Genomic DNA, 54,671 nt, shown 5'->3' with positions numbered 1-54,671 from the left:
CTCAATCTACTAAGACCCCGCTTTCCGAATTTCACAGAGGCCAATCCGCGCAGGGTGGCCGCTGACCGCGAGGACTAGAGACGATGAAAGCCGAAGGCCATCCCGATTATCACTTCATCACTGTCGTCATGACGGATGGGACTGAGTATCAGACCCGTTCGACCTACGGCAAAGAAGGCGACAAGCTGACGCTGGATATCGATTCCAGCTCGCACCCGGCATGGACCGGCGGCAGCCAGCAGCTTGACCGCGGCGGCCGCGTGTCGCGCTTCAAGGACAAGTTCAAGGGCTTCGGCGTCTAGGCCAGCTTTCGAACAAAGAGCTTCAGAAAATCCCCGTGCGATGCGCGGGGATTTTTTTTATGCCGTCTCATCGGCTGGTTTTTCGCCCTGCTTGGCCGTTTCCAGGTCTTCCGCGCGTGGCGGGGTGCGGTGCTCCAGCGCGAGATAATCGCGTGATCGCATTTCAAACAGCCGGCTCGCCGTGCGCTGGAACTCGAAACTTCCATCGCCGGCCGGGTAGAGGTCTTCCGGCTCTGCCTCTGCCGTCGCGACGAGTTTGACGCGCGCTTCATAGAGCGCATCGATCAGGGCGACGAAACGGGCCGCTTCATTGCGCTTTTCCTTCGACAGAAGCGGAATGTCATCCAGAAGGACGGTGTGGAAGGTGGACGCAATGACGAGATAGTCGCGCGCGCCGAGCGGGCGGGCGCAAAGTTCCGGGAAAGAAAACCGGGCGACGCCGCCTGCTTCCCGGCTGACCTGTAGCTGGCGGCCCTTTACATGAAGGACGCAGCTATTGGCCCGCGCGCCAAGCGTCAGGCGCTCGAATGCCTCGTCCAGTAGCGTCTCCCGCTCGTCCGGATCATCCGAGACGTGCCAGACTGGCGCCGCGGTCAAGCGCTCCAGCCGGTAATCGCGCTCTGCGACAAGCTCGAAGATGTCGCATTCGTCCTTGATGCGTTCGATAAAGGGCAGGAAGAGCTGGCGGTTAAGGCCGTCCTTGTAGAGATCGTCCGGGTGACGGTTGGAGGTTGCGACCACCGTCACGCGGTCCTCGAACAAATTCTCAAAGAGGCGCCCGAGGATCATGGCGTCTGCGATCTGGGTGACCTGAAACTCATCAAAGCAGAGAAGTTTGGCTTCAGACGCGATGAGTTTGGCGACGGGTGGGATCGGGTCGCTGCCGGCGCCCTTCACCCGGTGGTCGGCGCGCTTGCGCTCGGCCTCGCTCATCTCTCGCCAGGCATTCATCTCATCGTGGACCCGGCCCATGAATTCATGAAAGTGGACGCGCTTGGCCTTTACCGGTGAGAGATCATGGAAAAGGTCCATCAGCATGGACTTGCCCCGGCCGACACCGCCCCAGAGGTAGAGGCCCTTCACCTTCGTTTCCTTACGGAAGAGGCCTGCAGGCTTTGCTTCTGCCAGCCGCTCCAGCACGCTGTCGAGCTTGCGGGCCGCCTCGCGCTGGGCGCTGTCCTCATTGAGTTTACCGGCTTCGACCCGTTTGTCGTATTCGCGTTCGACACTCATTCTGGGCTCAGCCTCCACCGATCATCTGGGATACCTGTTGCGAGAAGACAGACAGCGATTGCGGCGCGACCACAATGGTTGCAACGAGGCCCGCAATCGCCCCGCCAATATGCGCCTCATGGCCGATCACACGGTTCTCGCGCTTGGCGAGGATCACGCTGATGGTGATGAACAGGACGCCGAAGACGATGGCGGGCATCGGAATGATGAAGAAGAGCAGCATCGCGAAGGGCTTGAACAGGCAGAACGCCAGGATGATGCCTGATGTCGCCCCTGACGCACCGAGCGCGCGATAGTCCGGCGCATTATAGTTCTCCAGAAGCGCCCAGAGATTGCCGCCAAGAAGGGCGGCGGCATAGACGAACACGAAAGCGGGCGTGCCGAGCTCGTATTCGATATAGCGCCCGAACTGGAAGAGAACGAACATGTTGATGAGCAGGTGGAAAACCCCACCATGCAGGAAGCCGGAGGTCACCAGACGGTGATATTCCCTGTTCCGGCGAACCGCCTCGACATGGAAAAGATTGGCAAGCAGGAATTTCGGGTTCAGCCAGCCATAGAGGCTGACGGCAACATTGAGCGCGATAAGCGTCAGCGTCGCGGGAAAGAGGGAGAAATTTTCCATGCCGGACGCCTATCGCAGGACGCGGCGGAAAAACACCGGAAAATGCGTCACTGGCAGGCGGCCCTGGCGATGTCAGATGTGGTGTTCGGCGAGGCTGATTGTCCGGGCGCGGCTTTCGGCGCTGGCGTGCAGCTCGGCCAGGTTGCACGGACGGCCAAGCAGATAGCCCTGGACCTTTGAGAAACCGGCCAGCCTGACAAGACGCAACTGGTCTTCGGTCTCTATGCCCTCTGCGACGATATCGACTTCCATGATGCTGCCGATGCCCGACATGAGGGCGAGCAGTTGCTGGGTCCGCCGGTTTTCACCGGCCTGGGCGAAGAAGGACCTGTCGACCTTGATCCGGTCCACGGGCAGGCTTTCGAGCCGGCTCAATGAGGAATAGCCCGTGCCGAAATCGTCCAGCGCCACGGTCACGCCGCTTTCGCGTATGGTCTTGAGACGGGCGCGCGAGACGTCGAGATCCTCGAGGATGCCTCTTTCGGTAATTTCGAGCTCGAGCAGATTTGCCGGAAAACCCGTCTCGTCCAGAATGGACAGGAGCGAATCGATAAAATCCTCGCCCATGATTTCCATCGGCGACACATTCACATTCAGCCGTAGCGTCTCGTTGCGTGCCGTCATCCAATCCAGCGCCTCGGTGCAGGCAAGGCGGAGTGTGTGCTGGCCGAGCGCGACAATCGCCCGGCTGCTTTCGGCAATAGTGATGAACTCATCGGGAGAGATCGGGCCATATTCGGGATGGGTCCAGCGGGCGAGGGCTTCGACGCCGCTGAGCTCGCCAGTGCGCACCTCAAAGATCGGCTGGTAGACCATCTCGATTGCGCCGGATTGGATGGCCGCGGAGAGGTCGCGCCGGATGGCAAGGCGCCGGTCCAGACGCTGCTGGATGTCTTCCTCACAGACAATCGACTGCCCGCCCCCAAGGGACTTGGCCTCATAGACGGCGGCGTCCGCGCGCTCCAGAGCTGCCGAAAGCGTCGTGGAGGCCTTGGTGGAGGCCGCGCCGATGGAGGCGGCCATGTCGATCAGCCGGTCATGGATTTTGATCGGACGGGAGATGGCCGTGGCAAACTGGTCGGCCAGCCATCCCAGACGGATCGGGTCGCGGCCGATTTTCAGAAGGGCGCAGAACTCATCGCCGCCAAGCCGGAAAACCTCAAGGCCGGGAATGGCGTCCTCGAACGCCCGGAAACGCGCGCCGAGCTCTTTCAGGGCGGTATCGCCCGCCTCATGGCCCTGACGGTCATTGAGATGTTTGAAATTATCAAGATCGATGCAGATGACCAGCGTTTCAGCGCATTCCGCGTGAGTGTTGCCGGCCTCCAGGGAGGCGGTGAAAGCATGGCGGTTCTTCAGGCCTGTCAGCCGGTCGCTCATGGCGAGGACTTTGAGCTTTTCCTCGGCTTCGGCCTTCTCGGTAATGTCATGGGCGATGACGCGGTAGCCGGCGAAGCTGCCATCGGCATCGACAATCGGCTGGCCGGTACATTCGACGCGCCGCGTCACATCTCCGATCCGCAGATTGGCGTTGATCGCGTCGAAGGTGGATCGGGTTTTGACGGCTGCGCGGAACGTATCGGCCTGGTTTTCCCAGTCGAAGAGGAGTGACTTCCAGTGCTGGCCGACCGCATCACCCGTGCCGAAGAAATCGGTCACGATGCCATTCGTATCAATCTCGAAGTGCCAGTCCGAAGACATGGTCGCATAGTGGGCGAAGCGCTCTTTCAGTATGCTTTCCTTGTGCGCAACCCGGTTCATGGATTTGTAGGCCGCCCCCGTGACCTTTTTCGGCAGGATAGCGGCGAGGGCGCTCCCCAGCACGATGACGCTGAGGGCGATAGAGGTGAGGAATGTCTCGTCGCGACCCGCAAAGAGGACGGTCACGTCAGGCGTCTCCAGCAGGTAGACATTGGTGAAAACGACCAGTCCGAGGGTGTAGATAACCGACAGCCAGATCGGGGCGAAAAGACCGAACATGAACGGGCTGAGACCCAAGAGAAGCAATCCGATCCATGCGCCCGCCCCATGCATTACGATCTCTGTGACGAGATTGGCCGGGATGCTCAGGCAGACGAGAAGGACCTGCAGCTTTGGGGCCTGTTTCCTGAAGGCAAGAAAAATGGCGAGGCCAAGGCCGGTAAACGTCACCGCATCGACAATCGCGAGAACCCCGAAGGGATAGATGCCAGCGGCAATCATGGAGATGACGATAAAGCTGGTGGTGACAAGAATGGCCGTGGCGCTGAAGATGACCAGAAGCTGCTGGACACGTGCCTGATCCAGTGCGCTGAAAGACCAGGGGGCGTCGGCGCCCAACGGTTTGTCTGAGCTTGTTTTACTCGTCAAATCGTTCATCGAACCTCCACCCTCAGGGTCCGCTCATAGACGTAAATACTTTGGGGCAAGCCAATGGTCGACGGGAATCCGCAAGGGTTGCGGTAATATCCTGTTAAGACAGAGGGCAAGACCGGGCGCGCGCTTCTGGATATCCGAAAGCAGGCCGCTTTATCAGGCAGCGAATGTGCGCCCGCCGGACGTGGCTTGCGGCATCTGCTCAAAGAAGAAATCCAGCATCGCTTCGGGGCGCTGGATGAAGCGGTTATAGGGCAGGCTTGCCTTGAAGACAGGGTCGGCGGCGATGTTGCAGCCGCATTTGAGCGCCGTGGCCACAATCGCGTCGCGATCGGGATTGGCGCTGGCGACGGCAATCCGGTGCGGGCCCATATTGGCCAGGCGGGCGATTGTCATGTCGCCATCATAACTGTCGGGCAGCGTCAGTTCGGTAATAACGAGGTCGAAACGCTCAAGGCGCAGGCGGCGCTCGGCTTCCATGAGTGTGTGGGCCAGAACAAGATCGATCTGGACACGGGCACGGGCTGCCTTGTCAGCGGCCACTGCCAGCATGTCCCGCACCGGCTCATGATCCTCGATCCACAATACCTTCATAAAGCTCTACCCTGTGTACCGAACGCGTGGAGTGCAAAACGCAGCGTTCTCCCTCAATGGCGGCACTGTGACACCCATGCCTTTCAGCTTGGTAAAGCGAAACTTGCCGAAGTGTTTACAGACCCTCCAATCTGGTTACCGCATCACAGCATCGCATACGGACAAGTTTGTATGGTAGGTTCAACAGCGACCGCCGATATGGAATGATCATGCGCGTCCACGGGAGTTGAAATGCCGGATGTCACTGTAAACGAAGCAGAAAACACATCAGCTTTTCTGCGTGATATCGAAGAGAGCGATCAGCATATCGTGGATACGCTGATCGCCGAGCGCTGCCCGAGTTTTGTCGAACACTGGTCATGGCCGGTGACGCGCCGGGTGCTTTACAGGCTGCTTGGCTATCCGCGCGCGCGCCAGATGGCTGACAAGTTAATGACTTTGAACGGGCGCGACTCGTTCAATTATCTTGCCCGGGAGCTCGATGTGCGGCTCTCGATCCGCCATATCGACCGGCTGCCGGAAAAGGGGCGCTGCGTTGTGGCGGCTAACCATCCGACGGGTCTTGCCGACGGCGTGGCGGTCTGGGACGCGCTGATACAACGGCGCAAGGATGTGGTCTTTTTCGCCAATGCGGATGCGATCCGGGTCAATCCGCAATTCCAGGACGTGATCATCCCTATCGAATGGGTCGCGACCAAGCGCAGCCCGGCCAAGACGCGCGAAACCCTTAAGCGGGCTGCCGAAGCCTTCGAGGCGGAAAAATGCGTCGTGATCTTTCCCTCTGGCAAGCTCGCGAAGAAAATAGATGGTGTCCTGACAGAGCAGGACTGGTTCTCCACCGTGGTGAGCCTTGCGCGTAAACAGGGTGCCCCCATCGTGCCGCTGCATGTGGAAGCGGAAAACTCGAAACTCTTCTATCGCCTCAGCCGCATCAATGGCGAGCTGCGCGATATCACCCTCTTCCATGAGCTGCTGAACAAGCGCGGCGCCGCATTTGCCCTGACCTTCGGCCAGCCGATCCCGACTTATTCGCTGATGGGCGATGCAGCCGAGGTGACCGACGCGCTGAAGCGCCATGTGGCCTACACGCTGGGCGAGGACCCCGACGCCGAGTTTGGAAGATGAGCCAGCGGCCTTAGTTCAGGTGTAAGTGCGCAACTTATGGGTTGGCATTCGTTTGAAACGAAAGGGCTGAACATGGAAGAATTCTGGAACAACACGGTCACGCAGGTACAGGACTATGGGCCAAAAGTACTCTTTGCCCTGCTTATCCTCATCGGGGCCTATATCATCGGCCTCCTGCTCAAATGGGCAATCTCCACGGCAGTGAACAAGACCGGCTTCGGCAAGGCCGGGGTCGATCCCGACGGCAAGGCGACCAAGTCGCTCGGCGATAGTCTGGGCATTGCCGCCTTCTGGATCGTGATGCTGATCGGTGTCATCCAGGCGCTGACACGGCTTGAGCTGACGCAGATCGTCCAGCCTCTGAACGGCATGCTGAGCGACGTGCTCAACTATCTGCCCAATATTTTCGGGGCGATCCTGATCTTCATCGTCTTCATGATCGTCGCCAATGTCGTGCAGAAGACGGCCAAGGCAGTGTTCGTCTTTGCCGACCCGGTGCCACAGCGTCTTGGACTGACCAATGGGCCTGTGAACATCTCCGGCGTCACTGCGACGGTGCTGGCCGCAATTGTTGGCATTCTTGGCGCCATCGCTGCATTTGATGTCCTCGCCATTGAGGCGATTTCCCAGCCGGCGACGGAAATGCTGAACGAGATTATCGGGGCCATCCCGAACATCCTCATCGCGGCAATCCTGCTGACGGTCTTCGTCGTGATCGGCCGCTTTGTGCACAATCTCATCCTGCGCACGCTGCCCAATTTCGGCGTCGATAGCGCTGTGGCCGAGCTTGGTATCCTGAAGGGTGCCGACAAAGGGCTGACGGCGTCCAATGTCATCGCGAAGGGCGCGTTGTTCTTTATCGTGCTGCTGGGCCTGGTTCAGGCGATGCGCGCGCTGGAATTCGATGTCCTGACCGAGGCGACCTATACGGTGCTTGATCTGGCCGCCTCAATCGTCTTTGGCGCAATCATCATCTTTGCCGGTGTGGTCATCGCCCGCGTTGTCAGTGGGGCCATGGCTGCCTCTGGCGATGGGGTCAGCGACACAGTGGCCAAGGTCACCAAGTGGGCCATCATCGTGCTGGCGACCATTCTGGGCATCTCCCGTATGGAGCTTGATCCGACCGGGGGAGAGTTCGTGCTGAATGTCGCTGAAATGCTGGTGATGGGCGCCGCAGCCGGTCTCGCGATTGCGGTCGGCATCGGCTTTGGCTGGGGCGGCCGTGACTGGTTCGCCAAACAGCTTGAAAAGTGGAGCCGCAAGAGCGACGGCACGCCGTAAAGCCAGGCTTCAGATCAGATAGAAGAGGCCGCTCCATCCGGGGCGGCCTTTTTTGCTAAAGACGTGCGCTGACAAGTCCGGCGATTTTGGCGTGAAGCGCATTTGCCTCTGGCGAGACCGGGTCTGGCAGGTTGAGATAGCTCGCAATGATCAGCGGTTTGGCGTCGCTGGCGTGCGGGGGAATGGAAAAGGCGACGTCATTATTGGCGCCGTTACTGCTCGTTCCGGTCTTGTCGCCGCTGGTCCATCCGGCGGGCAGACCTGCGCGAAGCCGGTCGAGCCCTGTATCGGCCGCGATCATCCAGGTGCGGAGCATGTCGCGTGAAGGGGCCGAGAGCTGCGAGCCAAACAGGAAGCGGTCCAGATTGCGGGCCATGGCGCGCGGTGTTGTCGTGTCGCGCGGATCGCCGGGTTCATTCTCATTCAGGGCAGGCTCCATCCGGTCGAGCCGCGTGACCATGTCACCGCTGGCGCGCAGGCGCTGCGTAAATCCGTCCGGGCCGCCCAGTCCGGCAAGCAGCAGATTGGCGGCCGTATTGTCGCTGGTGCCAATCGTGGCCGCGCAGAGCTGTGACACCGGCAGACCCTGAGCGCCGACATGCTGGCTCGTCACGGGCGAATGGAAGACGAGGTCCTCGCCGGCGATCGGCACGCGCCGCTCAAGCGTCTCCCGTCCCGAATCGACTTCCTGAAGCACAAGACCGGCCATAAGCCATTTGAAGGTCGAGCACATGGCGAACCGCTCATCGGCGCGGTGCGAGACAAGGTCTTCGCCACCGGACGTTACGGCCGCGACCCCGAACCGCCCCTCATGGCCGAGTTCGAGGGCTTCAATCGGGCCGGGCGCGGGCTTCGCGGACGCACAGCCCCCAAACAGAGCGGTTGTGGCCCCAAGGCCGATCAGGACGGATCTTCGTGAAAACATGTGGCCGCTTATCGTGAGCTTTGCCCGGAGGTCTTCTGCCCGATTGGTGAAGACAAAATGAAAAACCGGCCGCAGCGGGCCGGTTTCTTCAAGTGTAGATGTCCCGCGAAGCTAGACGCGCTGCTGGCCTGCCGGGGTCAGCGAGCCGTGGCAATGCTTGTACTTCTTGCCGGAGCCACAGGGGCAGGGCGCGTTGCGCGGCGTCTGTGACCAGTCATCCTCTGCCTGGTGCAGCGGCGGGCCATCATGCGGATCATTCGGCCCCTCGACCACGTCAGGCGTCATTTCATTGTCGCCCGTGTCGGGGTTGAGGTGTGTTTCGCGCAGACTTTCGCTGGCCAGAATTGACTCGCGGGCCCTCACCAGAGCTTCTTCGTCACGTGCACGTTCCGCGGCGCGCTGTTGTTCGCTGGACGGCGGCGCGATGCGGATATTCATCAGGATGCGGGTCACTTCGTGGCGCAGCGTCGAGAGGAGTTCATTGAAGAGCTTGAACGCCTCTTCCTTGAACTCGTTCAGCGGGTCGCGCTGGCCATAGGAGCGAAGGTGGATGACCGAGCGAAGCTGGTCGATCTGCTGGAGGTGGTTGCGCCACTTGCTGTCGAGAACCTGAAGCAGGACCTGTTTCTCGACCGAGCGGATCTGTTCGGCGCCGGCGAGTTTCACCTTCTCCTCAAAGGCGTCGTCAGATGCCTTGCGGATACGTTCTGCGATCTCGTCATTGGCAACGCCTTCCTCGGCGGCCCAGTCAGCAAGCGGCAGGTCCAGGCCAAGCTCGGTCTTCAGTGTCTCGCTGAGGCCGGCCACGTCCCATTGCTCGGCGAAGGCCTTTTCCGGCATCGCTTCGCCGACCCATTCATCGATCATGTCATGGCGCATATCGGTGACTTCCTCGGTCACCTGTTCGGCATGCATGAATTCGCGGCGCTGTTCGAAGATCGCCTTGCGCTGGTCATTGATGACGTCGTCATATTTGAGGACGTTCTTGCGGATCTCGAAGTTGCGTTCCTCGATCTTCTTCTGCGAGGTCTCGATGGCCTTGTTCATCCAGGGATGGGTGATCCCCTCATCTTCCTTGATGCCGAGGCTCTTCATGATCGAGTTGAGACGGTCAGCCGCGAAGACGCGCATCAGATCGTCCTCAACGGAGATGAAGAATTTCGATTTGCCCGGGTCGCCCTGACGGCCGGTCCGCCCGCGAAGCTGGTTGTCGATGCGGCGGCTTTCATGGCGCTCCGTGCCCAGAACGAAGAGCCCGCCCGCAGCCAGCGCTTCCTTCTTGCCGGCCTCGATCTCGGCCTTGATTTCGGCCTCCATCTTCTCTTCTTCCTCGCGCGTCGGCTCGCGACCGTTCTTTTCCTTGAAGGCGTCGACAGCCTTCCAGAGCCGCATCTCAAGATTGCCGCCCAGCTGGATGTCGGTGCCCCGGCCAGCCATATTGGTCGCCACCGTCACCGCGCCTGGCAGACCGGCATCGGCGATGATTTCGGCTTCCTTCTCGTGGTGGCGCGCATTGAGGACGTTGTGCGGCACCTTGGCCTGCGTCAGCAGGGTGGAAATGATCTCGGATTTCTCAATCGAGGCGGTGCCCAGGAGGACCGGCTGGCCCTTGGCGCGCGCATCCTTCACCTCATTGATGATTTCCTGATATTTGGCCGACGCGACCCGGTAGACGACATCGTCGTCATCGACGCGCTGGATCGGCTTGTTGGTCGGCAGCTGGTAGACGTCCAGCTTATAGATATCGGCAAATTCGGCCGCTTCGGTGATCGCCGTACCGGTCATGCCGGCCAGCTTGTCATAGAGGCGGAAATAGTTCTGGAAGGTGATCGAGGCGAGCGTCTGGTTCTCGGGCTTGATGTCGACGCCTTCCTTGGCCTCGATGGCCTGGTGCAGGCCTTCCGACAGGCGGCGGCCTTCCATCATGCGGCCGGTGAACTCGTCGACCAGCATCACCTGGCCGTCCTTCATCAGATACTGCTTGTCGCGATGGAACAGCTTGTGGGCACGCAGCGCCTGGTTCGAGTGGTGCACGATGGAGACGTTCTGCGGGTCCCAGAGATTGCCCTCCAGCATGCCCGCTTCTTCGAGCATGCGTTCCATCTTCTCCATGCCCTCTTCGGTGAAGATGACAGAGCGCTGTTTCTCGTCGAGTTCGATATCGGTCTCGTCATCAAGCTGCGGGATGAGCTTGTCGATGGTGATGTAGAGCTCTGAACGGTCGTCCGTCGGGCCGGAAATGATCAGCGGCGTGCGCGCCTCGTCGATCAGGATGGAGTCGACCTCATCGACGATGGCGAAGGCGTGACCGCGCTGCGCCATCTGGTCGAGCGAGTATTTCATATTGTCGCGCAGATAGTCGAAGCCGAACTCATTGTTCGTGCCGTAGGTAATGTCGCAGGCATAGGCGGCCTTGCGTTCCTGGTCATTGAGGCCGTGCACAATCGTGCCGGTCGTCATGCCGAGGAAGCCATAGAGCTTGCCCATCCATTCCGCGTCGCGGCTGGCGAGATAGTCGTTCACGGTGATGACGTGCACGCCCTTGCCGGCCAGCGCGTTGAGATAGACCGCGAGCGTCGCGACCAGCGTCTTGCCCTCACCGGTGCGCATTTCGGCAATGGCGCCCTTGTGCAGGACCATGCCGCCGATAAGCTGCACATCGAAGTGGCGCATGCCGAGCGCGCGGACAGAGGCCTCGCGGACGACGGCAAAGGCTTCTTCGAGAACATCGTCCAGTGTCGCGCCATCGTCGAGGCGGGCGCGGAACTCATTTGTCTTCTGCTGCAGCTGCTCGTCCGACAGGGCCTGCATGTCGGTTTCCATCGCATTGATCCGCTCGACGCGCTTTCGCATCGGCTTGATCCGTCTGTCATTGGAGGAACCGAACATTTTACGGGCTAGGGAAAGCATGGAAACAAGCACCAATCTGCGCTGTTGACTTGAAGGACGCCTCCTGCCCAGAAATCATTATACAGGAGGTGCACGCAAGGCATGCGTGCAACGGGTGACTAAACCTCTCGACCAGTCCCCGCGGGAGACTTAAGAACGCCGCGAAATAGTGTCAATGCGGGCGGCTGTAGCGCGAACACAAGGACTTAACGCATGCAACGGCACCGGTTCCCACGCCTTACACCCCTTCTCGTCGCCCTCGCTGTGCTGGCCGCCTGTGGCGGGCCTGACGATGAACAGGAGGTGCGCCGCCATGTCGGCTTTGACGCATCGGCAGCCGCGCTGGTGAATGGCGACCCGATCTACCTCTCCGATGTGGAGCTGGAAGCGGTGGCTCAGGGGCGGATTGAGCCCGGTGAGTCCTTTGGTCCCGAGCATACAGAATACCAGCTCGTCCTCGACCAGCTGATCGACCAGCGCCTGCTTGCGCAGGAAGCGGTGCGCCGGGGTCTCGACCGGACACCGGCCGCCCAGCGCCGGCTGGAAACGGCGCGCGAACGTCTGCTCGGCAACTTCCTCATGGAGGATCTTGTCGCCACGCAGGTCAATGAGGCGGCAATTGACCGCATGTATGAAGAACAGGTCCGCCTGCAGCAGCTCGATGATGAGGTGCGCATCCGTCACATCCTGCTGGAAACGCAGGAAGAGGCGCGCGAGGTGCTTGAAAAGGCCCGCGCCGGTGAGGATTTCACCGCGCTCGCCTTCGAGTATAGTGAGGATACCCGCACACGGCTCGATGGGGGCTCGTTCGGCTGGGTGTCCCCCAATGAGATGATCGAGCCCTTCCCCGCAGTGATCGCGGACACGCCGGCCGGGGAGATTTCAGAACCCTTCCAGTCCGAACAGGGCTGGCACATCCTGAAAGTGGAGCAGCGCCGTACCCGCCCGCCAAAGACGCGCGAGGAGATGCGGCCCGAAATCGTCACCTATCTCACCTTCACGCAGATCAGCCAGATCCTGCAGGATCTGCGCGCCAGTGCGGACATCCAGCAGCGTGAAGGCGGCCTTGTGGCCCGCGGCCTGGCGGAAGAGGCCGGAGAAGCAGCGGCTGCTGAACGCCCGGACGACGCAGTAGAAGGCGATGGCGAAGGCGAAACGATGCCGCCCGAAGAAGAGATGGAAGACCAGATGGAGACCCCTGAGTGAAACTGACCCCCTCGCCATTCGCGCCGGCCCGCTTTCCAGACCTGCCAGAGGTGAAGGGTGTGCGCGCCGCGACGGCCTCGCGCGGTTTCTATGCCCGCCGGGGCGTGGAGCGCGACGACGTCTTCCTGTTCGTCCTGCCGGAAGGCACGACGACCGCCGGGGTCTTCACCCGCTCCCACACCGCCTCAGCCGATGTCGACTGGTGCCGCGAGGCGCTGAAGCTGGGGGGCGGTAAAGGCCGGGCGGTCATCGCAAATTCCGGCAACTCCAACGCTTTCACCGGTAAGGCTGGGGTCCTCAAGAACGAAGCGACCCTCGCGGCGATGACAAAGACCCTGGGCGTGCCGAAAGAGGCCTGTTTTCTCGCGGCCACCGGCGTGATCGGTGAGCCGTTGGCTGACCCCAACTTTGTCGGTGAAATGCTGCCGGAGCTTGAGAGCAAGCTTGGACCGGTAGACTGGGAAGCGTGTGCGCGCGCCTTCATGACGACAGACACGTTTCCCAAGGGCGCGGGCAAGACGTGCGAGATTGACGGCGTAGAGGTCTCGATCTCCGGCATCCTCAAGGGCTCCGGCATGATCATGCCCAATATGGCGACCATGCTCTGCTTTCTGTTCACGGATGCGGCCATCAGCGCGCCGGTTCTCGACCAGCTCCTGCGCGAGACCGTGGACCGGACGCTGAATTCGGTCACGGTTGATGGCGACACCTCGACCTCTGACAGCTGCATGCTGTTTGCGACCGGTTCATCAGGTGCGCCCCTGATCGACAGCGCGGACGATCCGCGTCTGGAAGGGTTCCGCGCCGCGCTTGGCGACGTCCTGCGCGATCTTTCGGCCCAGCTGGTCAAGGATGGTGAAGGCGCGAGCAAGTTTGTCGAGATCAGGGTGGAAGGCGCGGTTTCGGAGGCCTCGGCAAAAACCATCGGCATGCACATCGCCAATTCGCCGCTCATCAAGACCGCCATGGCGGCAGGGGATGCGAACTGGGGACGTATCGTCATGGCGGTCGGCAAGTCGCTGGAGCCGATCTCCAAGGACGAGATGCGGATCTGGTTCGGGGATCACCTTGTCGCCGAGGGCGGCATGCGGGCGGCGGGCTATGACGAAGGGATCGCCAGCGCGCATTTTGCGGGCGACGAGCTGTCCATTCGCGTCGATGTGGCGGCCGGAAATGCAGCGTGGACGGTGTGGACCTGCGATCTCACGCATGGCTATGTCGATATCAATGGCGCCTACCGGACATGAGCGGGCCGGTCCTGCTGGTTGTGGCGGCCGCTATTTTCAATGAGGCGGGCGACATCCTTCTGGCCCAGCGCCCGGAAGGCAAATCCATGGCCGGGCTCTGGGAGTTTCCGGGCGGCAAGGTGGAGGCCGGTGAAGCGCCGGAGGCCGCGCTTGTGCGCGAGCTGGCCGAAGAACTCCGAATGGAAATTGACCCGGAGTCTTTGAACCCCATCACTTTCGCAAGTTTTGGTTATCGCGATTTTCACCTTTTGATGCCACTTTACGAGGTTAGAAGCTGGCGGGGCACACCTGCCGGGATGGAAGGACAGAAACTGGCCTGGGTCAGCCCGGCAGCGCTGCGCGACTATGATGCACCGCCTGCCGATATTCCTCTTTTTGAGGAGCTTGCCCGCCGGTATTGAGAGGTTGGCATGGCCAAGAATTTTCCTGCCCGGCTTGCTGAAGACCAGCGCGGCGCAAGCGCCGTGGAGTATGCGATATTGCTGGGCTTCATGGCCGTGCTACTGGTCGCCGGAATCAGCGCGGTCGGTGCTGAGACGAGCAACAAGTTCAACAGTGTCGAGAACGGCTTTCCTGACTGATTGACCTTTCCGTGCCTGCCATCGCGGCAGGGTTGACGCTGCCCGCCGTGGTGGGCTTCTACTGGTGCCATCGGGACGCCAGAAGGAAGCACTGCCATGAGCGAGATCAGACCCTTTACCGTCAATATCAGCGATGACGTGCTGGCCCGGATCATGTCGCGGGTGGAGGCCTTCCGCTGGTTTCCCGCGCCAGAGGCCGGAGATGAATGGGCCGTCGGCATGTCGACGCCCTTCCTGAAGGATATTCAGGCCTACTGGCTGAAGACCTATGACTGGCGGGCAGCCGAGAAGACACTTAATGCCTGGCCACAATACAAGACCCAGATTGACGGTCTGGACATCCATTTCCTCCATGTAGTGGGCGAGGCAGGCGGCAAACGGCCGCTCCTCCTGACCCATGGCTGGCCGGGCTCGGTCTATGAGTTCTACGAAGCGATTGGCCCGCTTGCCTATCCCAGCAAGCACGGCGGACGGGCTGAAGATGCCTTCGACCTCGTGATCCCGTCACTTCCCGGTTACGGCTTCTCGGGCAAGCCCGCCTCCCCGCTTGGCCAGCAGGCCACCGCGCGGATATGGGACACGCTGATGCGCGAGCAGCTTGGCTATGACACCTATCTGGCACAGGGCGGCGACTGGGGCGGGCTGGTCACATCGATCCTTGGCCTGAAGCATGGCACCGACAAGGGCGGCGGCTGCCGCGCCATCCACCTCAACATGATCGGTCACAGACCGGCTGACAGCACACCTCGCACCGAAGAAGAGAAGGCGTGGATCGCCCGCTCTCAGGCCAGGATGCAGGCTGAAGGCGCCTACTTCATGGAGCAGTCAACCAAGCCGCAGACGCTGGCCATGGCGCTGATGGATTCGCCGATGGGGACGGCCGCGTGGATCCTGGAGAAATTCCACGGCTGGAGCGATCTCAGCGAGGGCGGCCTGACCGACGTCTATACGCGCGACCAGCTTCTGACCAATGTGATGATCTATCTCGTCAATGACGCGATCGCGACATCCGTCTGGTATTATGCGGCCCTGTTCCTTGAAGGTGGGCTCCAGCTACAACCGGGCGAGAAGGTTGGCGTGCCGACCGGGATCGCCAATTATCCGGGCGACGACATCTACAAGACGCCGCCGCGCAGCTGGTGTGATCGGATCTACAATGTCACCTACTGGTCGGACATGGAAAAGGGCGGGCACTTCGCCGCCATGGAAGCCCCGGACCTGTTTGCCGAAGATGTGAGAGCCTGGGCGCGCAGCCTTGGCTAGGTCTCTGGCTACATCGCCATTGAGAAGAGGGTAACCAGAAGCTGGATAATCAGCGCGAGTCCGGCCAGGCCGATAATCGTCGCGATCCACGCACCGCCAAAGCCCATGCCGACACCGATGGCAAGGCCCGCACCAGCGCAAAGAATGAGCGCAACGAGCCAGTTCATGCCGACAGACAGCGTGAAGACCATGTAGCCGACAGAAATCAGCAGGATCACGGCGCCCCACATGCCGGCCTTCATGAAGGCGGAATACATTTTCGATTGCGATTCGATTTCCATTTCGCCGCGTGTGTATTCGCTGGACGCCATGAGACCTACTCCATTCAAGGACCGTGTCTTCCGGTTTTTATCGACAGACGGGCCCCGGTCAAGCGTCCACTCGGTCGCAGCTGCATCGGGGGCCGGTCTCATTTTGGCAATACGCTTCCTGTGCTGCACGGGCAAACCGATGCTGCGTCTCGAAACAGCCGCAATTTCTGCTTTGGATTGCAATATATACGTATGACCAAATCGGCCTGAGGGTGGCGCCAATTGTCAAATTCAGCAAGTTCATCCAGAGGCGAGTTCGTTCTTTGGGCTGCGCCGGCCCTCGCTTTGCTGACGCTGGCTGTGTCGCTTGCCGTATCCTTCGTCGTCAACGGTACGGCCTTCAGCACCGTGCCGGTCAAGGATCTGGCGAAATGGGGCGGCCTTCGGCTCAGCACCTTTGACATCAACGATAGCTGGCGTGTCCTGACCGCGCAGCTTGTTCATGTGCGCTGGCCTCATATGCTTTTCAACGTGGTGTGCCTGGCGGCGGTGAGCAGTCTTGTCGAGCGGCGCATCGGCGCGGCGGGAACGTTGCTCATCTGGGTCCTTATCGGAGGCGCAGCGACTGCAGTCAGCCCTGTATTCGTAAAGCCACCCTATGATGTCGGGACAGGCGCATCCCAAGCTGTTCTCGCCTTTGCCGGCTACGCAATTGTCATGAGGGTTCGCGGTGGGCTGAAAGGCGGTCGCAACGATATCGTTATCGCGCTCAGCGTTCTTCCTGCTCTTGCGCTTGATATGGTGTTTGCTGGTTATCCCAAGATCGGCCACATCACAGCGCTCTTCGGCGGCATTGCGGCCGGATTTCTGTTTTTCCCTGGCCGGCGTGCTCAAGCTCTCAAGCGCGGGAAAGACTGTCCTGAGGCCTAGTTCAGCTTTGTCTTGTCTGAACTCTTCGGCGGAACGAAAGCGGGCGGCAGCGGGGCAGCTGGCACGCCTTCCTCTTTCAGGCTTTCGCGCTCGTCGGCCGTCGTTTCGCCCCAGATCGGCCGGTGGTCGCGTTCGCCATAATACATGGATCGCGCTTCCTCAGCGAAACCGTCGCCGACATAGTCATAGTTTTCCGCGATGTGCTGGCGCGCTTGCGCGGCGAGTTTGCCAAACACCTTCTCGGGGTCGCTGGCTCCCGAACGCTCGGACGGGCGCACCGAGGGGGCCATGACCTGTTTGCGGATGTCATGGCCGCCGCAATTGGGGCATTCGACCTGGCCCGCCTCCACCTGCGTCTCGAAGACAGAAGAAGAGCCGAACCAGGCTTCAAAGCCGGTTTCGCAATCCCTGCATTCAAGCGCGTAGCGGATCATGGTCGCTGCCTTCAGGCCGCCGCGAGCTTGGCGTCGAGCTTGCCGGACCGTTCCAGCGCCATCAGTTCGTCGCAGCCGCCAACATGTTCTTCGCCAATGAAGATCTGCGGGAAGGTCCGCCCGCCATTGGCGCGCTGGATCATTTCCTGCTTCTTGTCGGGGTCCATACCGGCGTCGATTTCTTCAAAGTCGGCGCCTTTTTCATTCAGAAGGGCCACAGCGCGCGTGCAGAAGGGGCAGAAGGCGCGCGTATAGATCGTCACAGCAGACATTGGGGCGTCCTCTCTATAATCAGGGTACACCGCTTATATGGTCACATCCGAAGGCCTGACAACGCGTGCGAGCACCACGACCCCGATATGGGCGGCGCCTGCTCGCCTGAGGGCAAGGCTGCAGGCCGAAAGCGTTGCCCCCGTGGTGAACACGTCGTCGACCAGAAGAATGCGGGCGCCTTCGATGCGGGCGCGGGCGCCATCACGCACGGCGAAGGCGGCGCGGACATTGCGCCAGCGCTCGCGCGCCGAAAGACCACCCTGCGAGGGGGTCGGTTTGCGCCGCACCAGCGTGTCGATGCTGGCAGGAATGCCCGACTTGCGTGCCAGCCCCTGGGCCAGCCAGCCCGACTGGTTGAAGCCGCGTTTGACGAGACGGCGATAGTGAAGTGGCACCGGCACAATGAGGTCAGCCTCCTCCAGAAGGTCGCCCGCGGCCTGCGTCATCCAGCTGGCGAAGGTGGTGAGACCATCGCGTCGGCCGGCATGTTTGAGGTCGAGGACGAGCTTGCGCGAGGTATCATCATAGGCGAGCGCGGCGCGGGCGGCATCCCAGCGCGGCGGTTTGGCGGCGCACTTGCCGCAGAGGCTTTCTTCGCCAAGGTCGGTGTCCAGCGGCAGGGCGCATTGCCGGCAGCCGCTGTCGCCAAGGAAGCTGAGCCGGGCAAAGTCCTCGGGCGCGATCAGGCCGATGCCGCCATGGTGACGGCCTGAAACGAGGGATCGCGAGGGCCATATAAAATGCGCCGCCGAGCGCAGCCCGCCCTTTGCCCTTCGCTGCACAAGGTGCATATCGAGGCCCATGTCACCTGCTCCCCCCAAGCTCTTCGACCGCCAGCTGCATCGCCTCAATCGCGACCGGGCGGCCAGCGCCTATTCCGACTATGCGTTTCTGAAGCAAAGAGAGTCCAGCCATCTCATCGAACGTCTTGAAGATGTGACGCGCCGCTTTGAGCGGGCGCTGGATCTGGGGGCGCATGACGGGACGATGGCGAAGCTGCTGATGGCCCATCCGCAGGTGGAGACGGTCGAGGCGGGCGAGCTGTCGCCACGCTTGCGTGAGGTCTCCGGCATTGAGATGCGCGAGATCGATGAAGAGTCCGCCGATGTCGACCCGGCGAGTTATGACCTTGTAACCTCGGTGCTTTCTCTTCACTGGGTGAACGACCTGCCCGGCACGCTGATCCAGATCCGCCGCGCGCTGAAGCCGGATGGGCTGTTCCTCGGCTGCCTCTTCGGGGCGGGGACGCTGACAGAGCTGCGGACCGCTTTCCTGGAGGCGGAATCGGAGTTGACGGGCGGGGCGGCGGCGCGTGTGTCGCCTCTGCCGGGGCTTCAGGACATGGCGGGGCTGATGCAGCGGGCGGGATTTACCTTGCCCGTGGTGGATGTGGAGCCCGTGACCGTTCGCTATGACGACCCTTTTGCCTTGATGCGGGACCTCAAGGGGATGGGCGAGCAGGCCGCTTTCGCGGCGAGTGAAAAAAGCCCAAGACGCCCGCTGTCACGGCGTATCCTGGCGCGCATGGCCGAGATCTATAAAGAGCGGTTCGCTGATCCGGACGGGCGGCTGCGGGCGACGTTCAATGTCGTCTGGCTGTCAGGCTGGGCGCCCGATGAGAGCCAGCCTAAACCCCTGCGGCCGGGGAGCGCGCGCCATTCCATGGCGGACGCAGTCCGAAAATCCGGTCGGAAAGAAGACTGAGTTTCCGCGCTTTTTCACGGTGCATGGATGGTGCACCCATGGTGCATGGGCGGTGTTTTCACGGTGCGCGTAAAAAAGGCCCTATCCTTCGGCTTCGCTCAGGATAAGGGCCTTTGAACGGCGCTAAAAAGAAGTACCGGCGCGGCTAGCGCTTGAAGTTGGAGAAGATGTCGTCGGCGTTTGGCTCATCGCCGTCCCGGGAATCGGGATCCACGGCCTGGCTGGCGGCGTCGGTGTCCTCAGCCGGCTTGAGACCGGGGCCGTCGCCTTCCGCAGCGGCCTGGGCGTCCATCTTGCGGCGCTTGTCGACCGCCTTGTTGACGACTTCGTCAAGCTCGATCTGGGAGCAGAGGCCGAGCGTTACCGGATCGACCGGCTTGATGTTCGGCGAGTTCCAGTGGGTCTTGTCGCGCACATTTGTGATCGTCGCCTTGGTCGTGCCGATCAGCTTGGAGATCTGCGCGTCGGAGACTTCCGGGTGGTTGCGGATGAACCAGGCAATGGCGTCGGGCTTGTCCTGACGGCGGGCGACCGGCGTGTAGCGCGCGCCCTTGCGCTTGGGCTGCGGGATATGCGCGATCTTGGATTCGGCCTTCTTCAGGCGATAGGTATTGTCTTCCTCGCCCTTGCGGATTTCCTCACGCGTCAGCTCGCCGCCGGAGATGGGATCGACGCCGCGCATATTCTCGGCGACATCGCCATCGGCAATGCCTTTGACCTCAAGCTTGTGAAGACCGCAGAATTCAGCGACCTGCTCAAAGGAGAGGGTGGTGTTGTCGATCAGCCAGACGGCGGTTGCCTTGGGCATCAGAATATCGGCCATGTTCGGCTCCATCATGCTGGTCCCAGAAACGCAGCCGCCCGGCCTTTCGGGCCGGGCGGTCAGGGTTCCAGAACGGGAAAATTCCTAACGCCGGAGAATATAGGCGAGAGCCAGCGATTTGGGAAGGCGGGCGTTGTAGTGGGGCCCGCTCTCAGAAATTAAGCCGGTGATCGGCGTCTTTCAGGAGGACCCAGTCGGCATGGTTGCGCAGCGGCAGGATGTGGTTTTCGAGGTTGGGGAGGTTGATCTTCTCCCAGACCTCTGTGCGGGCAAAGTCGCGTGCTTCGGTCTCGCTCATGCCGCGAAAGCGCTGGTAGAAGCTCGCCGGGTCATGCTCCGCCGCGTGCCAGAAACCCATGAAGCGCTCCAGGAACCAGGCTTCGATATGCTCTGTCTCCGCATCGAGATAGATGAGGAGGTCAGGCTCCCCGGCGCGGCGGTCCCCGGCTGAGGGCGGTTCAAAGCCGAGCCCTTCGAGGATCAATATGTCCGGCGGGCTGATCGTGCGCGCAAGAGCCGGGTCGATGTCATAGGTTTCGTGGCTGTGGGCCGGAAAGACGGCGGGCAGGACGCGTACACGGGCAATTGCTTCGGCCATGGCGTCATTGTCATAGGATTCCGGAAACCCCTTGCGCATCATCAGGCCCCGCTCTTCCAGAACGGCATTGGGATGAAGGAAGCCATCCGTCGAGATAGTCTCGACCGCGACACGGCGCGAGAGGATCTCAACGAGCGAGGCGGTCAGCGTCGACTTCCCGCAGGCGACAGAGCCTGTCAGGGCAACAATGAGCGGGCAATTGTCATTGATCTCGCCATGCAGGCGGTCTGCGAGGCGGGCGACGCCTTCGCTGTCAGGGGGGCTGGCCGGCCCGGTCAAGATGGCCGGCACCTGCGAGCGGGCGCGGCGGAGAGCCTGCCGGGCGCTCGTGGATGTGGCGATGTCTTTTGCATGGTTGCTCCCCCTAAGGGTGCTTTATACAGGTGACGTAAGGGGCCAGAAAGGCTCTTCCGCGTGAGAATGTCTCAGGCGTCAGCCCGTCGCCCGGCCGATTTGATGGTCTCAAGCAGGACAGAGTCCCGGAAGGGCTTTGAGACGACCGGACAGGTCAGAAGACGTTCCGGGAGACCCTCAAGCTCTTCATAACCGGTGCAGAAGACCACCGGCACGCCCTCGGAAACAAGGCGCTCGGCAAGCGCGTAGGATTTCTCGCCCCCGAGATTGGTATCGAGCAGGGCGAGGTCCGGCAGGCCGGCTTCTAGCTCCCGTTCGGCGCCGCCGATGGTCATGCAGGGGCCAATCACGTCCATGCCCGCATCTGTGAGACGCATCTCCAGATCGAGCGCGGTCATCGGCTCATCCTCAAGCACCAGAATACGCTGCCTGCGCGGGACGCTGTCCTTTGGCGGAGCGCTCAGCGCATCCGGATTGGCGGTCTCCTGAAGCATTGCGCCAGGAACAGCCTGAAAGGCGCCGAGCAGGCCCTCTGCGGCCCAGTCTGCGGCCAGAGGCTCGTCCTCATCAAGCTCCCCCATCTGATCGGTCACATCGAGATTGGTGCCGAACCAGAACCGGACCTGGCCATATTCATCGCGCAATGGCTGGGCCTCGGACAGGAACCAGCGATAGGTGCCGTCGCGGCCGCGAAGGGGGAACAGGTCTTCCCATGGGGTGCCGGCGGCGAAAGAGGATTTGAGGCGTTTCACGACACGTTCGACATGATCGGGATGGTGGACCGATTGCCAGCCCCAGCCATGCATATCGTCCATGCTTGTGCCGGTATAATCGTACCAGCGCTTGTTGTACCAGTAGATCGACCCCTCGCCATCCGCGATCCAGGCAAGCCGGGGCATACGGTCCGCCTTCTGCCGGAAGTCGGTTTCGAGGTGGGAGAGGGTTTCCCTGTTATGATCCAACTGTGCCATGAGAGGCTCCGGTCGCAACGGGCAGGTGAATGTCTTGGCCCAGCAACGCGCTTACTATCGCACACTTATGGCGTGTGTGATAGGCGTATTCACCAGTCTGGCGGACATTTAATAAAAATCTGAGGCTTTGAGCCTGGGCGGATCAGCCGATCTCGAGCAGGAGTTTGCCGATATGTCCACCGTCGGCCATGTCGGCCTGGGCGGTCTCAGCCTCGCTGACCGGATAGACCTTTTCGATAACGGGCTTTATCTCGCCGCTCGCGACTTTCGGCCAGAACTTTTCCTCGATGGCGGCGCGGATCTCTGCCTTTTCCTCGACAGGGCGCGCGCGCAGCGTTGTGCCTGTCAGGATCAGCCGTTTGACCATGAGATAGATGAGGTCGAGCTCCACCTTGGAGCCGTTGAGATAGGCGATGTTGCAGATGCGGCCATTCACGCGGGCCGCGGAGATGTTCTTCTGGACATAGTCGCCGCCGACCATGTCGAGGATGACATCGGCGCCGCCTTCATCCTTGACGATTTTCTCAAATGCCTCGGTCTTGTAATTGATCGCCCGTGTGGCGCCAAAGCCTTCGGCCGCCTTGCATTTTTCATCCGAGCCGGCTGTTGCCCAGATTTTAGAGGCCCCGGCTGCCTTTACCATCTGCAGCGCCATGGAGCCGATACCGGAGGTCCCGCCATGGACAAGCACGGTTTCGCCTTCCTTGAAGGCGGAGCGCATGAAGATATTGGCGTAGACCGTCATCATGGCTTCGGGCAGGGCGGCGGCCTCGGTGAGGGAGAGGTTTTCCGGGACCGGCAGGAGCGAGCCTTCATCGACGGCGCAGAATTCGGCATAGCCACCGCCTGCCAGAAGGGCGCAGACGCGGTCGCCTTCCGACCATTTGGTGACTTTCTCGCCAACCGCCTCGATCACGCCGGCGCATTCAAGACCCATAATCTCCGACGCGCCCGGCGGGGGCGGGTATTTGCCAGCGCGCTGGACCAGGTCGGCACGGTTGAGACCGGCGGCCGCCACCTTGACAAGAACTTCGTGCGGGCCGGGCTTCGGCCGCTCGACATCTGCCAGTTTCAGCGGCTCGCCTTCGGTGGCAACGATCGCCTTCATTGTGTCGGCCATGGGGGTCCTTCCCTTTGTTAAATTCGCGGGTGCGGCCGGATTTGCGCTTGATCTCGCCGCCTGCTTGTCCTTGCCTTGGGCGCTGAACACGTAAGCGCGCAAGGAGGCTCTATCAATGTTTGACGAAGAGGTGCCCCGTCCAGCCAAGGTGGACCTGGAGAGACTGTCGGTTGATGAACTCAAGGCGCGAATCGAAGCGCTGAAAGCGGATATCGCGGCCTGTGAGGCGGAGATAGAAAAGAAGGAAGCTCACAAATCGGCGGCCGACGATATATTCAAAAGTTGAAATTTGCGCAGATTTACCGGGCAAGGCATGCGGTGTCTAAAGACCGCTTTAACCGGTTGGCCCATAAGCTTGCGGTGTTGTGCCGTTTCGCGGCGGGGAAGTTTCGAGGGGTGCCCATGGCGGCCATTTCCAGTCAACAGGCAGACACCGGAGATCTGCCGGACTTTGCCGGCAGCCGCGTCTTCGACAAGGTGTTCGCAGAGGGTATGGCGCTGGTCGAGAAGACGGCGACCTATCTCGATGGGCCCGGGCGGGACATGTCGCGCAAGCTGCCGCGTGAAGCAGGCCTGACCTATGCCGCCTGGAGCATGGAGCTGACCGCACGCCTGATGCAGGCGGCAAGCTGGCTGGTCATGCAGCGCGCCGTGCGCGATGGCGACATGACACGTGAGGAAGCCCTGTCGAAGCGGTACAGGATCAGCCGTGACGGACCGCCGCTCGATGCCTCGCGCCAGCGCGGCAGCGGCCTGCCTGACAATTTTCTCGATCTGGTTGAAGATTCAGAAGCGCTCTACAGCCGCATCTGCCGGCTGGACGCAGCCATCTATCTTGAAGGCAAGCCGGTGAATGACGGGCCGGTCAACCGGCAGCTGGAAGAGCTCAAGGCGGCGGCCAAGCAGGGGGCGTTCGACCCGCTGCGGATCTGGGGGCGCGTGCGCTAGCGCCGGATCACGACCCTGAGATCGTCGACGGGGACTTCCCGTCCCTTGTTCGATACAAAGGCAAGGCGGACCGCGTCGCGGCTTTCGGCATCGGTAAAGCTGATCGGGGGCTGGCCGCCCGCGCCAAGCCAGGCGTCGCCCCATTGGGTGAGCCCGATCAAAACCGGCCGCAGGGCCTCACCCTGATCGGTCAGGACATATTCGGACCGGGCGCGGCGGCCCTTCAGCTTGTAAGGCTTCTTCTCCAGCAGGCCCGCATCGACGAGATCGTTGAGGCGGCTGGAAAGGACGGTGCGCGGAGTGCCAAGCTCCTGCTGGAAATCATCGAACCGGCGCACACCGTAAAGCGCCGAACGCAGGATGAGCAGCGTCCAGCGGTCACCGATAAGCTCTATCGCGCGAGCGAGATTGCACTGCGAGGGCGGAACCGGCGATTTTCGCGACAATGGGATCATGACGGCAAAAGCCTGCATGAGTTCGCAAGACAAATCCAGCCTCAAATACGCGCCGAATACGCCTTGGCGATTGGCGCTGGAAGTGAGCGCGCGAAATGCCTAGACCGTAGGATATGGTGCACCCGCTTTCCCGTGAGCTGGCCGATACGGCGAAGTTTACCTCCACCCATGCGATCCTCGTCTCCGAGACAGAGACATCGCTGCCCTGGCTGGTCACGGGCATGGTGCTGATGGTGCAGCAGGCCTGCGTCATGGCGCTGTCGGAAGCGGGCGCCGAGCTGCCGGCCATGCCGGGGCCGGGCGAACTGGTGGCGCGGGTGGCGGACCCGGCCTGTCTGGCCCAGCCTTTCACAGCGCCGCTGCGGGCCGATGACCACCGCGCCATCGAACGTGTGGTGGCGGCGCGCAATGATGTGATGCATCCCCGGCCCAGGGGGCTCAACCTCGATGCGCGGGCCCTGCCGGGCGGGATCGTGGTCTGCAGCCGTCTGGTGCGGCATCTGGCGATCACCCAGCCGGTGCGCCCCTCCATGGTGGACGGGCATGATGCGGCGGTGCTCGGCGATGCGCTGAGCCTGATCGAGACCTCCGCCGATTTCTGGGCGAGTGTCTTCTGAGCGCTAGCGGCGGGTGTGGATCGCCTGAAGCTCGGCTTTCAGCTCCTCCGGGCTGAAGGCGTCGAAGTCGAGCGCGGCGAGGCGCTGGAGGCGTTTTTTCAGGCTGAAATAGGTGTCCTCGAAGGCGATGCGCTGGCGCGACATTTCCTCAACGTCCACCGGGTCCGCGAGGCCCCAGTGCACCTGGACGGGATGGCCCGGCCAGTAGGGGCAGGATTCGCCGGCGGCATTGTCGCAGACGGTGATGATGACATCCATCTTCGGCGCATCCTCAGCCGCAAAGACATCCCAGCTCTTTGAGCTGAGGCCGCTGGTGTCATGGCCCTTGGCCTCAAGCACCGAGAGCGCCAGGGGGTGGGGCTCACCGCGCGGCGAGGAGCCGGCGCTATAGCCCTTGAAGCCCGGCATGGCGGACACAAGTGCTTCGCCGATGATCGAGCGCGCGGAATTACCGGTGCAGAGGATCAGTATGTTGTGATTCTTCAGAGGAATGGCTGTTCTCCTGCGGGGCCGCGCACTGGAACGCCCCTGTATCCGGACAGATATTTCTGCTTAATCAAAGAGGAAACAATAATCCCGCCACCTTATCGGAGTTTCTGCATGAAAAAACCCCTGACAGCGATGGCCGCAATCGCCTTCATGGCCGCGTGCCAGTCGACACCGCCGGACCCCGAACCAGCTGAGGTGGCAGAGCCTGTAGAGACCCAACCTGCCGAGACAGACCCCATGACCGACGCCGAACCGACTGAGCCTGAAGCGACCGAAGCTGCCGAAAGCGAGGGGCCGGTCGATGACGAGCTGGCAGAGATGCAGACCTATCCGCAGGAAGAGGTGGCGGCCGGCGAAGACCCTTATATCTGGCTGGAAGAGGTCGAGGGCGAGGAGGCGCTGGACTGGGTGCGCGGGCAGAATGAGCGCACGCTGGGTGCGCTCCAGTCCGGTGACATGTATGAGCGCTATTATGAGGACGCGCTGGACGTGCTGCAGTCAGATGAGCGCATCCCCTATGGCGCGGTGCGCGATGGCTGGGTCTATAATTTCTGGCAGGATAGCGAGCATGTGCGCGGCATCTGGCGGCGCACGCCGCTGGAGAGCTATGCAACCGACAGCCCGGACTGGGAAACGCTGCTCGATATCGACGCGCTGGCCGAGGAAGAAGGCAAGAACTGGGTCTATAAGGGCGCAAACTGCTTCTCGCCGGACGGGACGGCGGACTGGTACTGCATGATCTCGCTGTCGGATGGCGGCAAGGATGCTGTCGTCCAGCGGGAGTTTTCCATCGCCACGAAAAGCTTTGTCGAGAACGGGTTCGTCACGCCGGAAGCCAAGCAGGAGCTGGCCTGGGTCGATCCGGAGACGGTGCTGATCGGCACGGACTGGGGCGAGGGCACGACAACCGAGTCCGGCTATCCCTTTATCATCAAGCGCTGGACGCGCGGTACGCCGCTCTCCGAGGCGGAGGAAGTCATTCGCGGCGATGCGAGCGATGTCGGCGTCTGGCCGATGGTGATCGAGACCGAGGATGGCCGCCGCCTGCAGGGCGCGGTTGAGGCCGACACCTTCTTTACCTCCACTTACTGGTGGCTGCCGGAGGGCGAAGCGGAGCCGGTCCAGTGGCCCATCCCGGCAAAATCCTCGCCGGAAGGTATCTATCAGGGCCATTTCATCGTTTCGCTGAAGCAGGACTGGTCGCCGCGCGGCGGTCAGAGCTTCCAGTCGGGCGATGTCGTGGCCTTCAACCTGAATTCCTTCCTGAAAAACCGTCAGCTGCCGCCTGTGTCGCTTGTCTTCCATCCCGATGGCAGCCAGGCGGTGAATGGCGTCGCGATTGCCAAGGGCGCGGCGCTTCTTTCCATCAATGAGAATGTGCGCGGCAAGGTGATGCTGATCGAGCCGGCCGATAATGGCTGGTCGACCACCGATCTCACCCTGCCCGGCACGTCGGGACAGGCGGGGATCGCCTTCGCCGACAAGGAGTCCGATACAGTCTTCCTCAATTATGAGGACTTCCTGACCCCGGATTCGCTGCTGCGCTATAATGCCAGTTCCGGCGAGATCACGCAGATCAAGAGCCTGCCGGAGAAGTTCGATGCTGAGGGGCTGACGGTCGAGCAGCATTTCGCGGTCTCCACCGATGGCACCGCGATCCCGTATTTCATCGTCTACAAGAAAGGCATCGAGCTCGACGGCACGACGCCGACGCTGCTCTACGGCTATGGCGGGTTCGAGATTTCGATGAACCCGTCCTATTCGGGCGTTCGCGGCCGGCTCTGGCTGGAAGAGGGCGGCGCCTATGTGCTGGCCAATATTCGCGGCGGCGGTGAGTTCGGCCCCGAATGGCACCAGGCGGGCCTCAAACAGAAGCGCCAGATCATCTATGATGACTTCATCGCGGTCGCAGAGAATGTCATCGCGCGCGGTGTCACTTCGCCGGAGCATCTTGGCATCATGGGCGGGTCGAATGGCGGGCTGCTCATGGGGGTGATGCTGACCCAGCGTCCCGACCTCTGGAATGCCGTAGTGATCCAGGTGCCGCTTCTGGACATGCTGCGCTATCACAAGCTGCTGGCAGGCGCGTCCTGGGTGGATGAGTATGGCAATCCCGATGTGCCGGAAGAGCGCGCCTTCCTGGAGACGATCTCGCCCTATCAGAACTTCGATCCGGATGCCGATTATCCAACGCCTTTCTTCGTGACGTCGACCAAGGATGACCGGGTGCATCCAGGACATGCCCGCAAGATGGCGCGCAAGTTCCAGGCCGCCGGCAAGCCGTTCTATTATTATGAGAATATTGATGGCGGCCATTCGGCAGCGGCGAACCAGCAGGAAGCGGCCCGCCGCACCGCGCTGGAGCATGTCTATCTGCACCGCAAGTTGTTTGGCGAGGCTGAATAGCGACCGGCAAGACGCAGGCTGAAATCAGGAGACCCCCGGGGCCGGAATGGCTGCCGGGGGTTTTCTTTACCCGACGCCAGTCTTGACTTGGAACGCCGCCGGGCGCCCCTTCCATGCAAACAGGAATGAGGAGGAAACCATGGGCGATCTAAGCGGAAAGACAGCGATCATCACGGGCGCGGCGAGCGGCATCGGCTATGCCGGTGTGGAGGTTTTCGTGGAGGCGGGGGCCAATGTGGTGGCCGGCGATATCCAGGATGAGAAGGGCCGCGCGCTGGAGACGCGGTTCGGCTCTGACCGGGTGCGCTATGTCCATTGCGATGTGACCAAGACCGCGGACCTTCAGAAGCTGTTCGACACCGCGCAGGACGCCTTTGGCGGGCTCGATATCCTCTGGAACAATGCCGGTCATGGCGGCACGCCGACCGGGGTCGAGGAGCTGGATGAGGACGGGTTCGACCAGACCGTGAGCCTGCTGCTCAAATCGGTCTTTGTCGGCACAAAGCTGGCGGTTCCGATGATGAAGGAGAAGGGCGGCTCCATCATCAACACGTCTTCGATCTCGGCGGTCTGTGCAGGCTATGCGCCGGTGACCTATTCGGTCTGCAAGAAGGGTGTGGCGCATTTTTCCAAACTCGCGGCGGCCGAGCTGTCGAAATACAAGATCCGCGTCAATGCGATCCTGCCCGGCTTTATCGCGACCTCGATCTTTGGCTCTTCGCTGGGCCTGTCGCGCGAGCAGGCCGACCAGATGGCCGCGCTGGTCGAGCAGCAGGGTGGACGGATGCAGCCTGCCGGGCGCACCGGCGTCGGCAAGGATATTGCCGAAATGGCGGCCTATCTCGCCTCGGAGAAGGCGGGCTTTATCACGGGCGGGGAATTCCTCGTCGATGGCGGCATGACCGTGGGTCCGCGCCATAGCTGGGACCAGACCGATGGCGGGCCGCTGCTGGATGCGCTGGGCATCAGTGTGGAGCAGGCCGAGGAAATGCGCCTTGCGATGCAGGCTGAGCAGGACAAGTCCTAGAACATGTCAGTTGCGGGCCGGCGGGCGTGCCTCGCCGGTCTCCGCAAGGCCGGGAATGCTCTCGACCGCTTCAAGCAATTCGTCGAGCGAGGCGGCCGAAGCAACCTTGCGGTCATGTTCATCAAACAGGGCAAAGCCGTTCCCGGTCTTGCGGAGCGGAAATTTGCGCCAGTGGGCCCGTGTACGATAGAGCCAGACTTCTTCCGGCTCTGCGCCAGCTGCAGACCAGCCCGACCAGACATGGTCAGCGGGCACACTGCGCCATAGCTTGTCGATGGCGTCGAGATCGGATTGGGAAAAAGTCTGCATGAGCCGTGAAATGGATGAAACCGCTGAAGAGGAGCCTAATGCAGGGGGCCTGTCAGGCAATGCCCTTGGCGCGGTTTTCATGCTGTTCTCGGCGCTGGGGTTCACCGCCTACACTGTGCTCTCCAAGACGCTGACCGAGGAGGTCCATCCGGTCTTCCTGGCCTTCTGGCGCGCCTTCTTTGCCTGTCTCCTGTCGGTACCGGTCATCCTGCGTGCCGGCCTGCACAAGATGCGGACCCGGCATCCGGGGCTTCTGCTCATGCGCTCACTGTTCGGCACGCTGGGCTTTACGCTGGCGATTGTCGCCCTTTCGGCGGACTTCAATCTCACCTTCTCCCAGTTCAATGCGATCAGTTTCTCGCGCTCGCTTTTCGTCACGGTGCTGGCGGCGATCTTCCTGCGCGAAGTGGTGGGCCTTCATCGCTGGGGCGCGGTTGTCATCGGCTTTTTTGGCGTACTCATCATGGTGGTACCGGGCGTTTTCATGTTCTGGGCCCCGGTCGCGCCCGGCGCGGGCTTCCATCTGGATACGGGCACGATCTGCGCGATCCTGAGCGCCTTCTTCCTCGCCTTTGCCATCGTCCTGGTGAAGACGCTGTCGGCTGAGCTTTCAGCCGTGGCGCTGCTGACCTATGCGAATGTGCTCTCCTCCATCCTGCTGCTGCCCTTCGCGATCTATTTCTGGTCCTGGCCATCGATGGAAACATGGGGCTGGATCTTCGTCATGGCGGGCGTCGGTTTCGTGGCGCAGTTCTGCTATATCTCCGCAGTCAGCATCGGGGACGCATCCTTCCTGTCACCGCTCGACTATCTGCGCCTGCCCATGGCGACGGCGGCCGATCTCATCATTGTCGGGATGCTGCCGGGCATGAATGTCTGGATCGGGGCAGGGATCATCATCGTTTCAGCGGTCTACATCACCTGGCGCGACCGCAAGAAAAAGGCCCAGAAGGTGACTGTCCTGCAGAAACGGGCCTAGCGGCAAGGTTGCCCCAAAAATGCCCTGATCGCGGTCTTGTGCCGCGCCGCGCCCTATGCTGGTTTCGGCCCACGAATCAAGCAGGGAGCCCGGCATGGACAAGTCACTCGATATCGGTTCTGTCATTGGCGAAACGTTCAATGTGATCGGCCGCAAATTCGTCGATCTTGCCCTTCTCGGCGTGGTGATCGTCGGTGTGCCGACGCTGCTGGTAACCTTCTTTTCCTCGCAGGCCATGGAACGCTCGATCGAGCAGGGCGCGCTCTCGCTCAATTTCTCATTCGGGCTTCTCCTCTCCAATATCCTCTATGCCTTCTTTCCCTTCGTCCTGCAGGCGGCCGTGGTGCATACCACGGTGACTTCGCTCAGCCGCGGACAAAGCGATTTCGGCTCGGCCATCGGCACAGCGCTCAGGGCGTTCCTGCCGCTTCTCATCGTGTCCATCCTGATGAGTATCGGTTTGGCCATCGGCTTTCTGCTTCTGATCATTCCGGGCCTGATCCTGCTGACCGTCTGGGCGGTTGTGGTGCCGTCTCTGGTGATCGACAAGGCGGGTATATTTGGCAGCTTCAGCCGCAGCGCGGACCTGACGCGCGGGTCGCGCTGGCGGATCTTCGGCCTCATCCTGATCGGCTATGTCGGCCTTTTCATTTTTACGGCCCTGTTCGGCTTATTCGCAGTTGGCGCGGGGGGCATGATGGCCGCAGGGGGCGGCCTGAACCTTACGAGCCTTCTCCTTGGCGCCGTGCTGGATACAGCCATCGCGATCATCGGCGCAGTGGCCGTGTCGGTGCTCTATGTGCACCTGCGTGAGCTGAAAGAGGGGACGCGCCTCGATACTGTCGGCGACGTCTTCTCCTAGCGCGGCCTTTCGATTTTCCTTGCCAAAGCGGGGCCTTCGCCCGACCTTCCTTGTCTGGACGGGGAGGGTGTCGTGGAAAAAATACTGGTGACAGGCGCGACGGGGTTCATTGCCTCGCATCTGATCCTGCAGCTTCTGGACAGAGGTTATGAGGTGCGCGGGACCGCGCGCTCAACCGAGAAGGCGGGACGGCTGAACGAGATATTGTCCGACTATGCCGGCAGGAAGGTGGAGATCGAGATCGTCGCCGCCGACCTTGGCAGCGATGAGGGCTGGGGCGAAGCGGTGAAGGGGGTGAGCTATGTTCATCATGTCGCCTCACCCTTTCCCGCGGAGACACCGAAATCTGCCGATGAACTGATCGTGCCGGCGCGCGACGGTGCCTTGCGCGTCCTCAAGGCGGCGAAGGCTGAAGGCGTGAAACGGGTTGTGCTGACCTCTTCCTTCGCGGCGATTTCCTATGGCTGGGGCGACCAGCGCCCGGATGTGCTGACCGAGGTCCACTGGTCGAAGCCGGACCGGCTGGACGACAACACCGCCTACACCCGGTCCAAGACAATCGCAGAGAAGGCGGCCTGGGATTATGTGACGGGCGAAGGGGCGGGGCTTGAGCTCTCCGTGATCAATCCGGTGGCCGTGTTCGGGCCGGTGATGAGCGAGGACGTCTCCTCATCGCTGCAGCTCATCAGCCAGCCGCTTCAGGGCAAGCTGCCGGCCTTTCCCAAGCTGAATTTCGGCGTGGTGGATGTGCGCGATGTGGCGCGCGCGCATATCGAGGCCATGGTGCGGCCCGAGGCCAATGGCGAGCGCTTTATCTGCGGCGGCGATCTTCTCTGGATGGAGGAGGTGGGAGACATCCTGCGCGAGGCGTTTCCGGACCGGAAGATCCCGAAGGGAACGCTGCCGAGCTGGCTGGTTCGCCTGTTCGCGCGGGTCAATCCGCCGCTGAAACAGATCCTGCCGGAGCTTGGCCGCAAACGCGCTTATTCCAATGAAAAGCTTAAAAGCGTGCTGGGCATCGAGCCGATACCGGCCGATGAAGCTGTGCGGGCGAGCGCCGAGAGCCTGATCAGGGTTGGCGCTGTCTAGGGGCGGTCTGCTGGCGGTCTAGTGGCCGCCGCATTTGCCGCATCCGCCGCCGCCACCGCCATGATGTTTTCCGCCGCCACCGCCGTGGAAACCGCCCCGGAAGGTGAGCGACGCGGCAGCCGAGGCAAAGGCGTTGGCTGAGGCGCTGGAACGGACATAGACATAGCCACCGCCCCCGCCGCCATAATATCCGCCGGTGACGCCGCTGCCGACGCCGCCATCAAAGCCGCTGGTGTCGATGCTGACGCTGCGCGGGGCCGGCGCGGGCCGGGGTGTGTATCTCACCTGGACCGGACGCGGCGCAGGCCTGCTGTAACAGCACGCTGCGGCGGAGACGCGCTCACGGACCGTGTGGGTCTCTACCGTCTGCGGCAGGGGCGGGCAGGACCAGGTGTCGGGGCCGACAAGATAGCAGCCGGGTTCAGGCGGAACCGGTTCGGCATGCGCCTGCAGCGGAGCGGGACCGCGATTGACCGGACGGTTGGCATAGCCATCTGCCAAAGCCGGAGCTGCCATCATGGCCGCGGCGGCAAGAAGGCCAATGACCTTGAAGTGTCCACGCATAGAATTCGCCTCCTCAGCGAAAGTCCGGTTTCGAGCATTGTGTCCCACAGAGGCGGGAGCCATCGCCCAGTAAAGGCGAGGGGGCGGCCGAATGCAAACGGCTTAACCGGCGAGGCGAAACGCGTTCGCGTACCACGTGCAGGGCCGGGCTGGTGCCGCGCTAGAAATCGTAGGTGATGCCCTTGCGTTCCCAGTCGCCGAATCGGGTCGGTTCGCGGTGTCTGGGCCCGCCGGTTTCCTTTGCGCGTTCGGCTTCGAGGGCTTCTTCGCGCCGGATCTGCTCCTGACGGCGTTCCTGCGCTTCGGCGAGGGCGCGCTGGGCTTCGGGGGGGAGGGGTTTTTCCATTAGAAAACTGTCATGCTTTGCGTGTTGCGCTTCTCAGCGGCGTTAACGCTTTCCATATACCTGCACGTAAAATATTAAACCGACTTCCCTCATCATCAAGGAGTGCCAGGTGGCGGGAACTTTGAAGACATTCGTATTGCTTGCCGCGATGACCGCGCTGTTCATGGCGATCGGCTATCTCGTGGGCGGTGTTGTCGGTATGGCGGTCGCGTTCGCCGTGGCGCTTCTGATGAATGTGTATTCCTGGTGGAATGCCGACAAGATCGTGCTGCGCATGCAGGGCGCGCGCGAAGTATCGCCGAATGAGCGCTCGCCCATACTGCGCACCTTTGCCAATGATACGCGCGCGCTGGCCTCTCATGCCGGCCTGCCAGCGCCGAGGATCTATGTCATCGATACCCCGCAGCCCAATGCCTTCGCCACGGGACGCAATCCGAAGAATGCTGCCGTCTGTGCCACGACCGGCCTGCTCAATACGCTGACGCGCGAGGAGGTGTCCGGCGTCATGGCGCATGAGCTGGCGCATGTCGCCCATCGGGATACGCTGACGATGACTGTTACCGCGACGCTGGCCGGTGCGATCGGTATGCTGGCCAATTTCGCGATCTTCTTTGGCGACCGCTCGCGCGGGGGGATACTGACCTCGCTTGCGATCATGATCTTCGCGCCGATGGCCGCCGGCCTGGTGCAGATGGCGATCAGCCGCTCGCGCGAATACGAAGCCGACCGGCGCGGCGCCGAGATCTGCGGTAACCCCTACTGGCTTGCCTCAGCGCTGGAAAAGATCGAGCGCGGGGCGCGCACCAATCTCAACCAGCGCGCCGAAGCCAATCCTGCCATGGCCCATGTCTACATCATGAACCCGCTCGCGGGCCGAAAGGGCGACAGCCTGTTTTCGACCCACCCCGCCACCGCCAACCGTGTCGAGGCGCTGCGCAAGCTTGCCGCCGAGATGAATGTTGCGCCGCCTGAAAGGCTCTATCCGGAAACGGTGACGGGCCGCGGGCCGTGGGGATGAGCGCAGCCCAGTCAAGACAAGCCGCCGCCGACCTCCTTATCGAAACGCTGGACAATCGCCGGACTCTCGATGAGGCGATGGACACGTCTGAGCTGTTCGGGGGTCTGACCGGTCCGGACCGCGGATTTGCCCGCGCCATGGCGAGCGCCGCGCTGCGCCAGCTGGGGCGGATCGACAAGGGGCTCGCGCCCTTCCTGAACCGGCCGATAGAGACCGCAACGCCGCCCGCGCGTGCCTTGTTGCGGGTCGGGGCGGCGCAGAGCTGGCTGATGGAGACACCGCCGCATGCGGTTGTCAGCGAGACGGTCAATGCAGCCAAGCAATGGGCGCGGGCGCGCTCTGCGGCCGGGTTTCTCAATGCCGTGCTGCGCAAGGTCGTCGCTGACCGCACCGCCTTCGATGCGGCGCCTGGGACGGCCGTCTGGCCCGACTGGCTGACGGTGGAGCTGATGACCTCGCTTGGCGTGGAGGGGGCAACGGCGCTGGCCGAGCTGCAGATGTCGGAACCTGACCTCGATCTGACCCCGCGCGACAAGGGATTTGCCGAAGAGCTGGGCAAGCGCCTAGGGGCAAAACCCGTCGGGCTGGGCAGCCTGCGCGTCGCATCCGGCGATGTGCCGGAGGTGGAAGGTTACCGGACCGGCGACTGGTGGGTGCAGGACGCCGCCGCCGCCATTCCGGCCGAGCTTTTGGATGTGAAACCGGGCGAGCGGGTCTTCGACCTCTGCGCCGCACCGGGCGGCAAGACGATGCAGCTGGCCGCCGCCGGGGCTGCGGTTGTGGCCGTCGACCGCTCAAAGGCCCGCCTCACGCGGGTCGAGGAAAACCTGGACCGCACGGGTCTTGCCGGCCGGGTGGAGATACTGGCCGAGAAGGCCGAAGACTGGACGCCGGATGCGCTGGCCGACGCCGTGCTGCTGGATGCGCCCTGTTCGGCGCTGGGCACGCTGCGCCGCCACCCGGAGGGCGCGTGGATCAAGTCACCCGATGAGATTGCCCGTTTCCCGCAAGTGCAGCTTCGTCTGCTGGAGGCCGCGGCGCGCCTGGTGAAGCCGGGCGGGCGGATCGTCTATTGCGTGTGCACGCCGCTCAAGCGTGAAGGGGCGGACGTGGTGACAAAGGCGCTCGCATCGACCGGGCTGGAGCGCCTGGCCATCAGCGCGGAAGAGGCCGGCCCGTTTGTGCATGGGCTCACAGCTGACGGGGATCTGCTCACCCTGCCGCATGGCGATTTCGCGCATGATGCCTTTTACATCGCGCGCCTTGTGAAACCCTGAGCGCGTCGCGGTCGCCTGGCGTGACCTGCCATAATATTGCCGCGCCCAGTTCATATACAGTTCAGGACGGTCAGTGGATTATATGGCCGTCTCAAGTTTTGAGGAGCTGGAAGCATGACTATTCACACCGCGACTGTCGCAAAGCCGAGCAAGGCCATGGCCGGCGCGTTCGCTGCCCTTACCCTTATCCTCGCAGGTTGTGCCAGCACCTATGGCGCCAACACGGTGAGCCCGAATGATGTCGGCTATGCCTCGCAGGTCGAGATGGGGACGATCACCGATGTGCGCGAAGTCACCATCCGTCCCGAGAATAACATGATCGGCGCCGCGACCGGCGCGGTCCTTGGCGGGCTTGCCGGGTCCGAGCTTGGCGGCGGCGACAAGGCCCGCACGGCCGGCGCGGTCGGCGGAGCGGTTCTGGGCGGCCTTGGCGGTAATGAGCTTGGCAAGGGGATGAATACCCGCCGCGGCTTTGCCTATACGGTCCGGCTGGACAATGGCCGGATGGTCGAAGTGACCCAGGGCGCCGATATCGCCATGTATCCCGGCCAGCGGGTGAATGTGACCTATGGCGGCGGCCGCACGACGGTCTCGCCCGCGCAGGGCGGCTATTCGCGTTACTAAAGACCGGGCCACATACCGGCCCCATGCCTGCTTAAATCGATGATAGCCAGCCGCCGTGAGCCTTGTGCTCGCGGCGGTTTGGTTCTACCCAGCCTGCATGTCAAACGTCCTCATTTCCCCGTCCATTCTTTCTGCTGATTTCGCCTGTCTTGGCGATGAAATCAGGGCCATCGACGCGGCCGGCGCCGACATGATCCATGTCGATGTGATGGACGGGCATTTCGTCCCGAACCTGACATTCGGCCCCCCGGTGATCAAGAAGCTACGCCCGCACTCTGACAAGCCGTTTGACGTGCACCTGATGATCGCGCCGGTCGATCCTTTCATTGAGGACTTCGCAGAGGCCGGCGCCGACATCCTTACGGTCCACCCGGAAGCCGGGCCGCATATTCACCGCACCCTGCAGGCGATCCGCAAGGCGGGCATGAAGCCCGGCGTCGCGATTAATCCGGGTACGCCCCATGAAATCGTCGATCCGATCATCGATGATGTTGACATGATCCTTGTAATGTCGGTGAATCCCGGGTTCGGGGGACAAAGCTTTATCGAAAGCCAGCTGCGCAAGATCGAGGCATTCCGCAAAAAGATCGACGCGTCTGGCCGTGACATCATCCTGGAGGTGGATGGAGGGCTTAATCCGGAAACGGCGCCGCGAGCCATCGAGGCGGGGGTGACAGCGATCGTGGCAGGATCTGCTGTGTTCAAGGGGGGCGTGAATGCTTATGCCGGCAATATCGCTGCGCTTCGGGGAGAGGCAGCCAGCTAGAGCAAGAGACACCAGGCGAGTTTTTCCAGTGGAGTACGCCAAATCGACGCCGCCCCCACGCCGCACCCCTGAGGAGGATGCGGAGCTCTGGTCCCGTCTGGCAGGCATCAGCGGCGAGGACGCCGCCGCCAGCCCTGTGCACCGTCTGAAAATTGCCGGCGCGACCCCCTCGGGGTTCTCCTTCTATCCCGACCCCATTGCCCCGCCCGACACGATGCGCGGGGAGAGCCTGATGAAGGATATCTGGCGCATCGGGGCCGACAAGATCGAGATGAATGAGGGCCTGCCGCCCTGGACCGCGCCGCTGCCGTCCCGCCATTTTGCCGACCGGGTTCATCGCTTCGACTGGCTGGCCGACGTGTTCGCGCAGGGCGAGGAGGGCGCGGAGAGAGCCTGCTACCTTGTCGATGACTGGATTGCGAATTTCGGCCGGTTCAACGGATTCGCCTGGCGGGTCGGCTGTACGGCGGACCGGCTCTGGAACTGGATGGTGTGCGGCGGAAAGCTGTTCACACTGGGCGAGCAGGCCGAGATCGACCAGCGGCTGGAATCGCTCGCGCGCCAGCTTCGCCATGTCGAGACGCTGCAGAATGACTGCGCCGACTTCATCGCCCGCTGGCGGATCGCCTGTGTCATGCTGCTGGACACGCTCTGCCTGCGCGATGGCGAAGGATATGAAGAGGCGCTGGAGCATCTGGAGAATGAGTGCACCGCGCAGATCATGCCGGATGGCGGGCATGTCACCCGGGCACCAGCGCGCGGACTGCGGGCCATGCTGGACCTTTGCATCCTGGCCGATGCGGTGGAGACATCCGGCCGCGAGGTGCCGGGTTTTGTGCGCAAGTGGATCGACCGGCTGGGCGGCATGGTCGCCTTTTTCCGCAGCGGGGATGGCGCCCTGCCGCCCTTCAATGATGGCGATGAAAGCCTGCCGCAGATTGTCGATGCGGCGCTGGCGCGGATGCAGAGCCGCCCGCGCGGTTTCATGGTTGCGCCGAAATCGGGCTTCCACAAGGTTGTGAAGGGGACGGCCTGTCTCATTCTCGATGCGGGCGAGGCCCCCGAACAGCCCTTTGGCGACGGCGCGCATGCCGGTGCGCTGAGCTTTGAGTTCCAGGACGGCGAATCGCGTCTGGTGACGGACTGCGGGTTCAGCCCGGAAGCCGATATCGACTGGCGCGCGGCAGTGCGGCGCACAGGCGCACACTCAACGCTGGTTCTGGCGGGCGAGGACTCAGCGCCTTTCAGGCGCAATGAGGAAACGGGGCTCACCTATCCTGAAGGCCCGGAAGGCATTTTTGCCAAGCGGCTGGAAGAGAATGACGAAATCTGGCTGGATTCCCAGCATGGCGGCTACAAACGCCTGCATGGCCTGCTCCACAGGCGCCGCCTGTTCATGTCGTCCGACGGCCTGCGCCTGACCGGGGAGGACTCGCTCGCCCGGCCCGTTTCGCAGGGGGCGATCAAGGCAGAGAAGCCGATTCCCTTCGCCGTCCGGTTTCATCTTCATCCGACCGTGCGCGCGACAATGCAGGACCATTTCATCCAGCTGCAGACAGAATGCGGCGACATCTGGCGGTTCAAGACAAGCCATATGGGTGCCAAGCTGGAAAAAACCGTGTATCTTGGGCGCGGTGTGGTTGAAAAAAGCAAGCAGATCGTTCTTAGCGGTAAGGCGGACCTCGATAGTGACGGGTCTGCGCCGCCGAACTGCCTGCGATGGGCTTTCTTGAAGGAAACTGACGCGTGACGCCTCGTGATGAAGCCCGCCGTGCGATGGCGATTACGCTCGGTTTCGACACCGCGGCGGCCGGTCTCGCCATGGTGTTCGGGCTGACCGTCCGGTGGCTGATGACGGACGGGGCGCCGCTGGATGCCTTCTATACGGCGATTGTGGCAAGCGCCATGTTTGCCGGGGCGGCCTTCCTTTCCTTCTATTCGCTTGGGGTGCACAGACAGGTCTGGCGCCATTCCGGCTGGAGCGATGCGGTCAGGATCCTGCAGGCCGCCGGTCTTGCGACGCTCATTTTCCTGCCAGCGCTTTTCCTCTGGAACAGGCTGGTCGGTATTCCGCGCTCGGCCATCGCCACGGCCGTGATCGTCTGGCTGGCCGTGATCTTTGCCGGGCGCATGGTCGCGCTGGCTCGCTCGACCCAGCGCCCGCTGCAGATCTTCTTTGCCCGCGCGCGCCCAGACGCGCCGATGGTGCTGCTGATTGCGCAGCCGGAAGAGGCCGCGCGCATTGTCTCCGCCATGGGCAAGGATGGCGAAGGGCCGAAGGTGCGTATTCTGGGGCTGCTGGAGCCGGAAGGTGCGCAGTTTGGCCGCAAGGTTCGCGGTATTCCGGTGATGGGCGGACTGGAAGACCTCGGCAAGGTGCTGGACCTGCTGGCGCTTCGCTATGAGAAGACGCCGCTTGTGGCGGTCGCCGGCATTGCCCGTGAACGCCACAATATGACGACGATCCTGGAAGCGGCGGCAAGCCGCAAGACAGAGGTCATGACGCTCACCGCCGCCAATGATGACGGCGCGGCGATGCTGCCCGTGCGCCCGGCCGACCTTCTGCGCCGCCGCGAACGTGTGCTGGACCCGGCGCCGGTTATCAATCTGCTGGAGGATACGCGCGTCTTCGTCACGGGCGGCGGCGGCACGATCGGCTCGGAACTCGCGCGCCAGTGCGCGGGCATGAATCCGCATTCGCTGACGCTGTTCGATTCGTCCGAATACAATCTCTATGAGGCTGATCTTGCCCTGCGCGAGCAGTTTCCCAACCTCGCCATCCATTCCGAGCTTGGCGATGTGCGCGACGAGGCGCGGGTCAAGCGCGCCATTGAGCAGGCCCAGCCCGACATCATCATCCACGCGGCCGCGCTGAAGCACGTGCCGCTGATGGAGCATAATGTCTGTGAAGCGATCCTGACCAATGTCGGTGGGGCGCTGATCACCGCACGCGCCGCGCAGCTGTCGGATGCACAGAAATTCGTCTTCGTGTCGACGGACAAGGCGGTTCACCCTGACAATGTGATGGGCGCGACCAAGCGGCTTGCCGAGCTGACCGTCGCGCGGCAGGCCCGGGCCTCGAATTTCTCGGTCTCCATGGTTCGGTTCGGCAATGTGCTTGGTTCTTCAGGCTCCGTGGTGCCGCTTTTCGAGCGCCAGATCGCCAAGGGTGGCCCGGTCACGCTGACCCATCCGGAGGTGACGCGCTATTTCATGACGCTGGAGGAAGCCTCCGCGCTTGTGCTGCAGTCAGCGACGCATAATGGCTCTCCCGGCAGTGCCTCGCTCTATGTGCTCGACATGGGTGAACCGGTGCTGATCAAGGCACTGGCCGAGGCGATGATCCGGCTGAAGGGGCTGGTGCCGGGGCGCGATATCGAGATCCGCACGACGGGGCTGCGGCCCGGTGAGAAGATGCATGAGAAGCTCACCTATAATCATGAGAAGGTGCATTCCATCGGCATTGAAGGGATCTACAAGGTCGCCTCCGAGCAGATCGTGGCCAATGATTTCGATGAGAAGCTGGATCAGCTGCTGGATCATGCCCGCCATCGCCGCCGCGAGGAGGCCATCAACCTGCTGTCGGAGCTGGTGCCGGAATACAGGCCGCGCCGGGCGGCAGAGTAAACTCCCAGCGGTGAGTTGACCTTGCGGGGAAGAGTGTTACCCACAGCCGCAATGTCCCCAGCAGAATGAAAGTCGCAAGATCGGATGACTGAGCGTTTCAAGGTTCGCCGTGCCCTGATTTCAGTTTCGGACAAGGACGGCCTTGTCGAACACGGTCAGAGACTGGCCTCTCACGGCGTCGAACTTGTCTCTACTGGCGGGACGGCGCGGACCCTCAAGGAGGCCGGCCTCGACGTGATCGATGTAGCCGACCTGACCGGTTTCCCCGAAATGATGGATGGGCGCGTGAAGACGCTGCATCCGGCGGTCCATGGCGGGCTTCTTTACCGGCGCGATCTTGAGAGTCACCGCAAGGATGCCGAGCGCCACAAGATCAGCGCCATCGATCTTGTCTATATCAATCTCTATCCATTCGAGGCGGCGGTTGCCTCGGGTTCGGATTTTGAGACCTGTGTCGAGAATATCGATATTGGCGGGCCGGCCATGCTGCGCGCGGCGGCCAAGAATGGCCAGTCGGTCGCGGTCTGCACCGATGCCGGCGATGTCGCCGCCGCATTGGCTGAGATGGACGAGCAGGACGGTGAGGTGAGCATTGCGCTCAGCCGGCGCCTTGCGGCCAAGACCTATGCGCGCACCGCAGCCTATGATGCGGCGATTTCCGGCTGGTATGCCGAGCAGCTGCAGGACACCGTGCCCGACTGGGCCGGGTTTGGCGGACAGCTGGCGCAGAGCCTTCGCTATGGCGAAAACCCGCACCAGTCGGCGGCCTTCTATACGACGGGGGCCAAACGGCCTGGCGTCGCGACGGCGCGTCAGGTGCAGGGCAAGGAGCTGTCCTACAACAATATCAACGACACCGATGCGGCCTTCGAGCTGATCGGGGAGCTGGGTGACGAGCGCCCCGCCGTTGCGATCATCAAACATGCCAATCCGTGCGGCGTCGCGACGGACGACTCGCTGGTCGAGGCCTATCGCAAGGCGCTGGAATGCGATTCCACCTCGGCCTTTGGCGGGATCGTCGCGCTCAACCGGCTGCTCGATGAGGAGACGGCCACGGAGATCGCGAAAATCTTCACTGAAGTCGTCATTGCGCCGGGCGCCGACCAGGGTGCGCTGTCGGTGTTCGAGAAGAAAAAGAACCTCCGGCTTCTCCTGACCGATGGTATTCCCGATCCCGAAGCACGCGGGCGCGTCGTCAAGACGGTCGCCGGCGGCCTGCTGGTGCAGGACCGCGACTTTGGCCGGGTGACGCGCGATGATCTTCGCGTCGTCACGGAAAAGGCACCCAGTGAGAGCGAGCTCGACGACATGCTGTTTGCCTGGCGTGTGGCCAAGCATGTGAAGTCCAACACCATCGTCTATGTGAAGGATGGCGCGACGGTCGGGATTGGCGCGGGTCAGATGAGCCGGATCGATTCGGCCCGTATCGCCGCGCGCAAGGCGGTCGATGCTGCGGACGCGGCGGGTTGGGACGCGCCGAAGACGCGCGGCTGTGTCGCCGCGTCGGACGCCTTCTTCCCCTTTGCCGATGGCTTGCTGCAGGCAGCCGAGGCGGGCGCGACGGCGGTGATCCAGCCGGGCGGCTCCATCCGCGATGATGAAGTCATCGAGGCGGCCAATGAGGCGGGGCTTGCCATGGTCTTCACCGGTATGCGCCATTTCCGTCACTAGGCGATGAGCGCGGCGGTCTCCCCCTTCGACGAGCTGAACCAGCACTGGCTGGCGGTGCGCATCTATTATGAGGACACCGATTTCACCGGTATGGTCTATCATGCCAATTATCTGCGTTTCTTTGAGCGCGGGCGGTCCGAGTTCCTGCGCGATGCGGGCGTGTCGCACCAGTCGCTCCTGTCGCGCCCGGACCCGGCGGCCTTTACGCTGACCAATGTGAATGTCGACTATAAGCGCGCGGCGAGGATCGACGACCAGTTGCAGATCCGCTCGCGCTATACCGGCACCAAGGGGGTACGGGTCCTGTTCGAACAGACCGCCCTTCGCGGCGAGGAGATCATCGCCGAGGCGGTGGTCACGGCGGTGATGATCCATGCCGACGGCCGCCCGCGCCGGCCCATTCCGGACGTGGTCGAGCAACTCAGGCCATATATATTTCCCGGCTAGGGAGCGGGCAGGCGCCCCTTCGGTCTGATTATTCGCCGTGCAGTCGCCAATCTGCTGCGAACATAATCGCCAGCGTCAAGTTTCCGCCTGATTTCCGTAAGATAGGGGGGATGCTTTACGAACCCGCGCGGTCCGCCAAAGGCTAGCGCAATGGCTGCCATCAGCCGAGACAAAGAGGAATTTCATGGAAAGCGAAGCTGCCGCTCCTATCGTGTCCGAAGGCGGATTCTCCCTTTTCGGCCTGCTTATGGATGCCGATATTGTCGTCAAGCTGGTGCTGATCATCCTGTTGATCGCCAGCCTCTGGTCCTGGGCCGTGATCATCGAGAAATCCTTCACGGTGTCGCGGGCACGCAAGCGTGCCAAGGCTTTCGAGGACGCGTTCTGGTCCGGCCGGGCCGACGATCTGGACCGCCGCGGCGCCGCGTCCGGCAGCGATGCGGCCTCGCGGATCTATGCCTCTATCACGCGCGAGTGGACCGATGCGCGCCGCGCGCCGGAGTCCGAGGGTCACATGATGATGATCGACCGGGCCGAACGCTCGCTGCGGGCCGGGGTCGACCGCGAGGTCGGGCGCGTCAGCAACGGCCTTGGCGTGCTGGCGACGATCGGTTCTGCCTCTCCCTTTATCGGCCTCTTCGGTACGGTCTGGGGCATCATGAACGCCTTCCTCAACATCGCCGAGAAGCAGGATACCAGCCTTACCAACGTGGCCGGCCCGATTGCCGAAGCGCTGTTCGCGACCGGGCTTGGCCTCGTTGCGGCCATTCCGGCGGTCATCTTCTACAACAAGTTCACGGGCGATATTAACCGGCTGGCCGACCAGCTCGACACGTTCAGCCAGGACCTTCTGGTGCGCCTGTCGCGCCGCGCTTCGGATCTGGGGGCCTAGGTCATGGCTGGCGGATTTGCTTCAGGCACACCAGGACGCGGACGGGGCCGCCGGTCCATGGCGGCGGAGATCAACGTTACGCCGCTGGTCGACGTCATGCTGGTGCTGCTTATCGTCTTCATGATTACCGCGCCGCTGCTGACGACGGGTGTGGAGGTCTCGCTGCCCAAGGCGTCGGCGGAAAATCTGCGCGCGCCGCAGACCCAGCCGCTGTCTGTGTCGCTGAACAGTAATGGCGACATCTTCATCCAGGAGACAGAGATCCAGCCCGATGAGCTGGTCTCCACCCTCTATGCGATTGCCGGCGAAGGCTATGAGGAGCGCATTTTCCTGCGCGCAGATGAAGGCGTGAATTATGGCCAGGTCATGGGGGTCATGACCCGCATGCAGCGCGCCGGATTCCGCAATATCGCGCTGGTCACCGATCCACAGGCCGAGGAGAGCGCCCGGTAATGATCCGCGGTCTTCCCGCATCCATCCTGTTGCACGCAGCCGTCATTGGCGCAGGCTATATCGTATGGCCCTATGTCGGCACGACTGAGACGGAAGAGGAATTTGTGCTGGTGCCGGTCGAGTTGGTCGAGGTCGGCGAGATGACCAATGTCGCGCCTGTCGTCGAGCCCGAAGAGCCCGAGCCGGTGGAAGAAGAGCCAGAGCCTGAACCCGAACCGGAGCCTGAAGAAGAGGATGTCCCGGTCGAGGAAGTGCCAGACGAGCGCGATATTCCGGTCGATGATGTGGAGACCTCCCAGGAGGCGCCCGCGCCTGAAGCTGAAGATGACATCCTGCCAAATTTCGAGGCTGAACCCGACGAGGAAGAGGAAGCCCCGCCTGAAGAGCCGGAGGAGGAGCGTCCCGCGACGCCAAATCCGCAGCGCAAGTCCAGCGCGCTGGACGACCTGCTCAATTCAGCCGAATCCACCTTCCAGAGCGAGCGCGAGACCCGGCGCGAGACCCGCCCGCCGCCGCGCGAGCCGGAGCCTAAACGCGAGGAAGCGCCCGCGCCGCAGGAGCGCCGGTCTGGGGCAGGCGAACGCACGGCCAACACTGTGCGGATCGAGCAGTTGCTCTACAATCAGATCTATCCGTGCTGGGATGGGGTCAGCGACCAGCCCGAACCAGAACGGCTCAATGTCAGCATGCGGGCGCGCCTGGATGCCGAGGGCAATGTGATCGACCTCGATCTCGTCCGGCCCTCACGCGCGCCGATTGGCGACCGCTCCATGCAGCTTGCCATCGAGCGGGCCCAGCGCGCGGTCCAGAAGTGTCAGCCTTACAGGCTTCCAAGGGATGATTACGATCTCTGGAAGGAAGCCACTATCAATCTCGGCCCGGCTTTTACGGGCAACTAGACGTCAGGAAAGGGCGATAAGCCAGATGATCAGATCAATTGCCGCCTATTTGTTTGCCGCCTTCATCGCGGTCATACCGGCCGCCACGGCGCAGGTGACCGTGAACATCTCCGAAGGCACGCTGAAGCCGACACCGATCGCGATTCCGGTCTTCGAGGCAGAAGGTGCCGACCGCCAGCTCGCCACGGATATCACATCGGTGGTGCAGAACGATCTGCTCTCGACAGGGCTTTTCTCCATCACGCCGGAAAGCGCCTATATCCAGCGTGACCTTTCCATCGATAGCCAGCCGCGTTTCGCAGACTGGAAAATCATCCAGACCGACGCGCTGGTCGTGGGTGAGGTGGACCGCGTGACGATTGAGGGGGTGGAGTTCATCCGCGCCTCGGTGCGTCTCTGGGATGTCTATGGCGAGGAAGTCATGCGCCTTGAGGGACAGGCCGGGCGGCGCTTTACCGCCAAGCCGGAAGACTGGCGGCGCATCGCGCACAAGATTGCTGACACGATCTATTCGCGCCTGACCGGTGAAGACCCGTATTTCGACTCGCGTATCGTCTATGTCGCCGAGACCGGGCCGAAGGATGACCGTACCAAACGCCTCGCCATCATGGATTCTGACGGTGCCAATGTGAAATATCTCACCTCGGGCACGTTCACGGTTCTCACGCCGCGCTTCTCGCCGTCGAACCAGCAGATCACCTATATGTCGTTCGAGAATAACCGCCCGCGCGTCTATCTGTTCGACATCCAGAGCGGGCGTCAGGAAGTGCTTGGCAATTTCCAGAACATGACCTTCGCGCCGCGTTTCTCGCGCGATGGCCAGTCGGTCCTGCTGACACAGGCGGCGAACGGCAATTCCGACATCTATCTGCGTGATCTCGTCACACAGAATACGCGCCGTCTGACCGATCACCCGGCGATCGACACCTCCCCGTCCATGTCGCCGGACGGCCGCCAGATCGTATTCAACTCCGACCGTGGCGGCAGCCCGCAGCTCTATATCATGAATACGGACGGTTCACCGCTGACCTGCCCATCAGGCGGACGCGACACGGCCTGCCGCATCACGTTCGGGTCGGGCCGCTATTCCACACCGGTCTGGAGCCCGCGCGGCGACCTGATCGCCTTCACGAAACAGTCTCGCGGCAAGTTCTCCATCGGCGTGATCGGCACCGACGGCGAAGGTGAGCGCGTGCTGACAGAATCCTATCTGGATGAAGGGCCGGAATGGTCGCCGAACGGGCGCGTCATCACCTTCTTCCGCGAGCGCGCGCCGGGCGCAGGCCCGCAGCTCTGGTCGGTCGACCTGACAGGACGCAATCTGCGCCAGATTCCGACGCCGACACAGGCTTCCGACCCGGCCTGGTCGCCGCTTCTGAACTAAAAGTGTGCGGGCGAGCCCAAAAACACCGCCAATACGCCGAATATATTTCGGGGAACCAATCGTCAGCCACGAAGTTGACAAAATCGAGCAATAAGGGTCGCGCCAACGACCTTACGAAGGAGTAACCAATGCGTCGTCTTGTTATCAGCACTGCATCTATTGCCCTGGTTCTGGGAGCGGCCGCCTGTGCGTCCAAGCCTGATCCAGTCGACAATTCGGCGTCACAGGTTTCCGATACGGATTCCGCTCCGACCGGCCCGGTCAACGAATCCGACATCGAACAGCCGAGCCGCGTGATCGATTCCGGCCCGACCGCCGGTTCGCTCGAAGACTTCAAGGTCAATGTCGGCGACCGCGTCTATTTCGATCTCGACCAGTACCGCCTCGATGGCGACGACCAGTCGGTCCTCCAGCGTCAGGCCGCCTGGCTTCAGCAGTATCCGAACGTCCGTATCCTCGTCGCCGGTAATGCCGACGAGCGCGGCACGCGCGAATACAACCTCGCCCTCGGTGAGCGCCGCGCCTCTGTCGTTCGCGACTATCTGGTGAACCTTGGCGTTTCCCCTTCGCGCATCGACACGGTCTCCTACGGCAAGGAGCGCCCGATCGCGGCTGAGTCGAATGAGGCTGCCTGGGCGATGAACCGCAACGCCTTCACCCAGATCATGGGTGGCCCCAGCAGCTAGAGCCTGCTGCCAGTCACAGACAAGGAAAGCCGGGTGTCATAATTTGGCCCCGGCTTTTTTTTAGCTATATGTCCAGTCCATCGTATCGCCTTCCTGGAGCGCCTTTCATGATCCGACCGGTTCTTGCCCTCGCTGCCTTTTCGCTTCTCGCCGTCCCCGTCGTCGAAGCCCAAGCGCAGCGTGCGCCGATCACCCGCGGCGCGACCAGCGGGGACCTTGCGACAACGGTAAGCCAGCTTCGCCAGCAGATGGCGCAGATGTCGCTCGATATCGCGCGGCTGGAAGACGAGATCGGCCGGCTGAACGGTGAAATCGAAACGCTTGAATTCCTGCTATCGCAATCGCGCGACGAGTCGGCGCGCATGCAGGAGGATGACCAGCGTATCGGCGAGACGCTGCGGACCCTCAGCGAACAGAATGACCGCCTGCAGGAGCGTATCTCCGGTCTTGAGCGTCAGATGGACGGGCTTGCCAGTGGCGCGGTGGAAGAAGGCGGCGAGCCGCGCGAGACCGCCGGTGCCCGCGCTTCCTCAGAGCCTTCGCGCAACCGCGCGGCCGAACGCGACGAGCCCCGCCAATCGGCCCGGTCTGAAGAGGCGCAGACAGCAGGCGATGAAACCGGCGGCAATCCCGGCTATCAGGGCTCTCTCGGCACGCTGAGCGCCAGCGAACTGCCCGGTGAGGCCGGACCGCTCTTTGCGGCGGCGAAGTCCCGCCTCCTCAAATTCGATTATGCCGGGGCCGAAGAGGCTTTCCGGGCCTTTCTGGATCGGTTCTCTGACGACCCGCAGGCAGGCGAGGCGCAATACTGGCTGGCGGAAACTCTCTTCCAGCAGGAAGCCTATGCTGAATCCGGCGAGGCATATCTGAAGATGATCCGCGAATATCCCGATGATGCGCGCGCACCGGATGCGCTTGTGAAACTCGCCCGCTCCATGCGGCTTGTTGGCGATACCGATCGTGCCTGCGAGGCGCTGGCCGTGCTGCCGCAGCAATATCCCGACGCCTCCGGCGTGACCAAGAACCTTGCCGCCCTTGAGCGCACGCGTGCGGGTTGCAGCGCCTAGAAGACCATACGCCCGAGCTCATCGATGCGATGACGGATGGGGTGCAAGGCCCGGTCTGCCTCGCCGTGTCCGGGGGCAGCGATTCCATCAGCCTGCTTGACCTTGCAAGCGGATGGTCGCGCCAGTCGGGCCGCAATCTTCTGGTTCTCACAGTCGATCATGGCCTGCGGCCCGAAGCGGCCGGCGAAACCGAATGGGTGGCAGAGACCGCCCGCGCGCTTGGCCATGAGGCGCAGATCCTGCGCTGGACACCGGACAAAAGAAGCCAGAGCGCGGCCCGCACAGCGCGTCATACGCTGCTGGCAGAGGCCGCGAGACAGGCGGGGGCAGGGGTCATTCTTCTGGGTCACACGCAGAGCGACGTCATTGAGACCCTGTTGATGCGTCTTGCGCGGCCCGCCCGCCTTGCCGGCGCCGTGGGTCCGCAGCCTGTGTCGGTCTCCCCGGTCTGGCCGGCCGGGCGCGATATGCTTATCGGGCGCCCCCTCATCGGCTGGCCGCGCCATCTGCTACGAGAGCGGCTGGTGCAGGCGGGGAAAAGCTGGGTGGACGATCCAAGCAACATCTCCGAGGCCTATGAACGTGTCCGGGTGCGCCGTCTCATGGAGCGGCTCGATGCGTGCCGTCTGGGCTCAGTGACCGCGGATGCAATGCGCTTGCGCGCGCTTGAGGACTGGCGGCTGGCCGGGCTTCTGCGCGAGCGGGTGCGGGTCGATGAGGCCGGATTGATCGAGGCTGATCTTGAGGGCGCGCCGCTTTCAAGTCCGGTTTTCAGCCGGTTTCTCGACACGCTCATCCAGACCGCGTCGGGGCGTAGCCGGACGGTGCCTGCAAGCTCGATTGAGGCACTGGGCCTCGAGATCGGCATGGGCGGGCCGGCAGGGCGCATCACGCTGGGCGGGGCCTGGCTGCAACGGCGCGGTGAGACCCTTCTTGCCGGACGCGATCCGGGCGAGCTGAAACCGGGTTGGGTAGATGGCGTCTGGGACGGCAGATATGTGCGCGGCGGGACAGTGAGTTCGCCGGAGGCGGCGCCCTTTCTTGTGCGCCATGCCCTTCCCGATACACCCTTCCGGGAGATCGTGTCGGCGCGGATCGCGCTCTGGTCAGAGGCGCTTCTCCGCGGGGCCAGACTCGCCATGGAGATTGCCGACCTCGGCGATGCGGGCGGACGGGCCTTACCAGACGCCGCGTCTGAGGCCGGTCCAGACATAGCCACCAAAGGTCGGGGCGAACCACTGCCTTGAAGGCAGGTCCACCTGGCGCGGGGTCAGCGTGCCGCGCAGCGCGTCTTCCATCCCCCGGATGACGATGTCCCGGCTGCCAGCGGCCATGCGCCAGAGATAGGTGTGAAAATTATCGCCGGGCTCGGTCTCGACATGCGACTGGTAGAGAACGCCGCCTGTATCGACCCCTTCATCGACCAGGTGGACTGTCGCGCCGAAATGCTCTGGCTCGCCGTTCGCGAGGGCGAAATAGCCGCCGAACATGCCGCGATAGGCCGGGTTGATACCGGAATGATAGTTGATGAAGGGGGCATCGACAGCCTGCAGGGTCGCCTTGCCGATCATGCGCGTAGAGACGACGAAGACGGCCTTAGGGGACGCGGCCTGCAGGGCGGCGCGGCAAGCGTCCGAATTGACCGAGGGGACATCGATGATTTCCGTACCGGCACGCGGGTCCGGCTCCAGCTTTTCGCGTGCGATCAGCTGGGCGATCCGGTCGTCGGTGCCCCCTTTGGTCAGCCTGATCGGGATCCGGGCGGCCTGCATGCTGGCGACCTTGAGGGGACCAAGCATCTTGCGGCGGCGGCGCCAGAGAACAGATGACGGCTCACCCTGCTCACGGATCACCGGGAACGGGCCGAAGCGTTCGCGCAGCACATTTATCATGATCCAGGCGTGGGGGCCGCCGGATGTAAGGGCGACGAGGTCTGAGGGTCTTGTCATGCCAGTTTCCTTCCCTCCGCGTGACATTGAAACTGGATCATGCAAGTTTCAGGCTATTTTCCCCTGGGATAACTAGCCTGCGGCGCGAACGGCGTCGGCAACCTCATTGACGGCTTCTTCCATCATGTCCGCATCCTCGGCCTCTGCCATGACGCGGATAAGCGGCTCCGTGCCGGACTTGCGGATCACGAGCCGTCCGGTGCTGCCAAGGCGCGTTTCGACAGCGTTTATGGCTGCCTTTACGTCGTCGTTTTCCAGGGGTGCAGAAGAATTGTAGCGTACATTGATGAGCTTCTGGGGCACGGTCTCGAAGACGTTTGCGAGTTCGGAGAGCGGCTTGCCGGTCTCCACCATGACGGCAAGCGCCTGCAGGGCGGCGATCATGCCGTCGCCGGTGGTTACGTGGTCGGAGACGACGATATGGCCGGACTGTTCACCGCCCAGATTGAAGCCGCCTTCGCGCATCTTCTCGACCACATAGCGGTCGCCGACCTTGGTGCGCTCGAGCTGGAGGTCGATGGATTTCAGGTATTTTTCGAGGCCCAGATTGGACATCACCGTCGCGACAACGCCGTCGCGGGCCAGAAGGCCGCGCCGTTTCCAGTCGCCTGCGATCAGGCCGATGAGCTGGTCGCCGTCAATTTCCTCACCGCGCTCATCGACGAGGATGCAGCGGTCCGCGTCGCCATCGAGTGCGATGCCGATATCTGCGCGGTATTTGCGAACGGCTTCGCGCAGCGCATGGGTGTTTGTGCTGCCGACCTCCTGATTGATGTTGAAGCCATCTGGCGACACGCCGATGGGGAAGACCTCGGCGCCCAGCTCATAAAGGGCCGTCGGGGCGACCTTGTAGGCGGCGCCGTTTGCACAATCGATACAGACGCGAAGGTTGGAGAGGCGCATACCACGCGGGAAGGTGGCCTTCACGATCTCAATATAGCGGGCTTGGGCGTCATCGACGCGGCGCGTGCGGCCGAGCGCGGACGGCGCGGCGAGCTTGTCGTCAAGCGCGCGGTCCATCCGGCTTTCGATTTCCAGCTCAATCTCATCGGAGAGCTTGTAGCCGTCCGGGCCGAAGAGTTTGAGGCCATTGTCCTCATAGGCATTGTGGCTGGCTGAGATCATCACGCCGAGATCTGCACGCAGGGAACGGGTCATCATGGCGACGCCGGGCGTCGGCAACGGCCCGAAAAGGGTGACGTCCATACCCACAGAGGTGAAACCAGCCACCAGCGCCGGTTCGATCATATAGCCGGAGAGGCGCGTATCCTTGCCGATCACGACCGAATGGCGCCGTGTGCCGCCGCGGCGGAAATACTTGCCGGCGGCCATGCCAAGCCGCATGGCGATTTCCGGTGTCATAGGCGGCGTGTTCGCCGTCCCGCGAATACCATCGGTGCCGAAATATTTGCGCGACATGACATGTCTCCTCGAATCCAGTTGGCAATGCCACAGGCGGCGGGCCGTGCAAAGCGCGAGCCGCTGAGGCGTCCATCGAGTAAGGCTACCACAAATCCCTTAATAGGAGCCTTGCTGCCCCAGTCTGGAGACGGCGGTGACCCAGTCGGCCGATCCAGACCTGCGCGGGAAAGTCCGCAGCCGTAAAGCCAAAAGCCCCGCCAGCGGGCTGCGTGGCGGGGCTCTGGATATCCGTCTCAGTCTGGGGCTGGGCCGATCAGATCAGCAGGCCCGATCCAAGCAGGACGAAGGTGGAGAGGCCTGCGGCCAGCGGGAGGCTGAGCAGCAAGGCGAAAATGCCCTGGCGGGTCTCTGTGGAGGAAACGCTCATTTTTCTTGTCCTTCTTACAGGCCGGGCAGGCGAGCTTGTCTGCTCCGGTGAGAAGGATATAGCACCGGGCAAAACGAAAATCAATGAACGATTTGAATATTATTCAGTGTTCAGTCTCTGGCGTCTTTTCGATGCCCTTTTGCAGGGCGGCGACGACGATATCGAGACAGCCATTCAGTTCACGGCGCAGCTTGGGCAGGGTGAGGCGCGAGAAGAGCTGGGGAAAGCGGTACTTCATGAGGGCCGACTGGATCATCTCTGCGGTATAATTGCAGTCGGCAATGGGCGCGAAATCCCCCCGTTCGACGCCGTCTTCAAGGATGGTGCAAAGATAGATGCGTTCCTGGGCGAGCCCTTCATTCATGAAGAGCGGGCGTTCTTCACCCAGAACTTCCGCCACCTCCAGAATCTTTGCTTCCCGCTCTATGGCGTCATAGGTCTGGTCCAGATTGAAGTGAAAGACCTTGCGAAGGCGTTCTGCTGGCGGCGCGCTGGCGCGTGCGATTTCCGAATAGGTCTGGTAAAGATCGGAATTGAACTGGCGGGCCATGGCCTCTGCGATATCCAGCTTGGACGCAAAAAACCGGTAGATATTGCCAGCCGACATGCCGCAGTCGCCAGCAATCTCCGACATGGTTGTTTTGCCATAGCCATAGTGTTTGATACGGTTCGTTGCCGCATCCAGGATCTGCTCACGGGTCTCGGATTTATCGCTCATGCCTCAAGGATACGGAAATCGCCTGAATGATCAATAAATTCTTCAGTGACCTTAGCAGCCAGGAGCGCGCGCCCTTATGCAGAAAGTAGGAATATTGGGGGCTGGTGCCTGGGGCACGGCCCTGGCCGCGACGGCCGCGAAGGCCGGACGCGACGTCCAGATCTGGGCCCGCGAGGAAGAGGTGGCTGAGGCGCTGAGCAAGGGCGAAGGCAATCCGGTTTTCCTGGCAGGTGTGGAACTGCCCGCCATGCCGGCCTCCAGCGACCTTTCCCATCTGGCCGGGTGCGAGGCCATCCTTTCGGTTGTGCCGGCCCAGCATGCGCGGGCGACCTTTGAAGCACTCGCGCCGCATATCCAGCCCGGTGTGCCCGTCCTGCTGTGTTCCAAGGGCATCGAGAAGTCGAGCCTCAGCTTGATGACCGACGTGTTGCACGAGACTCTGCCCCAGGCGACGCCAGCGGTTCTTTCCGGGCCGAGCTTTGCCGCAGATGTGGCGCGAGGCCTGCCGACGGCGGTGACACTGGCCTGCGCCGACAAGGCGCTGGGGCAGAAGCTGATGACGGCGGTCGGCCGCAACACGTTTCGTCCATACTGGTCGAACGACCTGATCGGTGCGGAGGTCGGCGGTGCGGTGAAGAATGTGCTCGCCATTGCCTGCGGCATCGTTGAGGGACTGGAGCTTGGCAAATCGGCCCATGCCGCGCTGATTTCGCGCGGCTTCGCGGAAATGACGCGGCTCGCCGTCGGCATGGGCGCGCAGGCGCAGACCCTGGCCGGTCTTTGCGGACTGGGGGATCTCGTCCTGACCTGTTCCTCCACCCAGTCCCGAAATATGAGCTTCGGCAAGGCGCTGGGTGAGGGCCAGAAGGCCGAAGACATATTGGCGGCCCGAAATTCGGTGACCGAAGGGGTGGCGACCGCGCCGGCGCTGGTCGAGCTGGCCGCGCGTGAGGGTGTGACCATGCCGATCTGCCTTGCGGTGCATGAAATTCTGGCAGGCGAAAAGAATGTGGACGAGGCGATAACGGCGCTGCTCAACCGTCCGTTCACGCAGGAAGGGCTTTAGGACAATGGCGCAGTTTCTGATCAATGCCCGTGACAAGGCGGGCGCGCTTTCCGTTCGCATGGAGAACCGGCCGGCCCACCTGGAGTGGGCAAAAGAATATGCGGACAGGATCCTTATGGGGGGGCCGGTTCTGGCAGAGGACGGGGAGACGTTTGCAGGCTCCACCTTCGTGGTGGAGTTCGACACGCTGGCCGATGCGAAGGCATGGGCGCAAGCAGACCCCTATGCCAGGGCAGGCCTGTTCGAGACGGTGGAAATCCGCCCCTTCAAATGGCTGCTTGGCGGCGGAAAGCCGGACTGAGGACGCGGGAATGCGAAAATTCGTGAGCGGTAATCTCAACTATTCGAGCTGGTCGATCCGCGCCCTGCTGATGGTGCGCCATCTGAAGCTGGACGTTGAGGAAGAGATCGTCCCGCTCGATTTTCCCGATACCACCGCGCGGCTGGCAGAGATCAGCCCGACGCGGAAGGTGCCACTCCTTCTCTGGGACGATGAGACGGTGTGGGATTCGCTCGCCATCATCGAATGGCTGGCCGACCGGTTTCCCGATGCGGGCGTGTGGCCGCAGGACAGCAAGGCGCGCGGCCGGGCAAGGGCAATCTCCGCCGAGATGCATTCGGGCTTTCCGGACCTGCGCCGCGCGTGCCCGATGGACATCCGCTCCCGTCATGGCCGGCCGGAGATGACGGAGGCGCTGGCCAATGACATTTCCCGCGTCGACGATATCTGGTGTGAGGCGCTGGAGGCGTCTGGCGGGCCTTATCTTTTCGGCGAATGGAGCGCGGCCGACGCGGTCTATGCGCCCGTGGTGACGCGTTTCCAGACCTATGACCTGCCGCGGACAAATACCGCTCAGGCCTATATGGTCGCCGTCCTCTCGCACCCGCTGATGGTGAAGCTTGCCGCTGAGGCCGCCGCAGAGCCCTGGTGGATCAGATATGACGCCTCGGGCCGCAGCGCGGGCTTCATGCCTTCGGCAGATGCATGAGGTCGTAGCCGAGATCGTGCCGGAAGAGAGCGTCCACACGTTCGCGGTAGATGTCGAGCGCCTCGCCTGAGAACTGTTCTTCCAGCGGGGTCTTGCGGAACTGAAGGACATTGGCTTCGGCGGCCGGGTCGACCTTCTTGGCCATGGCTTCCTTTGTTCCCGCCTTCAGGGCTG

Annotated in this window: 59 protein-coding genes (1 of these 59 running past the window's edge); 36 read left to right on the top strand and 23 right to left on the bottom strand. The window is 62.4% G+C overall.

Annotation, left to right across the window (positions count from 1 at the left end):
• Positions 1-83 precede the first annotated feature (83 nt).
• Complete coding sequence (gene rpmE, locus ABNU55_RS03865) at positions 84-302, top strand: 50S ribosomal protein L31 (RefSeq protein WP_290748076.1); 219 nt, start codon at positions 84-86, stop codon at positions 300-302.
• A 57-nt stretch (positions 303-359) separates the two neighbouring features.
• Here the strand turns inward: rpmE and zapE are convergent, their stop codons facing one another.
• From zapE to ABNU55_RS03845, 4 genes are all read right to left on the bottom strand, one after another.
• Positions 360-1,535, bottom strand: a complete 1,176-nt coding sequence (zapE, locus tag ABNU55_RS03860) for a cell division protein ZapE (RefSeq protein ID WP_290748079.1) — start codon at positions 1,533-1,535, stop codon at positions 360-362.
• Between the two features lie 7 nt (positions 1,536-1,542).
• Positions 1,543-2,160 (bottom strand): rhomboid family intramembrane serine protease, encoded by a 618-nt coding sequence (locus ABNU55_RS03855; RefSeq protein ID WP_290748082.1) that lies wholly within the window; start codon positions 2,158-2,160, stop codon positions 1,543-1,545.
• Positions 2,161-2,232: 72 nt separating this feature from the next.
• Positions 2,233-4,518 (bottom strand): EAL domain-containing protein, encoded by a 2,286-nt coding sequence (locus ABNU55_RS03850; protein ID WP_290748085.1) that lies wholly within the window; start codon positions 4,516-4,518, stop codon positions 2,233-2,235.
• Positions 4,519-4,671: 153 nt separating this feature from the next.
• Positions 4,672-5,109, bottom strand: a complete 438-nt coding sequence (locus ABNU55_RS03845; RefSeq protein WP_290748087.1) for a response regulator — start codon at positions 5,107-5,109, stop codon at positions 4,672-4,674.
• Between the two features lie 231 nt (positions 5,110-5,340).
• Here ABNU55_RS03845 and ABNU55_RS03840 point away from each other — a divergent pair, with 231 nt between their 5' ends.
• The gene (locus tag ABNU55_RS03840; RefSeq protein ID WP_290748090.1) at positions 5,341-6,234 is read left to right on the top strand and encodes a 1-acyl-sn-glycerol-3-phosphate acyltransferase; all 894 of its coding nucleotides are present in this window, start codon (positions 5,341-5,343) and stop codon (positions 6,232-6,234) included.
• A 72-nt stretch (positions 6,235-6,306) separates the two neighbouring features.
• Positions 6,307-7,515: a mechanosensitive ion channel gene (locus ABNU55_RS03835; protein WP_290748093.1), complete on the top strand. Its 1,209-nt coding sequence runs from the start codon at positions 6,307-6,309 to the stop codon at positions 7,513-7,515.
• A 55-nt stretch (positions 7,516-7,570) separates the two neighbouring features.
• On the opposite strand, the gene bla is transcribed toward ABNU55_RS03835, so the two are convergent.
• Positions 7,571-8,440 (bottom strand): class A beta-lactamase, encoded by an 870-nt coding sequence (gene bla / locus ABNU55_RS03830; RefSeq protein ID WP_290748096.1) that lies wholly within the window; start codon positions 8,438-8,440, stop codon positions 7,571-7,573.
• 111 nt (positions 8,441-8,551) lie between these two features.
• Positions 8,552-11,350 (bottom strand): preprotein translocase subunit SecA, encoded by a 2,799-nt coding sequence (gene secA / locus ABNU55_RS03825; RefSeq protein ID WP_290748100.1) that lies wholly within the window; start codon positions 11,348-11,350, stop codon positions 8,552-8,554.
• 192 nt (positions 11,351-11,542) lie between these two features.
• Between secA and ABNU55_RS03820 the strand changes: the two genes are divergently transcribed.
• From ABNU55_RS03820 to ABNU55_RS03800, 5 genes are all read left to right on the top strand, one after another.
• Positions 11,543-12,535: a peptidylprolyl isomerase gene (locus ABNU55_RS03820; RefSeq protein ID WP_290748102.1), complete on the top strand. Its 993-nt coding sequence runs from the start codon at positions 11,543-11,545 to the stop codon at positions 12,533-12,535.
• Positions 12,532-13,782 carry a bifunctional glutamate N-acetyltransferase/amino-acid acetyltransferase ArgJ gene (gene argJ / locus ABNU55_RS03815; RefSeq protein ID WP_290748103.1) on the top strand — a complete coding sequence of 417 codons (1,251 nt, stop codon included), beginning with the start codon at positions 12,532-12,534 and terminating at the stop codon, positions 13,780-13,782. Before ABNU55_RS03820 ends, argJ begins: the two co-directional genes overlap by 4 nt.
• Complete coding sequence (gene mutT / locus ABNU55_RS03810; protein WP_290748106.1) at positions 13,779-14,183, top strand: 8-oxo-dGTP diphosphatase MutT; 405 nt, start codon at positions 13,779-13,781, stop codon at positions 14,181-14,183. Before argJ ends, mutT begins: the two co-directional genes overlap by 4 nt.
• A 9-nt stretch (positions 14,184-14,192) precedes the next feature.
• Positions 14,193-14,363 carry a Flp family type IVb pilin gene (locus ABNU55_RS03805; protein WP_290748109.1) on the top strand — a complete coding sequence of 57 codons (171 nt, stop codon included), beginning with the start codon at positions 14,193-14,195 and terminating at the stop codon, positions 14,361-14,363.
• 96 nt (positions 14,364-14,459) lie between these two features.
• Positions 14,460-15,626, top strand: a complete 1,167-nt coding sequence (locus ABNU55_RS03800; protein WP_290748112.1) for an epoxide hydrolase family protein — start codon at positions 14,460-14,462, stop codon at positions 15,624-15,626.
• A gap of 8 nt (positions 15,627-15,634) precedes the next feature.
• Here ABNU55_RS03800 and ABNU55_RS03795 read toward each other — a convergent pair whose 3' ends face one another.
• Positions 15,635-15,937, bottom strand: coding sequence for an aa3-type cytochrome c oxidase subunit IV (locus tag ABNU55_RS03795; RefSeq protein ID WP_290748115.1), 303 nt, complete (start codon positions 15,935-15,937; stop codon positions 15,635-15,637).
• A gap of 285 nt (positions 15,938-16,222) precedes the next feature.
• On the opposite strand from ABNU55_RS03795, the gene ABNU55_RS03790 reads away from it, so the two are divergent.
• Positions 16,223-16,807: a rhomboid family intramembrane serine protease gene (locus tag ABNU55_RS03790; RefSeq protein ID WP_290748118.1), complete on the top strand. Its 585-nt coding sequence runs from the start codon at positions 16,223-16,225 to the stop codon at positions 16,805-16,807.
• Here the strand turns inward: ABNU55_RS03790 and ABNU55_RS03785 are convergent.
• From ABNU55_RS03785 to ABNU55_RS03775, 3 genes are read right to left on the bottom strand one after another with little or no spacing between them, the layout of a single operon-like run.
• On the bottom strand, positions 16,804-17,241 hold the full coding sequence (locus ABNU55_RS03785; protein WP_348764234.1) for a DUF1178 family protein: 438 nt from the start codon (positions 17,239-17,241) through the stop codon (positions 16,804-16,806). The two genes, ABNU55_RS03790 and ABNU55_RS03785, sit on opposite strands and share 4 nt — an antisense overlap.
• An 11-nt stretch (positions 17,242-17,252) precedes the next feature.
• Positions 17,253-17,513, bottom strand: coding sequence for a glutaredoxin 3 (gene grxC / locus ABNU55_RS03780; protein WP_290748124.1), 261 nt, complete (start codon positions 17,511-17,513; stop codon positions 17,253-17,255).
• Positions 17,514-17,546: 33 nt separating this feature from the next.
• Entirely contained in the window at positions 17,547-18,317 is a 771-nt protein-coding gene (locus tag ABNU55_RS03775) for a ComF family protein (protein ID WP_290748127.1), read from the bottom strand.
• On the opposite strand from ABNU55_RS03775, the gene ABNU55_RS03770 reads away from it, so the two are divergent.
• The gene (locus ABNU55_RS03770; RefSeq protein ID WP_290748130.1) at positions 18,316-19,218 is read left to right on the top strand and encodes a methyltransferase domain-containing protein; all 903 of its coding nucleotides are present in this window, start codon (positions 18,316-18,318) and stop codon (positions 19,216-19,218) included. The genes ABNU55_RS03775 and ABNU55_RS03770 overlap by 2 nt on opposite strands.
• Before the next feature lie 145 nt (positions 19,219-19,363).
• Here ABNU55_RS03770 and ABNU55_RS03765 read toward each other — a convergent pair whose 3' ends face one another.
• The 4 genes from ABNU55_RS03765 to ABNU55_RS03750 form a co-directional block, all read right to left on the bottom strand.
• On the bottom strand, positions 19,364-20,041 hold the full coding sequence (locus ABNU55_RS03765; protein WP_290748133.1) for a cell cycle transcriptional regulator TrcR: 678 nt from the start codon (positions 20,039-20,041) through the stop codon (positions 19,364-19,366).
• Positions 20,042-20,192: 151 nt separating this feature from the next.
• Positions 20,193-20,918, bottom strand: coding sequence for a hypothetical protein (locus ABNU55_RS03760; protein ID WP_290748136.1), 726 nt, complete (start codon positions 20,916-20,918; stop codon positions 20,193-20,195).
• 146 nt (positions 20,919-21,064) lie between these two features.
• Positions 21,065-21,964 (bottom strand): PAS domain-containing protein, encoded by a 900-nt coding sequence (locus ABNU55_RS03755; protein WP_290748140.1) that lies wholly within the window; start codon positions 21,962-21,964, stop codon positions 21,065-21,067.
• 142 nt (positions 21,965-22,106) lie between these two features.
• Positions 22,107-23,084: an NAD(P)H-quinone oxidoreductase gene (locus tag ABNU55_RS03750; RefSeq protein ID WP_290748143.1), complete on the bottom strand. Its 978-nt coding sequence runs from the start codon at positions 23,082-23,084 to the stop codon at positions 22,107-22,109.
• A 115-nt stretch (positions 23,085-23,199) separates the two neighbouring features.
• Here ABNU55_RS03750 and ABNU55_RS03745 point away from each other — a divergent pair, with 115 nt between their 5' ends.
• The gene (locus ABNU55_RS03745) at positions 23,200-23,370 is read left to right on the top strand and encodes a DUF1192 domain-containing protein (RefSeq protein ID WP_290748146.1); all 171 of its coding nucleotides are present in this window, start codon (positions 23,200-23,202) and stop codon (positions 23,368-23,370) included.
• 116 nt (positions 23,371-23,486) lie between these two features.
• Positions 23,487-24,032, top strand: coding sequence for a DUF1465 family protein (locus ABNU55_RS03740; RefSeq protein ID WP_290748149.1), 546 nt, complete (start codon positions 23,487-23,489; stop codon positions 24,030-24,032).
• Here ABNU55_RS03740 and ABNU55_RS03735 read toward each other — a convergent pair.
• Positions 24,029-24,487: a helix-turn-helix domain-containing protein gene (locus tag ABNU55_RS03735; protein ID WP_290748151.1), complete on the bottom strand. Its 459-nt coding sequence runs from the start codon at positions 24,485-24,487 to the stop codon at positions 24,029-24,031. The genes ABNU55_RS03740 and ABNU55_RS03735 overlap by 4 nt on opposite strands.
• A gap of 113 nt (positions 24,488-24,600) precedes the next feature.
• Between ABNU55_RS03735 and ABNU55_RS03730 the strand changes: the two genes are divergently transcribed.
• Positions 24,601-25,104: a hypothetical protein gene (locus ABNU55_RS03730; RefSeq protein ID WP_290748154.1), complete on the top strand. Its 504-nt coding sequence runs from the start codon at positions 24,601-24,603 to the stop codon at positions 25,102-25,104.
• 3 nt (positions 25,105-25,107) lie between these two features.
• Here the strand turns inward: ABNU55_RS03730 and ABNU55_RS03725 are convergent, their stop codons facing one another.
• Positions 25,108-25,596 carry an arsenate reductase ArsC gene (locus tag ABNU55_RS03725; protein ID WP_348764260.1) on the bottom strand — a complete coding sequence of 163 codons (489 nt, stop codon included), beginning with the start codon at positions 25,594-25,596 and terminating at the stop codon, positions 25,108-25,110.
• 108 nt (positions 25,597-25,704) lie between these two features.
• Here ABNU55_RS03725 and ABNU55_RS03720 point away from each other — a divergent pair, with 108 nt between their 5' ends.
• Together ABNU55_RS03720 and ABNU55_RS03715 are read left to right on the top strand one after the other, a co-directional pair.
• Positions 25,705-27,999: a prolyl oligopeptidase family serine peptidase gene (locus ABNU55_RS03720; RefSeq protein WP_290748157.1), complete on the top strand. Its 2,295-nt coding sequence runs from the start codon at positions 25,705-25,707 to the stop codon at positions 27,997-27,999.
• 139 nt (positions 28,000-28,138) lie between these two features.
• Positions 28,139-29,026, top strand: coding sequence for an SDR family oxidoreductase (locus tag ABNU55_RS03715; RefSeq protein WP_290748160.1), 888 nt, complete (start codon positions 28,139-28,141; stop codon positions 29,024-29,026).
• Positions 29,027-29,032: 6 nt separating this feature from the next.
• On the opposite strand, the gene ABNU55_RS03710 is transcribed toward ABNU55_RS03715, so the two are convergent.
• Complete coding sequence (locus ABNU55_RS03710; protein WP_290748163.1) at positions 29,033-29,335, bottom strand: hypothetical protein; 303 nt, start codon at positions 29,333-29,335, stop codon at positions 29,033-29,035.
• On the opposite strand from ABNU55_RS03710, the gene ABNU55_RS03705 reads away from it, so the two are divergent.
• The 3 genes from ABNU55_RS03705 to ABNU55_RS03695 all read left to right on the top strand — a co-directional run bounded on the left by ABNU55_RS03705 (position 29,334) and on the right by ABNU55_RS03695 (position 32,265).
• Positions 29,334-30,314 carry a DMT family transporter gene (locus tag ABNU55_RS03705; protein WP_290748166.1) on the top strand — a complete coding sequence of 327 codons (981 nt, stop codon included), beginning with the start codon at positions 29,334-29,336 and terminating at the stop codon, positions 30,312-30,314. The two genes, ABNU55_RS03710 and ABNU55_RS03705, sit on opposite strands and share 2 nt — an antisense overlap.
• A 94-nt stretch (positions 30,315-30,408) precedes the next feature.
• The gene (locus ABNU55_RS03700) at positions 30,409-31,176 is read left to right on the top strand and encodes a hypothetical protein (protein WP_290748169.1); all 768 of its coding nucleotides are present in this window, start codon (positions 30,409-30,411) and stop codon (positions 31,174-31,176) included.
• A gap of 72 nt (positions 31,177-31,248) precedes the next feature.
• Positions 31,249-32,265: an aldehyde reductase gene (locus ABNU55_RS03695; protein WP_290748172.1), complete on the top strand. Its 1,017-nt coding sequence runs from the start codon at positions 31,249-31,251 to the stop codon at positions 32,263-32,265.
• Positions 32,266-32,283: 18 nt separating this feature from the next.
• On the opposite strand, the gene ABNU55_RS03690 is transcribed toward ABNU55_RS03695, so the two are convergent.
• Both ABNU55_RS03690 and ABNU55_RS03685 read right to left on the bottom strand, forming a co-directional pair.
• Positions 32,284-32,829 carry a hypothetical protein gene (locus ABNU55_RS03690; protein WP_290748175.1) on the bottom strand — a complete coding sequence of 182 codons (546 nt, stop codon included), beginning with the start codon at positions 32,827-32,829 and terminating at the stop codon, positions 32,284-32,286.
• 160 nt (positions 32,830-32,989) lie between these two features.
• Positions 32,990-33,175, bottom strand: a complete 186-nt coding sequence (locus ABNU55_RS03685) for a DUF1674 domain-containing protein (protein ID WP_290748177.1) — start codon at positions 33,173-33,175, stop codon at positions 32,990-32,992.
• Between the two features lie 109 nt (positions 33,176-33,284).
• Between ABNU55_RS03685 and htpX the strand changes: the two genes are divergently transcribed.
• The 15 genes from htpX (at position 33,285) to tilS (ending at position 49,233) form a co-directional block, all read left to right on the top strand.
• A complete protein-coding gene (gene htpX / locus ABNU55_RS03680; protein ID WP_290748179.1) occupies positions 33,285-34,193 on the top strand; it encodes a zinc metalloprotease HtpX in 909 nt (302 codons plus the stop codon).
• Entirely contained in the window at positions 34,190-35,470 is a 1,281-nt protein-coding gene (locus ABNU55_RS03675; RefSeq protein ID WP_290748182.1) for an RsmB/NOP family class I SAM-dependent RNA methyltransferase, read from the top strand. The genes htpX and ABNU55_RS03675 overlap by 4 nt, the downstream gene beginning before the upstream one ends.
• A gap of 114 nt (positions 35,471-35,584) precedes the next feature.
• Complete coding sequence (locus tag ABNU55_RS03670; RefSeq protein ID WP_290748185.1) at positions 35,585-36,094, top strand: glycine zipper 2TM domain-containing protein; 510 nt, start codon at positions 35,585-35,587, stop codon at positions 36,092-36,094.
• A gap of 97 nt (positions 36,095-36,191) precedes the next feature.
• On the top strand, positions 36,192-36,860 hold the full coding sequence (rpe, locus tag ABNU55_RS03665; protein WP_290748189.1) for a ribulose-phosphate 3-epimerase: 669 nt from the start codon (positions 36,192-36,194) through the stop codon (positions 36,858-36,860).
• A gap of 28 nt (positions 36,861-36,888) precedes the next feature.
• Positions 36,889-38,610 (top strand): heparinase II/III family protein, encoded by a 1,722-nt coding sequence (locus ABNU55_RS03660; RefSeq protein WP_290748192.1) that lies wholly within the window; start codon positions 36,889-36,891, stop codon positions 38,608-38,610.
• Positions 38,607-40,487 carry a nucleoside-diphosphate sugar epimerase/dehydratase gene (locus tag ABNU55_RS03655; RefSeq protein WP_290748197.1) on the top strand — a complete coding sequence of 627 codons (1,881 nt, stop codon included), beginning with the start codon at positions 38,607-38,609 and terminating at the stop codon, positions 40,485-40,487. Before ABNU55_RS03660 ends, ABNU55_RS03655 begins: the two co-directional genes overlap by 4 nt.
• An 84-nt stretch (positions 40,488-40,571) precedes the next feature.
• Entirely contained in the window at positions 40,572-42,158 is a 1,587-nt protein-coding gene (purH, locus tag ABNU55_RS03650) for a bifunctional phosphoribosylaminoimidazolecarboxamide formyltransferase/IMP cyclohydrolase (protein WP_290748200.1), read from the top strand.
• A 3-nt stretch (positions 42,159-42,161) separates the two neighbouring features.
• Positions 42,162-42,605, top strand: coding sequence for a YbgC/FadM family acyl-CoA thioesterase (locus tag ABNU55_RS03645; RefSeq protein WP_290748203.1), 444 nt, complete (start codon positions 42,162-42,164; stop codon positions 42,603-42,605).
• 184 nt (positions 42,606-42,789) lie between these two features.
• On the top strand, positions 42,790-43,497 hold the full coding sequence (gene tolQ, locus ABNU55_RS03640; protein ID WP_290748206.1) for a protein TolQ: 708 nt from the start codon (positions 42,790-42,792) through the stop codon (positions 43,495-43,497).
• A 3-nt stretch (positions 43,498-43,500) separates the two neighbouring features.
• Entirely contained in the window at positions 43,501-43,950 is a 450-nt protein-coding gene (gene tolR, locus ABNU55_RS03635) for a protein TolR (protein WP_290748209.1), read from the top strand.
• Positions 43,950-44,849, top strand: a complete 900-nt coding sequence (locus ABNU55_RS03630) for a hypothetical protein (RefSeq protein ID WP_290748211.1) — start codon at positions 43,950-43,952, stop codon at positions 44,847-44,849. Before tolR ends, ABNU55_RS03630 begins: the two co-directional genes overlap by 1 nt.
• Before the next feature lie 25 nt (positions 44,850-44,874).
• Positions 44,875-46,233 carry a Tol-Pal system beta propeller repeat protein TolB gene (gene tolB / locus ABNU55_RS03625; RefSeq protein ID WP_290748219.1) on the top strand — a complete coding sequence of 453 codons (1,359 nt, stop codon included), beginning with the start codon at positions 44,875-44,877 and terminating at the stop codon, positions 46,231-46,233.
• Positions 46,234-46,361: 128 nt separating this feature from the next.
• Positions 46,362-46,919, top strand: coding sequence for a peptidoglycan-associated lipoprotein Pal (gene pal, locus ABNU55_RS03620; protein ID WP_290748220.1), 558 nt, complete (start codon positions 46,362-46,364; stop codon positions 46,917-46,919).
• A gap of 107 nt (positions 46,920-47,026) precedes the next feature.
• A complete protein-coding gene (gene ybgF, locus ABNU55_RS03615; protein WP_290748223.1) occupies positions 47,027-47,986 on the top strand; it encodes a tol-pal system protein YbgF in 960 nt (319 codons plus the stop codon).
• Positions 47,974-49,233 (top strand): tRNA lysidine(34) synthetase TilS, encoded by a 1,260-nt coding sequence (gene tilS / locus ABNU55_RS03610; RefSeq protein WP_348764233.1) that lies wholly within the window; start codon positions 47,974-47,976, stop codon positions 49,231-49,233. The genes ybgF and tilS overlap by 13 nt, the downstream gene beginning before the upstream one ends.
• On the opposite strand, the gene ABNU55_RS03605 is transcribed toward tilS, so the two are convergent.
• The 3 genes from ABNU55_RS03605 to ABNU55_RS03595 all read right to left on the bottom strand — a co-directional run bounded on the left by ABNU55_RS03605 (position 49,165) and on the right by ABNU55_RS03595 (position 52,442).
• A complete protein-coding gene (locus ABNU55_RS03605) occupies positions 49,165-49,935 on the bottom strand; it encodes a formyl transferase (protein WP_290754773.1) in 771 nt (256 codons plus the stop codon). The genes tilS and ABNU55_RS03605 overlap by 69 nt on opposite strands.
• A 72-nt stretch (positions 49,936-50,007) precedes the next feature.
• Positions 50,008-51,354: a phosphoglucosamine mutase gene (glmM, locus tag ABNU55_RS03600; RefSeq protein WP_290754771.1), complete on the bottom strand. Its 1,347-nt coding sequence runs from the start codon at positions 51,352-51,354 to the stop codon at positions 50,008-50,010.
• A gap of 473 nt (positions 51,355-51,827) precedes the next feature.
• The gene (locus ABNU55_RS03595) at positions 51,828-52,442 is read right to left on the bottom strand and encodes a TetR/AcrR family transcriptional regulator (protein WP_290754770.1); all 615 of its coding nucleotides are present in this window, start codon (positions 52,440-52,442) and stop codon (positions 51,828-51,830) included.
• Between the two features lie 76 nt (positions 52,443-52,518).
• Here ABNU55_RS03595 and ABNU55_RS03590 point away from each other — a divergent pair, with 76 nt between their 5' ends.
• From ABNU55_RS03590 to ABNU55_RS03580, 3 genes are read left to right on the top strand one after another with little or no spacing between them, the layout of a single operon-like run.
• Positions 52,519-53,508 (top strand): NAD(P)H-dependent glycerol-3-phosphate dehydrogenase, encoded by a 990-nt coding sequence (locus ABNU55_RS03590; RefSeq protein ID WP_290754769.1) that lies wholly within the window; start codon positions 52,519-52,521, stop codon positions 53,506-53,508.
• Positions 53,509-53,512: 4 nt separating this feature from the next.
• Entirely contained in the window at positions 53,513-53,809 is a 297-nt protein-coding gene (locus ABNU55_RS03585; RefSeq protein ID WP_290754767.1) for a YciI family protein, read from the top strand.
• Between the two features lie 10 nt (positions 53,810-53,819).
• Positions 53,820-54,497 (top strand): glutathione S-transferase, encoded by a 678-nt coding sequence (locus ABNU55_RS03580; RefSeq protein ID WP_290758040.1) that lies wholly within the window; start codon positions 53,820-53,822, stop codon positions 54,495-54,497.
• Here ABNU55_RS03580 and ABNU55_RS03575 read toward each other — a convergent pair.
• A protein-coding gene (locus ABNU55_RS03575; protein ID WP_290754762.1) for a sulfotransferase family protein crosses the window boundary here: on the bottom strand, positions 54,475-54,671 show its final stretch. 619 nt of this gene lie beyond the right edge of the window; the window shows 197 of its 816 coding nt (coding positions 620-816); its start codon lies beyond the right edge, outside the window; its stop codon occupies positions 54,475-54,477. The two genes, ABNU55_RS03580 and ABNU55_RS03575, sit on opposite strands and share 23 nt — an antisense overlap.

It is taken from the genome of uncultured Henriciella sp., assembly GCF_964005855.1.
Lineage (GTDB): Bacteria > Pseudomonadota > Alphaproteobacteria > Caulobacterales > Hyphomonadaceae > Henriciella.
Note: the sequence above shows the minus strand (reverse complement) of the source record. Positions and strands in the feature narration are given on the sequence as shown.

Bases quoted from the DNA above. Each gene is read 5' to 3' on its own strand.
- ABNU55_RS03740 (WP_290748149.1), top strand. From the start codon at position 23,487: ATGGCGGCCATTTCCAGTCAACAGGCAGACACCGGAGATCTGCCGGAC.
- ABNU55_RS03685 (WP_290748177.1), bottom strand. From the start codon at position 33,175: ATGGAAAAACCCCTCCCCCCCGAAGCCCAGCGCGCCCTCGCCGAAGCG.
- ABNU55_RS03800 (WP_290748112.1), top strand. From the start codon at position 14,460: ATGAGCGAGATCAGACCCTTTACCGTCAATATCAGCGATGACGTGCTG.
- glmM (WP_290754771.1), bottom strand. From the start codon at position 51,354: ATGTCGCGCAAATATTTCGGCACCGATGGTATTCGCGGGACGGCGAAC.
- ABNU55_RS03765 (WP_290748133.1), bottom strand. From the start codon at position 20,041: ATGGCCGATATTCTGATGCCCAAGGCAACCGCCGTCTGGCTGATCGAC.
- ABNU55_RS03595 (WP_290754770.1), bottom strand. From the start codon at position 52,442: ATGAGCGATAAATCCGAGACCCGTGAGCAGATCCTGGATGCGGCAACG.
- rpe (WP_290748189.1), top strand. From the start codon at position 36,192: ATGTCAAACGTCCTCATTTCCCCGTCCATTCTTTCTGCTGATTTCGCC.
- ABNU55_RS03690 (WP_290748175.1), bottom strand. From the start codon at position 32,829: ATGCGTGGACACTTCAAGGTCATTGGCCTTCTTGCCGCCGCGGCCATG.
- ybgF (WP_290748223.1), top strand. From the start codon at position 47,027: ATGATCCGACCGGTTCTTGCCCTCGCTGCCTTTTCGCTTCTCGCCGTC.
- ABNU55_RS03630 (WP_290748211.1), top strand. From the start codon at position 43,950: ATGATCCGCGGTCTTCCCGCATCCATCCTGTTGCACGCAGCCGTCATT.
- ABNU55_RS03715 (WP_290748160.1), top strand. From the start codon at position 28,139: ATGGGCGATCTAAGCGGAAAGACAGCGATCATCACGGGCGCGGCGAGC.
- tolB (WP_290748219.1), top strand. From the start codon at position 44,875: ATGATCAGATCAATTGCCGCCTATTTGTTTGCCGCCTTCATCGCGGTC.
- bla (WP_290748096.1), bottom strand. From the start codon at position 8,440: ATGTTTTCACGAAGATCCGTCCTGATCGGCCTTGGGGCCACAACCGCT.
- ABNU55_RS03855 (WP_290748082.1), bottom strand. From the start codon at position 2,160: ATGGAAAATTTCTCCCTCTTTCCCGCGACGCTGACGCTTATCGCGCTC.
- ABNU55_RS03735 (WP_290748151.1), bottom strand. From the start codon at position 24,487: ATGATCCCATTGTCGCGAAAATCGCCGGTTCCGCCCTCGCAGTGCAAT.
- grxC (WP_290748124.1), bottom strand. From the start codon at position 17,513: ATGTCTGCTGTGACGATCTATACGCGCGCCTTCTGCCCCTTCTGCACG.
- ABNU55_RS03850 (WP_290748085.1), bottom strand. From the start codon at position 4,518: ATGAACGATTTGACGAGTAAAACAAGCTCAGACAAACCGTTGGGCGCC.
- tolQ (WP_290748206.1), top strand. From the start codon at position 42,790: ATGGAAAGCGAAGCTGCCGCTCCTATCGTGTCCGAAGGCGGATTCTCC.
- tolR (WP_290748209.1), top strand. From the start codon at position 43,501: ATGGCTGGCGGATTTGCTTCAGGCACACCAGGACGCGGACGGGGCCGC.
- ABNU55_RS03805 (WP_290748109.1), top strand. From the start codon at position 14,193: ATGGCCAAGAATTTTCCTGCCCGGCTTGCTGAAGACCAGCGCGGCGCA.
- rpmE (WP_290748076.1), top strand. From the start codon at position 84: ATGAAAGCCGAAGGCCATCCCGATTATCACTTCATCACTGTCGTCATG.
- ABNU55_RS03700 (WP_290748169.1), top strand. From the start codon at position 30,409: ATGGACAAGTCACTCGATATCGGTTCTGTCATTGGCGAAACGTTCAAT.
- ABNU55_RS03705 (WP_290748166.1), top strand. From the start codon at position 29,334: ATGAGCCGTGAAATGGATGAAACCGCTGAAGAGGAGCCTAATGCAGGG.
- ABNU55_RS03720 (WP_290748157.1), top strand. From the start codon at position 25,705: ATGAAAAAACCCCTGACAGCGATGGCCGCAATCGCCTTCATGGCCGCG.
- ABNU55_RS03670 (WP_290748185.1), top strand. From the start codon at position 35,585: ATGACTATTCACACCGCGACTGTCGCAAAGCCGAGCAAGGCCATGGCC.
- ABNU55_RS03820 (WP_290748102.1), top strand. From the start codon at position 11,543: ATGCAACGGCACCGGTTCCCACGCCTTACACCCCTTCTCGTCGCCCTC.
- ABNU55_RS03580 (WP_290758040.1), top strand. From the start codon at position 53,820: ATGCGAAAATTCGTGAGCGGTAATCTCAACTATTCGAGCTGGTCGATC.
- pal (WP_290748220.1), top strand. From the start codon at position 46,362: ATGCGTCGTCTTGTTATCAGCACTGCATCTATTGCCCTGGTTCTGGGA.
- mutT (WP_290748106.1), top strand. From the start codon at position 13,779: ATGAGCGGGCCGGTCCTGCTGGTTGTGGCGGCCGCTATTTTCAATGAG.
- ABNU55_RS03775 (WP_290748127.1), bottom strand. From the start codon at position 18,317: ATGGGCCTCGATATGCACCTTGTGCAGCGAAGGGCAAAGGGCGGGCTG.
- ABNU55_RS03710 (WP_290748163.1), bottom strand. From the start codon at position 29,335: ATGCAGACTTTTTCCCAATCCGATCTCGACGCCATCGACAAGCTATGG.
- ABNU55_RS03785 (WP_348764234.1), bottom strand. From the start codon at position 17,241: ATGATCCGCTACGCGCTTGAATGCAGGGATTGCGAAACCGGCTTTGAA.
- ABNU55_RS03795 (WP_290748115.1), bottom strand. From the start codon at position 15,937: ATGGCGTCCAGCGAATACACACGCGGCGAAATGGAAATCGAATCGCAA.
- ABNU55_RS03645 (WP_290748203.1), top strand. From the start codon at position 42,162: ATGAGCGCGGCGGTCTCCCCCTTCGACGAGCTGAACCAGCACTGGCTG.
- ABNU55_RS03675 (WP_290748182.1), top strand. From the start codon at position 34,190: ATGAGCGCAGCCCAGTCAAGACAAGCCGCCGCCGACCTCCTTATCGAA.
- ABNU55_RS03585 (WP_290754767.1), top strand. From the start codon at position 53,513: ATGGCGCAGTTTCTGATCAATGCCCGTGACAAGGCGGGCGCGCTTTCC.
- ABNU55_RS03590 (WP_290754769.1), top strand. From the start codon at position 52,519: ATGCAGAAAGTAGGAATATTGGGGGCTGGTGCCTGGGGCACGGCCCTG.
- ABNU55_RS03605 (WP_290754773.1), bottom strand. From the start codon at position 49,935: ATGACAAGACCCTCAGACCTCGTCGCCCTTACATCCGGCGGCCCCCAC.
- ABNU55_RS03840 (WP_290748090.1), top strand. From the start codon at position 5,341: ATGCCGGATGTCACTGTAAACGAAGCAGAAAACACATCAGCTTTTCTG.
- ABNU55_RS03770 (WP_290748130.1), top strand. From the start codon at position 18,316: ATGTCACCTGCTCCCCCCAAGCTCTTCGACCGCCAGCTGCATCGCCTC.
- ABNU55_RS03745 (WP_290748146.1), top strand. From the start codon at position 23,200: ATGTTTGACGAAGAGGTGCCCCGTCCAGCCAAGGTGGACCTGGAGAGA.
- ABNU55_RS03755 (WP_290748140.1), bottom strand. From the start codon at position 21,964: ATGGCACAGTTGGATCATAACAGGGAAACCCTCTCCCACCTCGAAACC.
- ABNU55_RS03730 (WP_290748154.1), top strand. From the start codon at position 24,601: ATGGTGCACCCGCTTTCCCGTGAGCTGGCCGATACGGCGAAGTTTACC.
- ABNU55_RS03835 (WP_290748093.1), top strand. From the start codon at position 6,307: ATGGAAGAATTCTGGAACAACACGGTCACGCAGGTACAGGACTATGGG.
- zapE (WP_290748079.1), bottom strand. From the start codon at position 1,535: ATGAGTGTCGAACGCGAATACGACAAACGGGTCGAAGCCGGTAAACTC.
- ABNU55_RS03750 (WP_290748143.1), bottom strand. From the start codon at position 23,084: ATGGCCGACACAATGAAGGCGATCGTTGCCACCGAAGGCGAGCCGCTG.
- ABNU55_RS03845 (WP_290748087.1), bottom strand. From the start codon at position 5,109: ATGAAGGTATTGTGGATCGAGGATCATGAGCCGGTGCGGGACATGCTG.
- secA (WP_290748100.1), bottom strand. From the start codon at position 11,350: ATGCTTTCCCTAGCCCGTAAAATGTTCGGTTCCTCCAATGACAGACGG.
- purH (WP_290748200.1), top strand. From the start codon at position 40,572: ATGACTGAGCGTTTCAAGGTTCGCCGTGCCCTGATTTCAGTTTCGGAC.